The sequence below is a fragment of the Sphingobium sp. MK2 genome (assembly GCF_040170545.1).
GTDB lineage: Bacteria > Pseudomonadota > Alphaproteobacteria > Sphingomonadales > Sphingomonadaceae > Sphingobium.
In genome coordinates this window covers 1-53,963 of the sequence record NZ_JAZDXA010000036.1, presented here as the reverse complement: position 1 = coordinate 53,963, position 53,963 = coordinate 1, and the positions used below count along the sequence as shown (strand labels likewise).

Sequence of the window (53,963 nt, the reverse complement as noted above, 5' to 3'; positions counted from 1 at the left end):
AAGTCGAGAAACGGGCGTACAGGTTTCTCGACTTCGCTCGAAACGAACGGCGGTTGGGAGCTACTGAGGAGGGAACGCAAGCATGGCACGCGGCAATCGTATCTTTGCAGGACCAAGGCTGCGCCAGTTGCGCCTCGACCATCGCATGGACCAGGCGACGATGGCGCAGGCGTTGAGCATATCCGTGTCCTACCTCTCCCAGATGGAGAATGACGACCGGCCGCTGACGGCCAAGGTCAAGGCCGCACTGGCCAATGCCTTTCCGACCGACTGGGCCAGTTTCGACGCGCGGGAGGACGAACAGATGTTGGGCGCCTTCACCTTTGCGCTCAGCCATCCCGAATTACCGGGCGTCGCGCTGGAGCCGGAGCGGATCGAGAAATTGCATCTGCAATTCCCGGAATTCGCGGCGCGCTATCTCGACCTCTATAATGCCCATCTGCGCGCCAACGAGCGCATCAACATGATCGAGGAAGCGATCGCCAACGACAGCACGGTGCAGGCGCGGCTACCATGGGAAGCGGCGCGCGACTGGTTTCATGAGGCGGGCAATTATGTCCATAGTATCGATTGCCTGGCCGAAGATATGGCCGCCAGCTTCACCGCCGGACAGACACTGGACGAAGGCATGCTGGTCGAAGCGCTGGCGCGGCGGCATGGCATCGAAACGCTGATCGCCGACACGCCCGACAGCGCGTTGCGATCCTATACGAGCAGCACAAAGCGGCTGTTCGTCAATGCGGCGCTGCCGACCGAGAGCCGCAAATTCATGCTGGCACACCAGCTTATGATGCTGGAGGGCCAAGCGGTAATCGCCGATGTAGTGAGTAAGGCGGGGCTGCCGGTCACCGGAGCAGACCGTCTGCTGGCGATCGGATTGGGCAACTACGCAGCGGGCGCGCTATTGATGCCCTATGCCGCCTTCCGCGAGGCGGCGCGAGTAATGCGGCATGATATAGACAGGCTGTCGCGCACCTTCGGCGTCAGTTTCGAGCAGGCCTGCCATCGGCTTTCGACGCTCCAGCGGCCGGGGCTGCGCGGCATTCCCTTCTTCTTCTGCCGCGTCGACATGGCGGGCAATATCACCAAACGGCACAGTGCCACCCGGTTGCAGTTCGCACGATTCGGCGGGGCTTGCCCCTTGTGGAACGTGCATGAGGCAGTCGCGATCCCCGACCGGATCAATGTGCAACTGGGAGAGACGCCCGATGGCGTGCGGTACGTCTCGATGGCCAAGGGGCTGGTCAAGCCATCAGGCAGCTATAGCCGGACGCCGCGCCGCTTTGCCGTGGTGTTGGGGTGCGAGACGGCGCATGCGGCGAACTTCGTCTATGCCGACGGGCTGCAACTGGACGTCGAAGGCGCAGCGACGCCGATCGGCATCACCTGTCGCCTCTGTTCGCGCCAAAGCTGCGACCAGCGCGCCTTTCCGCCGGCCGATCGGCCGATCCATGTCGACCCGGACAATCGGCAGATCGTCCCTTACTGGATTGGGTAAGCGATAGGGTTAGGGCTTCGTGCCTTGGCCATCGTGCAGTTTCGCCCACAGGCCCGCCGTGCCCGCTTCCTGCGCCTTCATCGTGAATTGCGCGGCAACCAGCCAGCCCTTGATCGGCCGCAAAGGCAAAATGGTGGTCAGGATCAGCACCGGCACGCCAACGGCCAGATGAACCCACACGCCCGGCCGCGCCATGATTTCGAGCATGATGATGAAGATGACGCCGGGCACGCAGGCGAACAGTTGCACGAACACGGCCGGGCCATCGGCAGGGTCCGCAAAGCTGTAATTGAGGCCACAGACTTCGCAATGATCGCGCATCGTTAGGAAACCTTTGAAGATATGCCCTTCGCCGCATCGGGGACAGCGGCCGAGTACACCCGTCTCATGCGCCGGGCGCTTGGGCCATTGGCGGCCGCTCTCGTCGACCCAATGGGGCTGTTTCTGCATATCTGTCATACGCCTCATGTGGCGTGTGCTGGCCGCATTGCAATTGGCCCTTTTGTCCTACCCCTTTGCGCGCCACTGGCCAAGGGGCGCACAAGGCGCTATCGCGCGCGCCAATCATTCCGATCTTCAAAGGCAGTCAAATGGGTTTTCGTTGTGGTATCGTCGGTCTTCCCAATGTGGGCAAGTCCACCCTGTTCAACGCGCTGACAGAGACGCAGGCGGCGCAGGCGGCGAACTATCCCTTCTGCACGATCGAGCCGAACGAGGGGCGCGTGGCCGTGCCAGACCCTCGGCTGGAGACGATCGCGAAGATCGGCGGATCGGCGAAAATCATCGAAACGCAGTTGGCGTTCGTGGACATTGCGGGCCTGGTGCGCGGCGCATCCAAGGGCGAAGGGCTGGGCAACCAGTTCCTCGCCAATATTCGCGAGACCGACGCGATCGTCCATGTGCTGCGCTGTTTCGAGGATGACGACATCACCCATGTCGAAAACAAGGTTGATCCGATCGCCGACGCCGAGACGGTCGAGACGGAATTGATGCTGGCCGACCTCGAAAGCCTGGAAAAGCGCGTTCCCAACCTGTTGAAAAAAGGAGCGCAGGGCGACAAGGAAGCGAAGGCGGCCGCCGCCGTTCTGGGTCAGGCGCTCGACCTGCTGCGAGACGGCAAGCCCGCGCGCCTGACGGTGCCTCGCGATGAGGAAGAAGCGCGGCTGTTCGCGCAGGCGCAACTGCTGACCGCCAAGCCCGTCCTCTATGTCTGCAATGTCGAGGAGGACAGCGCGTCGAGCGGCAACGCCCATTCGGCGCGTGTGTTCGAAAAGGCAGCGGCAGAAAATGCCAAGGCGGTGATCGTGTCCGCCGCGATCGAGGCGGAACTCGTCACCATGCCCATCGAGGAACGGGCGGAATATCTCGAAGCGCTGGGCCTTGCCGAAGCGGGTCTCGCGCGGATCATCCGGGCGGGGTACGAGTTGCTCGGCCTCATCACCTTCTTCACCGTCGGCCCCAAGGAAGCGCGCGCCTGGACCGTAGCACGCGGATCGAAGGCTCCGCAGGCGGCGGGCGCAATCCATACCGATTTCGAAAAAGGCTTCATCCGCGCCGAAACCATGGCCTTTGCCGACTATGTCCAGTTCAACGGCGAAGCCGGGGCCAAGGAAGCAGGCAAATGGCGGTCGGAAGGCAAGGACTATGTGACGCAGGACGGCGACATCATGTTGTTCCGCTTCAACGTCTGACCCCATGGCACTGCGCCCCGGCCAATCGCCTGCGCAGCGCAAGGCCGCCTTCCCGCCCAGCGTCGATGCGGACACAAGGCTGCTGATCCTCGGCAGCCTGCCCGGCGATGCGTCGATCCGGCAGGGGGAATATTATGCCCATCGCGGCAACGCCTTCTGGATGCTGATGGGCGATGTGCTGGGCGAGGATCTGCGCGGTCAACCCTATGCCATGCGGCTCAAGCGGTTGCGGACACGGGGCGTCGGCCTGTGGGATGTGATCGAAAGCGCGCAGCGCGAGGGGAGCCTGGACGGGGCCATTCGCGGGGCGGAAGTCCGCGATTTGGGGGCGTTCGTCGCCCGGCTGCCGATGCTTGCGGCGATCGGTTTCAATGGCAAAACCGCCGCCACGCAGGGTCGGCGCCAATTGGGCGACCGGCCGGGCCTGACGCTGATCGACCTTCCCTCCTCCAGCGGCGCTTATGCCAGCCTGTCGCGCGCCCAAAAGGCGGAGCGCTGGGCCGCCCTGCGCCAATGGATCGGCCCGCCCGAAGCCTAGTGTCACTTTACCGTCATGGCATCCCTGCTAAGCGGCTGTCTTCCCAAGCCCATAATCACAGAGTCGCCATGATCCCCCGTTCGATAGCCATTGCCCTTTGCCTCTCCCTGTCCGGAGCGCTGGGGGCCTGCGCTTCGGTCGAACAGCGTCCGGCCGCCGTTGCCCAGGCAGAAGCGCGCGCGCCGGTCACTATCCTCGTGTCGATCGACGGATTCCACCCGGATTATCTGAAACGGGGGGGCACCCCTACCCTGACCGCCCTGGCCGCAGCCGGTGTCGAAGGACCGATGCGCCCCTCCTTCCCGACCAAGACCTTCCCCAATCACTGGACGATCGTGACCGGCAAGCGGCCCGATCATAATGGCATCGTCGCCAACAGCATGGAGGATGTCACCCGCCCCAATGAACGCTTCACCATGGCCAGCGACGATCCCTATTGGTGGAATGAGGCGGAGCCGATCTGGGTGACGGCGGAAAAGGCGGGAATACGCACGGCCACCATGTTCTGGCCCGGCTCCAACGTAGCCTGGGGTGGCACGCGCCTGCAGCAATGGCCCTATACATTGGACGGCGGCACCCGGCCGAGCGACTGGGCGCAGTTCAACCAGCAGGTCAGTGGCACCCAGCGCGTCAACATGGTGCTGGACGTCCTTCGCCGCCCGGCCGCCATCCGCCCGCGCTTCGTCACCCTCTATTTCGACATCGTCGATACGGCCGGTCATATTTATGGACCGGATGCACCGGAAACCGCGCGCGCGGCAACAGAGGTGGACGGCCATATTCGTGACCTGATCGACGGTCTGAAGACTATGGGGCAGCCCGCCAATCTCGTCATCCTGTCCGATCACGGCATGGCCGCCAGCGCCAGCGACCGGGTGGTGATATTGGACAAGATCGCTGATCCGGCCGATTATCGCGTTGTCGAATCCGGTCCTTATGCCACGCTGGCGGCACAGCCGGGACGCGAAAAGGCGCTGGAAGCCGCTCTGCTCAAGCCCCACCCCCATATGCAATGCTGGCGCAAGGAAGCGATGCCCGCCCGTTTCCATTATGGCACGCATCGGCGCATCCCGCCCTATTTCTGCCTGGGTGAAACCGGGTGGGAAATTCAGCCGACCACCCCGACCTACGCCATAACCGGCGGCAGCCATGGCTGGGACGATCAGGCACCGGAAATGCGCGCATTGTTCATCGCGCACGGCCCGGCCTTCACCGCAGGCACGAAGCCGAAGCGCGATTTCGCCAATGTCGATGTCTATCCCCTGCTCGCGCGCCTGATCGGCATCGCGCCGGTGCCCGGTGACGGTGATCCGGCCGCGCTTGCCCCCATCCTCGCACACTGACATCCCTTCAGGACATTTGCCATGTTGACCCGTCGCCAGATACTGACCGCCGTTGCTATACCCGCCATCGGCGCACCCGCTCTATTGAAGGCGCAAAGCTGGTATGCGGGCTATCCCTTTTCGCTGGGGGTAACGTCGGGCGATCCGGCCGCCGATGGTTTCGTGATCTGGACTAAGCTTGCACCCAAGCCGTTCGAGCCACATGGCGGGATGCCGACCGTCCCGCTCCCGGTGAAATGGGAGGTGGCCAGCGATGATCGTTTCAGAACGATCGTGGCATCCGGCGAGGCGACCGCGCGGCCTGAACTGGGCCACAGCGTCCATGTCGAAGTGACCGGCCTGCAACCCGACCGGCCCTATTGGTATCGTTTCGCGCTGGCAGGCGACCAGTCGCCGCGCGGCCGCGCTCGCACCTTGCCGCTGGCCTCGGCCAGTCCCAAAGCGCTGAAATTCGGTGTCGCGGGGTGTCAGAATTATGAGGATGGGTATTTTACCGCTTTCCGCCATCTCGCGCGCGAGGACGACCTCGCCTTCGTCTATCATTATGGCGACTTCATCTATGAATATAAGCAGCGCGGGCCGGACTATGACAAGGATGGGCTACCCGTGCCCCATGTGCGCGATCATATCGGCCAGGATTGTCTCGATGTAGCGGACTATCGGCTGCGCTATGCCCAATATCTGAGCGATTACGACCTGCAGGCCGCGCGCGCCAAACATACATGGTTCCCCACTTTTGACGATCATGAGGTGGAGAATAATTGGGTGCAGGACCAAAACTGGAAAGCGGTGCCGCCGGAGATTTTCCGCCTGCGCCGTCAGGCGGGATTGCAGGCCTGGTACGAATATATGCCCGTGCGCGCTGCCATGCTGCCGCGCAACGGGATCATCACCAACATGTATCGAGAGGCACGCTATGGCGATCTGCTCTCGATAGATTTTCTCGACACCCGCTCCTTCCGCTCGAAACAGCCCTGCGACGATGGTTTCAAACCCTATTGCCCCGGCATTGACGACAGCAAGGCTCAGGTCATTTCCGCCGAAGAGGAAAGCTGGCTGGTCCGCAACATGACGCGGGGCCAAACGCAATGGAACTGCGTGGCGCAGCAGGTGATGATGATGTCGCTCGACCGCCGCCGCTATGCGGACGAAACCCAGAAAATCTATAATATCGACACCTGGGCCGCTTATAGCGCACAGCGCAACCGTTTGCTCGGCAAGATGCGCGGCCTGAACAATGTGGTCGTGCTAACCGGCGACGAGCATCAGAATTTCGCGGGGCTGCTCGACAATGGCGACAAGACCGTGGCGGTCGAGTTCGTTTCCACCTCCATCTCATCGGGCGGCGACGGGTCGGACCTGCGCACCGGCAGCGACATCATGCTGAGGAATAATCCAGAGCTGAAATTCATCAACGACCAGCGCGGCTATCTGGTGTGCGAAGTCACGCCCGACGCCTGGACGACGCAGGCGCGGGTCATGGATCAGGTATCGACGCCGGGCGGCGCGATCAGCACGCGGGCGACGATGACCGTCCCGCGTGGGCAACCCTCACTACAGATCAGCTAACATTGACGTAAACGTAAGCCCTGTTAGAACGGCATCCGTTGCAGAAGGATAGATATGGCGATGGATGACATTCTCTATTTCGAGGACATAGAGGTTGGCGACAGCTTCGCCTTCGGTCCGTTGACGGTCAGCCGCGAGGAAACGATCGCCTTCGCCGCCGAATTCGACCCGCAGCCTTTTCATCTTTCGGACGAAGCGGCCGCGACCACCCACTTTGGCACCATATCAGCCAGCGGATGGCATACCACCGCCCTTTTCATGAAGATGTTCGTGGCGGAGATGCAGAAAAATCCGGCGCGTCAGGCAGCGAGCCTGGGCGCGATCGGCGTCGATGAACTGCGCTGGCTCCGCCCGCTGCGCCCCGGCGACACGCTGCGCGGGACAAGCGAAGTCATCGACAAGAAAGCCTCGCAAAGCCGCCCGGAAATGGGGATCGTGCGTAGCAAGGTGACGATCCTCAATCAGGAAGACCAGCCGGTATTGACGATGATCCCGATCGCAATGTGGCGGACGCGGCCGAAATAATCTGAGCGTTGGTTGTTATCTGGTCGGCGGATTCGGATCACTTCCGCCCAAACAGCTTCTCAATATCGCCATGGCCCAACTTCACCCAAGTCGGTCGCCCATGGTTGCACTGGCCTGACCGCGGCGTCACTTCCATCTCCCGAAGCAGCGCGTTCATTTCCGCAACGCTCAGCACGCGGCCTGCGCGGACCGATCCGTGGCAGGCCATGGTCGCGGCGACGAGGTCGAGCCGTTCTTTCAGAGACAGAGCACTGTCATAGGCGGCGAGGTCGTCGGCCAGGTCAGTGACCAAACCCTGCACGTCCGACTGGCCAAGCATCGCAGGCACCGCGCGGACCAGCATGGCGGAGGGGCCGAAACGTTCCAGTTCCAGCCCGAAGTCGCGCAGTTCCGCCACGCGGGCTTCCAGACGGTCGCAGGCGGGTTCTTCCAGTTCAACGACTTCGGGCAGCAACAGCGCTTGGCTGGCAACCCCCTGCCCCTCCATCGCCCGGCGCATCCGTTCCAGCGTCAACCGTTCATGCGCGGCATGCTGATCGACAATGACGAGACCGTCTTCTGCCTCTGCCACGATGTAGGTGCGCGCCACCTGCCCGCGCGCAACGCCCAGCGGAAAGCTTTGACCTTCGGGTGCCGGAGCGGCGGCGGGTTCGGCGCGGGCCTGGGGTGGCGGGGTCAGAAAATTCGACCGCCGGTCGCCGAAAGACGACGAAGCCAATGGATTATAGCTGACCGACGCTGCCTCGAAGATCGGCATGGTGCCGATCGGCGTCGGCGAGACCGGCTCGGCGCGCCAAGCGGACAATGCGGCGGGATCAGCATTCTGGACCGCGCGAAAACCCTCCGCATCCAACGCGCGGCGCAGGCCGGACACGATCATCCCTCGGATCATCGTGGGATCGCGGAAGCGCACCTCTGTCTTGGCCGGATGGACATTGACGTCCACATCGAGCGGCGGCACGTCGAGGAACAGGGCAACGACCGGATGCCGGTCGCGAGCCAGCATGTCGGCATAAGCACCCCGCAGCGCCCCAATCAGCAGCCGGTCCTTCACCGGCCGACCATTCACGAACAGATATTGATGGTCGCCCACCCCCCGATTATAGGTGGGTATGGAGGCAACGCCCGACAGGCGCACGCCTTCGCGCTCCAAACTGACAATCACATGATTATCCGCCAGCGCCCGATCAGTGAGCGCAGCCACCCGCTCCTCCCGCGCCTCGCCCGCCTGCACGCCCAGCACCCGGCGACCATCATGTTCCAACGCGAAGGCGACGGCGGGATGTGCCATTGCGAGACGGCGGACGATGTCGAGGCAGGCGGCATATTCCGCCTTGGGCGAACGCAGAAACTTACGCCGGGCAGGCACTTTGGCGAAAAGCTGTTCCACGATGACGCGGGTGCCAGGGGGCAACGCCGCCGGACCTTCGGCCACTAGCTGGCCATTGTCCACGGTCCGGCTCCACCCATCCGCACCCGCTACCCGGCTGTCAATGGTCAACCGTGCGACGCTGGCGATAGAAGGCAGCGCCTCGCCGCGAAAACCCAGAGTCGCCACATTTTCAATGGCATCGTCATCCGGCATCTTCGACGTGGCATGCCGTTCGAGCGCCAGCGCCATGTCCGCCGAATCCATGCCGCAGCCATCATCGCTCACCTCGATCCGGTCCAGCCCTCCGCCCGACAGACGGATGGCGAGCCGAGTCGCCCCCGCATCCAAAGCGTTTTCGACGATTTCCTTCAGCGCGCTGGCGGGTCTTTCGACCACCTCACCGGCAGCGATACGATTGACCAAATGTTCGGGTAGGCGGCGTATTGACATTGATTAGGGACTAGCCCAAGCGAGCGCTTTCCGCGACCCGCGACGCCAAATATTTTGCACTGCACTGGGCAAAAGCCATGTGGCGTAGCGGATGAGCAGAACAGCTTTCCGACTGGTCCCCTGTCGCGTCGCGGGGACGGCGGGCGATACAGGATAAGGCATGTCGATCTTCTCGCGTCTCTTCAAATTCTCCTCGCAGGATATGGCCATCGACTTGGGCACCGCCAATACGGTGGTCTATGTGCGCGGCCGCGGCATTGTGCTGAACGAACCGTCGGTGGTGGCGGTCGAGACGCTGAACGGCGTCAAGCGGGTGAAGGCCGTAGGCGTCGACGCCAAGCTGATGATGGGCAAGACCCCGGACTCGATCGAAGCCATCCGGCCGCTGCGCGACGGCGTCATCGCCGACATCGACGTCGCCGAACAGATGATCAAGCATTTCATCACCAAGGTCCATGGCGGCAAGCACAGCCCATGGCGCGCGCCGGAGATCGTCATCTGCGTGCCGTCGGGTTCCACCAGCGTCGAGCGCCGCGCCATTCGCGACGCCGCCAGCAACGCAGGCGCGCGCCAGGTCTTCCTGATCGAGGAACCGATGGCCGCCGCGATCGGTGCCGACATGCCGGTGACCGAGCCGATCGGCTCCATGGTCGTTGATATCGGTGGCGGCACGACCGAAGTGGCAGTCCTGTCGCTGCGCGGTCTGGCTTATACGACCAGCGTTCGTGTCGGTGGCGACAAGATGGACGAGGCGATCGTCTCCTTTGTCCGTCGTCATCATAATCTGCTGATCGGCGAAGCCACCGCCGAGCGCATCAAGAAGCAATATGGCATCGCCCAGTCGCCCGCCGATGGCGTGGGCGAGACGATCCATATCAAGGGTCGCGATCTGGTGAATGGCGTGCCCAAGGAAATCTCGATCAACCAGGGGCAGATCGCTGATGCGCTCGCAGAGCCGATCAGTACGATCGTCGAAGGCGTTCGGATCGCGCTGGAAAATACCGCGCCCGAACTGGCGGCCGACATTGTCGATCAGGGTATCGTCCTGACCGGCGGCGGTGCGTTGCTCAAGGGGCTGGACGATGAACTGCGCGACGAAACCGGCCTGCCGGTGACGATTGCCGAAGATCCGCTGACCTGTGTCGCGATCGGCACCGGCCGCGCGATGGAAGACCCGATTTTCCGGGGCGTATTGCAAACCGCCTGATCGAAAGGCCAGAGCGAAAGGGACGCGTAAATGGCGCGGCCACCCAGCCTACGCCCCGGCATCAACCGAAGGGCGCAATATAGCCTGTTCGCCAGCTATGTCGCGGCGATTGTCGGGGCTGCCGCCGCCCTGCTGTTGATCGTCGTTGCGATTTTCGATCCCACCGGCTTTGCCGGACTGCGTGCCGCAGCCGCCGAACTGACGCGCCCCTTGTCCTCCGGTCTGCGGAATATGGTCAGTGGCGTCAGTTCCGTTGATGAGGTGCTCGCAGCCTATTGGCGCGCGGGATCGCAAAATGTCGCCCTGCGCCGACAGGTCGAGGCAGATCGCAATCGCATCATAGAAGCCAAGGCAATCGCCCAGGAAAATGCCCGTCTCAAAAAGTTGCTACGCCTCGTCGATGCGGACCAGAGCAGCCTCTTGACCGCCAGACTCATCAGTTCCTCGTCCAGTAGCGCGCGCCGCTTTGCGCGGCTCAATGCCGGGCGCTGGCAGAGCGTGCAGCCGGGCATGCCGGTGCGCGCCGCCGAAGGGCTGATCGGCCGCATCTACAGCACCACGCCCAACACGTCCGAAGTGCTGCTGCTGACCGACACCGGCAATATCGTCCCGGTGCGCCGGGCCAATGACAGCGTACCCGCCATCTCCACGGGCGCGGGTGATGGGTCGGTGGAAATTCGCGCGCTGTCGGCAGGGCGCAATCCGTTCAAGCCCGGCGACCTTCTGGTCACGTCAGGCATTGGCGGCATTTATCAGCCGAATATCCCGGTCGCCGTGGTGGTTCGGGTGCAAGGCGAAATCGCGTGGGGCTTCCCCCTGGCCAACCCCTCGCGTGTCGATGCCGTGGTCGTCGAACGGCCGTTCGAGGATGTCGTGACCCGGCCGGACCCCGCAGCCGAGCGCCTGTCGACGGACGAAACCCCGCCCAGCAACATGGCCGGGCCATGATCGACCGTCACCTGCGTCATGTGTCGCGCCTGGGCAAACATCCCTCCCGGTTCAGATTGGCCGGAACGCCGGTCATAACCGTGATGATCGGGTCGCTGTCCGCCGCGCTGCCGCTGATTGCGCAATCGCCCATCATGCCACCCTTTGGCCTGTTGCTGCTGCTGTCCTGGCGGTTGCTGCGTCCCGAACTGTGGCGGGCCTGGATCGGCCTGCCGCTCGGCCTGTTTGATGACATGGTCAGCGGCCAGCCGATCGGATCGGCCATGTTTCTCTGGACAGTGACCCTGGTAGCGATTGATGCGGTCGAACATCGCCTGATATGGCGCAGTTACCGGCAGGACTGGCTAATTGCCGCTGTCGCCATTATCTTCTGCATTGCCACGGGTCTGTTCTTTGCGCGGATTACAGGTGGCGGTGAAGTGAGGTTGTTGTTGGTCGCGCCGCAAATGCTATGGACGATATTGTTATTTCCCTTCATCGTCCGGCAGTGCGCCCGGATTGATCGCTGGCGCGTGATGGCATGAAGCTCCCCTTGCTCAAGCGCAAGACCCTGACCGAAGCCAGCCAGACCTTCACCTTCTCCCGGCGGACGATGGTATTGGGGGTCATCCAGGGCGGTTTCGGTGCGATGCTGGCGGCGCGCATGGCTTGGATCAGCGTCGCTGAAAATGAAAAATATGCGATGCTGTCGGAAAGCAACCGGGTCAATCTGACGCTCATTCCGCCGCGCCGGGGATGGATCATAGACCGCAATGGCCGCCCCCTTGCGAACAACCGTACCGATTTCCGCGTGGATCTGATCCCGCAGCGCGTTGTCGATGCGGACGCCACGATCCGGCATTTGGCCCAATTGCTGAGCCTGGATTCGGACGAGGTTGAGCGCATTCGCGATGAACTGGACAAATCGGCGCGGTTTCGTCCGGTTCAGGTGTCGGACAAGCTGACCTACGAACAATATGCCGCCGTCAGCGTGCGCCTGCCCGACCTGCCCGGCGTCGCGCCCAGCCAGGGTTTTTCGCGTTATTATCCGGCCGGTTCCACCGTGGGCCACCTGCTCGGTTATGTCGGCCCGGCTACGGCGGAGGATTATAAGGAGCGGCGCGATCCCCTCCTGATCACGCCAGGGTTCAAGGTCGGCAAGGACGGGCTGGAAAAGGCATTCGATCAGCATCTGACCGGCAAACCGGGTGCCAAGCGGGTGGAGGTGACGGCGCGAGGAAAGATCGTGCGCGAACTCACGACGCGCCCGGACATGCCCGGCAACCCGGTCAAGCTGACGATCGACGCGGGCTTGCAGGAATATGCCGGCCGTCGTCTCGCGACCCAGAGCGGATCTGTAGTGGTGATCGACTGCGCCAATGGCGACGTGCTGGCGATGGCATCGATGCCGAGTTTCGATCCCAACAGCTTTTCCGATGGCATCAGCCAGTTGGAATGGGCGATGTTGTCGCAGGACGACCATGTGCCGCTGCGCAACAAGACGCTCCAGGGCCTTTACCCGCCCGGATCGACCGTCAAGCCGATGGTGGCGCTGGCGTTGCTGGAAGCGGGCATCGGACCGCAGGAAACGGTCGGTTGTGCCGGTGCCATCCGGGTCGGGAACACCTTGTTTCACTGCCACAAACGGCGCGGCCATGGTGCCGTCAACATGCGCACCGCCATCGCCCAAAGCTGCGACATCTATTTCTATCAGATGGCCCAGCGTATCGGGATGGATCGCATTGCGGAAATGGCCCGGCGATGCGGCATGGGTCAGCGCTTCGACCTGCCCTTCCCCAGCCAGAGCTACGGCACGGTGCCAGACCCGGCATGGAAGGAAAAGAAATATAGCCAGAAGTGGCAGGTCTATGACACGGTCAATGCGACCATCGGCCAAGGCTATATGCTCATAAACCCGCTCCAGATGGCGGTGATGGCGGCGCGACTGGCGACCGGCAAGCAATTGATGCCCAACTTCCTCCATGGCGCAAAACGCCCCGCCCCCGCGTCGGTCGGCGCGTCGGAGGCGCATCTCGCCGTGATCCGCGACGCGATGAGCGCCGTGGTCAATGGCGGCGGCACCGGCGGCGCGGCCCGCATGGCCATTCCCGACGTGCTGATCGCTGGCAAGACCGGCACGGCGCAGGTCCGTCGCATAACGATGGCAGAGCGCAAGGGCGGCGTCCGGCGAGACGCATCGCTCGCCTTCAAGCTGCGCGACCATGCCCTGTTTCAGGGCTTCGCCCCCTTCGACAATCCGCGCTACGCCGTGGCCTGCATCATCGAACATGGCGGTCATATGATCCGCAACGAGGACGCACCGATGATCGCCAGCGATACGCTTTCCTATCTGTTCGATCCCAAAAAGGCGACGGAGAAGCTTGAAGCGCTGGAAAAAGGCTGGGGCGGGACACCGGCTGAGCGACAGGCGCGACAAATGGCGGCCTTTCGCCTGGCCCGCGCCATCGAGAGGGGCGACGTTCCGAAACCCGCCCCAGATAGCGGCAGCAACGTTGCCGATGCCGACAATGGCACCGCAACCGCTTCGCCGCCACCCGGTAACGAGAGCGACGCGCCATGAGCCTCGTCCCGCATTCCCTGACCCAGTTTCCCTGGCGCGTGATGGTGCTGCTCCTTGCCATCGCCACTTTCGGCGTCCTGGTGCTGTACAGCGCGGCTGATGGCAACATCTTCCCCTGGGCGGTCAACCAGACGGTGCGGTTCTGCATCTTCTCGGCCATGGCGCTGGTCCTGAGCCGCATTCCCGTCGAGCTGTTCTCGCGCTTTGCCTTTCCTGCCTATGGCTGCGTGCTGGCGGCCCTGGTCGTCGTCGAACTGATCGGCGGTGTCAGGGGGGGCAGCCAGCGCTGGATCAATCTGGGCTTCATGCAACTCCAGCCTTCCGAATTCATGAAGCCGATCATCGTGCTGGCCGTCGCGCAATTCTACGCCATGCTGCCGGTGGGCGAAATTCGCCGCTGGAACGCGATATGGCCTGCGCTGGTGCTGATCGGCCTGCCTTGGTCGATGGTACTCATACAACCGGACCTTGGCACGGCCACCATGATCCTGGCGGGCGGCGTGACCGTCATGTTCCTGGCCGGATTGCCCATGCGCCTGTTCGTGGGGGCCGGGCTGACCCTTGCCGCGATCGTCCCGATCGCCTTCAGCTTCCTGCACGACTATCAGCAAAAGCGCGTCCTGATCTTCATGGCCCCCGAAAGCGACCCGCTAGGCGCAGGCTATCATATCAGCCAGTCGAAGATCGCCATCGGTTCGGGCGGCATTTGGGGCAAGGGCTTTCTCCAGGGATCGCAAAGCCATCTCGACTATCTGCCCGAAGGTCATACCGATTTCGTCTTCGCCACCATGGCGGAAGAATGGGGACTGGCGGGCGGCATAGTGCTGATCGGTGCCTTCATGCTGCTGTTCCGCTGGGGGCTGCGCGTGGCGATGCGGACGCCCGATAAATTCGCGCGCCTGGTCGCGGCAGGACTGACCACCACCATCTTCTTCTACGTCGCGATCAATCTGATGATGGTGATGGGCCTGGCACCCGTCGTCGGCATTCCCCTGCCCTTCATGTCCTATGGCGGCTCATCGATGCTGACGGTCATGCTGTGCGTCGGCATCATCATGGCCATCGACCGCAGTAACAAACGTAGTAGCAGCAATAGAAACTGGGCCTGAGACTGATGCGCTGTCACGGGGCTGAAACTTTTTGCGCTGCAACGCAATTTAGGGTTTGCGAATCCAGCCGACACTGCTAATTGCCCGCCCACGCCAACGGACACTGGGACATCCAGCCAGTCTAATGCCGGTGTGGACGCATAGCTCAGTTGGTAGAGCAGCTGACTCTTAATCAGCGGGTCCTTGGTTCGAGCCCAAGTGCGTCCACCATATTTTCAATGAAATCAACCACTTAGAGATAGGTTCAGGTTTCCATTTTGGCTCCTGACACCCGGGTGTCACTATGGGTGCCATATGGGTGTCACCGGAACGGTGATCATTGGTGGATGAGGATGGTCAAGGACGGAGCCGAGATTCGATTGTGCCGACCTACTTTCGCCTCCGTGCGAGGAATGCGCGCAGACTATCGGTTGGGACGAGGGTCGATCTACCGACCTTGATGGTCTCAATCTCTCCCGAAGCAATCATCTCGTATAGCGTCGATTTGCCGATACCCAACATTTGGGCCGCAAGGGGTATGCGGACGGCCAATGGCTCTACGGATTGGGCCATTCTCTCGATATTCAGTTTTTTCACAAATGCCTGCCTGCCGACATGATGTCGAAAATCAGTGTTGGTAAGATCATGGCTCGACTGCCCGGAACGTGTTTGGCCCGTAGCGACGTCGCAGATGCCCTGCTACTGCAAGCGCGTAGCGTCGTTGTCGCCAGGTCGTTGGACTGTGATAGGCTCCAACCGCCCGCCAAAAATCACCCGTGACGGCCAACCCCGACAGGAAAATCCACCGGGCAGCCTGTACGTTGAAGCACGGATCGTTGATCAACCAGGCACGTACCTGTGCGGGCGAACGCTGAGAAAGCGTAGCAAGTCTTGGCACCCAGAAGCTATTGACTTGTAGCGGCCCAAGATCGTGACTGCCGTTGCTGTTCGGAACCTCAGCACCGATCCATCCGGCCTCCTGATCACGCAGACCCCAGAGCGTTTTTTCGAGCCATGATCTGCCCGCCGACGCGAATTGAATACATCGGGCGATCTCACGTTCCCCGGTGGCAGACCTGACCGGACGAGAGTCCGCTACAGCTGAACCGGATAGTAGGACGAGGCCCGCTACGAGCGCCGGCAAGGCATAGGGGCCCGGCCGCCAGCGAGGGCGCGAAATGGGGAGTCTCATATGCGCTTCCCCCTGACCAAGACGGGTTCATCGCGAATGAGGGCAAGAAGCTGGTCACCAGATATGATCTGGATATGAGGATGACGATTAAGCAGCGTTCGGGTCGATGGTCCGGTTCGTCCAGTGTGAATGAAAAGCCCCGGCATACTCTTTGCGGCACATAGCTGCGCGAACGCATCAACATGTTCGGGCCGTATCGTATCTGTGTAGCGCTTTGCCTGGGCGAGCCAGACCCAACCGCAGATTCTTACCTTCCCATCAATACCTCCATCGCCGGTGTAGCGCTGGTTTCGGACCACTTCGATCGCGCGACGCTCAAAACATTCCAGAAGCAGTTCCTCGAAAGCCAAGGGATCCATGCGGCGCAACCGGGCGAAAACAACTGCCGGAGGCTGGGATCGATCGCGGCCCTGCAATTGCCGGCACATGATGCGTGCCTGTCGACGTCGCCATCTGTGTTTGACCGGAATGCGGAAACCACGAAGGAACCAGAAAAGGAGCACAGCCCCGACGACAACAAGCCATATGGCCCCATCAGCGATCATGACCGCCTCCGTGATCCTGGGAAGGAGCATGGGCAGGTTCGGGAGCCGGCTGGGGCGCCGTCGCGGCGGCGCGCCCATCGTCCCGGTCATCGCCTCGATGGGAACTTCGGTCGAGTAGGGATACGACCCACCGGTCCATGAAGGACGCAGCCGACAACGCGCGATCGGCGATGCGCTCAGCCAAGCCACTGGGCTTTGCACTCTCTGCAGATTCACGTTGCGCCGCCGGCTTGTCCTTACGCTCCTCGCGGTCGGCGCGTTGTTCGTCGCGGAGTCTGTCCCAGCGATCGGCGTGGCGGGCCGACCGGCCCTTCACACTGTCCCGTTCGATCCGCCCCAAGCCCTGTAGCGAGGAGGTTTTTTCGCCCGAGCGCTGTTTCAGCTTTTCGACCAGCCGCCTCCGGTTCTCCGTCCAGAGCTTCGCGCCAAACCTCGCGCGGGTGATGGCCGTGTAGTAATTCTGGCCGGTGACCAGCGGTGAGTTCACCGGAGCGAGAACATAGACCCGATCGTAAGTCTTGGACTGCGCGGAATAAACGGTTTCGCCATAGCCATGGTCCCAGTTCTTGTGCCGGGACAGGTCGATCTCCTGGATCCTGCCGTCCCGATCCCAACGAATCGTGGCGAGCGTGCCGTCGAGGCGCTCCACGGTGCCGCGCTCGGCATTCTTGAGGTCGAGGTCCCGGTTAGCCAGACGCCACTGGATCCGGTCGCCGGCGGCAAGTTCGCGATTCTCTTCCCTGAACACATTGATCTGGGAGGCCCGACCCAGGCGAGGGTCCCACTGGATGGTCCGGCCATTCTCATCCATCAGGACGATTGTCTGGCGCCCACGCGCGTCGCGTCCGATGCCGATCACCTTGTATTCTGCGTCGCGGGCGATCCCGAGGTTGGCATTGTCGCGGGAGAACACCACGACCTGACCCCGGGAATAGAAACGCGCGAAATGTTTCTCCTGGTCGGTCATCCCCGAGGGCGAAAGGATCGAAAGCCGGGCTTCTTCGGCCGCGATGGCGCCTTCGGTCTTCAGCGTCTCACGGACCTTGGTGTTGACGATCAGACGGCTCGCGTTATCGAGCACGAGGATATTGGTCTTCGCGCGCTGTTCGGGACTGAGCCTTGTCCAGTCGGCGACCAGCCACTCCGCAAGCTTCTCGGTGTTCTCTCCGGTTGTTACGGCCTCAAGCGCCTTTAGGGAGCCCTCATAGTTCTGGAGACGGGCCAGCCGGACGGCCTGCATGATCCTCTCGTCCTGCTGACGGACTGGATCCTTCAGCTCCGCCGTTGGCATTCCCAAGCGCATCATCAGCCAGAAGGGCTTGCCCTGCTCGATCGCTCCCGTTTGCCGCGTGTCTCCAAGCAGGATGAGGCGGGCTCCGGTGGTTCGGCTGATATCGAGCAGCCGGGTCGCTTGGCGGTTGCCAAGCTGGCCAGCCTCGTCAATCACCAGGACATGGCTGTCGCCGAGCTTTGCTCCGCCGGTGGCAAGCAGACTTGCGACGGTGCGCGACTCGATATTGGCCTTTTGACCCAGCTCAGCGGCCGCCGACGAGGTGGGAGCGAGTGCGATCAGGGTCGCGTCTTCCCCGACCGCCTCGCGCAATGCGCCTATAATCGTCGATTTGCCGGAGCCGGCAACGCCGTGCACGGCGACAACCCTGTGGTGGGTAGTTCCTACATGCAGAAGCGCCGTTCTTTGCTCGGGCTTGAGATTGCGGGCGATGCCGGCGTCACGGAGGGCTTCGACCGTCGCGAGGGGCCGCGCATCATTGAGGGCAAGCGCAAGATGATCCGACAAGGCCAGCTCCAGGCGGGCCGTCTTTCGGGTAGTGCGTCCGCGCGTATGGATTTCGTCACCAGTGCGATGCCGGGTCTCCAACAATTTCGCGCGCGCCTGATGTTCCTCCGCGACGGGGCGGATGTCGGAGAGTCGAACCTCGCCCACATGGGAGGCTAAAGCCGTCTGCAGTAACCGTCCGAGGTTGTTGACCGCCTCCTTGCCCTCGGATTGTCGGATACCGAACAGCATCGCTCGCGCCGCCGTTTGAGGTTCGACGTCGAGCTTGCGCTCCCCGACCTCCTCTGCGGTCGTCCTGGTCTTTTTTACCGCCTCGGCATGGAGACCAAGCCGGACATCCCATTTCTGATGCAGGTCTTCCAGCGACACCTTCTGCTTGGGACCGCGCGTGAGGTAGAAGGCCTGTTGCCGCGCCGCCTGCCCGGTCAGGCCATGTTCCTTCGCGTGCGCGTCGATCTGCTCGGCGCGCTGGGACATGTCGGTGATCAAATCCTTGCGGACGCCCTTGATTTCGAAGAGGCCGCGCCGGGGATCGAACTCGACTTCATAGCCAAGCTCCTTGAGGAGGTGCGCCAGTTCGTTCCGATAGATCTGTCCCGCAGCCATCTGCTCGGCAAACATCACTCGCGTTTCGAGGCTGACCTTCAGGGAGCCGTCACGCTCGTCGGTGATGTTCATGACGACGACATGGGTATGGAGATGAGGGTCAAGCTCGCGCGACGCATGCTCCGTGAAGCGCGCGTAGATCAGCCGCCCGGTCGTTTTCTCGGTGACCTCACCGTTGACGCGGTGGCGCATCGTTGCGTGCTCCTCGAGATAGGAGAGCGCGACGCCGACCGCCTCTTCATGCGCCTGGACAATCCGGTCATCGCCGGCCACAAGCGCCATGATCGACACGGACTTGGGCGCGTTGACCGCGAAGTCCCAGCCGGGATGATGCTGAATTTCGCCGTTTGAGCGGCGGCGCCCCAGTTGCTGGTCGTCAACGTTGCCGGCTAGCAATTCCTTGAAAACGGCTGGATCGACCTTGCCTTCGAGGCCGAGTTCGGCGGCAACCTTGCCACCCCATTCGGAATGCTCGTCGGTGCCTTTCGTATAATAGTCTCCCACAGTGTAATATCTGGCGATGTTGGCGGGCTTCCCCTTGAGGCGGATCGGGTTGATCATGCCGGCCTCGCCGCGTTGCGGGCGCCGCCATGGCGGCCGTGCTGACTCAGGCGAAATCCCGCGGGCTTGCCGAACAATTCAAGTGGCGGCGTAGAGGATGCAGGCTCCTCCCCCCGGTGCGGATCGGACGGGGGCGCGGGTTCGGCCCTTGAGGTGTCGTCCGGCGCCTCCTCTTCCCCCGGCGGAGGTGTCAGAGGCAGTTCGGCTTTGGGGGCTTTGGGTTCGGGCCGGCGCCGTTTTGTAGTACCTGTCTTCGGCTTTGCCTGCTCCGCTGGCGTCGCCGGAGTTGGGGGCATCGGCGGAACCGTAACGGCCAATCGTATGGGTGGCGTCCCGCGCTCCTCGAATGCCTCGGCGACAGAAACGACCTTGTTATAGCCGTCCTCGAACCGGACCACGGGAAGGTTACGCCCAAACCGCAGATAGCCCATCAGGTTTGGCAGATTGGTGACCTCGGTATGCATTACCAGTGGTCGCGTCACCTGCATGCGCGAGAGGTTCACGCCGTCGCGCATATCGTTCACGCCGTAGGACATGCCCTCATTGGCTTCGACCTGTTCGACCTGGCCGAGGTTCTCGCTGACATGCTTCGCCGTCGGGGTGTCGTTTGCCCTGAGCGCTACCCAGGTCGAACAATACCCGGTGATCGCTGCGGCATCCTGGATGCCGTAGGTTGCCTCGAGCTGAGGATAGCTCTGGAAGCCGAGGATACCGCAGCCGCCATATTTCCGGGCGCGGGCGAGGAAGTCCCCCAGCGACGGCAGACGCTGGAGGGTCGGTAGCTCGTCGATGACGCAATAAAGGCGTCGATTGCGATCGGGCGTCATACTCATGATCGCGCTGATGGCGATGTCGAGCCACACCGTGATCAGGGGGCGGAGCGAGGGAAGCTGATCCGCCTTCACCGTGATGAAGAGCCAGCTGTCGTCCCTTTCGTTGGCAACCCAGTCGCGGATCGAGAACCCATCGGCGGTATCGTCGAGATAGGAGAAGCTCCGCATGACGGAGGCGAGCTCGGCCTGGATTCCGGCACTGGTCCGCTCGCCCTCGGTCGAGATGAATGCAGCCGCATCGGTACCGGCGGCAAAGGCGGCGAGGTCCTTCAATTTGGAGCGCAGCAGCGTATCGAGCAGGATCGACACAAGGGTGCGTTCCTGACGCGCAAGCTTCCGCAGGACGGCGACTAGCGTGCCGCGCGCAGCCTTCGCCCAGAAGGGGTCGCCAGCCTTGTCGGGTATCGTGGACTCGGCGATCTGGTCGTAATGATAGTCCCGCGGGACATCGACCCAGGGTGACCAGCAGTCCGCCCTGGCGTCGAGCGGATTGAGCAGCACGTCGATCCCGGGACGATAGAATTTCTCCACGAAGGTGCCGGCCGTGTCATAGACGATGGCGCGGCGCTTCCGCTTCCGGATGCCGTCGAGCATCTTGACGATGATGTTGGTTTTCCCCGTGCCGGGAGCGCCGCAGATCAGGATGTGCTCGGGCTCGAAGGCGTCGGGCACATTGACGCCGCCGATCTCGAAGCTGCCCTTGGCGTGACGCCAAAGCGCCCGGCGGACCTGCCGCACCGTGCCGAATCGCGCCCCGCGCAGGAACTGGTTGGAGCCGAGCCCCCTTCCCGTCCGGGTGAAATAGAACCAGGCCCACGCCAGCATGGCGAGGGCGAACAGACCGGCAAGGGCGGCGCCGTGGATCAGGTAGGTCTCGAAGGCGGCAAGCGTCTTATTGGCGAGACCGGAATCCAGAAGTGCCTTGGGGCTGGTCCAGTACTGCTTACCCTCAGGAGTCTTGAACAGAATTGGAGTGACGTTGCCTGGAACGGCGTCTCCCATGAAGGCGGCCTGGCCGAGCTTCAGAAGGACGAAGCGCTCATATTCGGATGACTTCTCGAGCGCATACCAGATGGTGCCGCCGATCCAGATAACGAGCCCTGCAAGGACGGTCTGGTAGAAGACCTGGGTAGTCATCCGGACGTTATGGACGATCGCCTGTCCGCCCCGAGTCCAGGAGCCGAGCGTGTCGTGGCGGAAGATGCTCATGGCCGATCCTGCTCGGGATCGAGCAGTCCCCTTTCGCGGAGGAGCCGGCGCGCTTCGCCCAGGCCCTTCTGGAGGATGTCAGGCGATCGTTCGCCTACCGACGTGGCAAGGATGGCGAAGGCCTGGATGGCCGTCGCATGAAGCTCGTCGAAGCGAGCGTGATAACCCGAAGGGTCGCTTCCTTCGAAGCGTTCGAGGATGTCGCGACAATAGGTCGCTGCCCCGAGACCGGCATTGCGCGCCTGGACAGTAAGGCGCGCATAGAGGTCATCGTCTATGCGGATAGTAATGCGTGCCAAGCGGCGGACTCCTTGTCCGGCACGCCAGCAACGTGGTGAAGCGAGGCTGTTATACTCGATTTACGCCGTGATCTCAACAGTTTATCAAAACTGCCGGTGGCAGCCATTAAGTGCCAAGGCAGATCAATCGCTTAGGTCAGTTGTTCCCATGGCCTGGCTGCCGGTGGCAGCCGATCAGTGCCAAATTGGCCGCCATCCTGTGCCGGCCGGAAATAGCGGAAATGCGGGCGATTCGCACCCGCAGCACCCGTGCGTGGGGTGCATTACACCCGCCTCCGGCGTGCGTCCCTCGCCCGCAGCGCGCTTGCCCGCTGCGCCCGTCGATCCTGATCGGCGCGGGTATCCCTGTCAGGGGAGCAGTGCTTGATCGGTTTCGCTATCGGCGGGAAGGCGTTGCAAGCGAAAGCTCCTTGGTGGATAGTCGGGAGTGGCGAGCAGACCTCCTTCTTAGAAGGAGTCCAAACATGCCCAAGATGACGGAACGGGAACGGCTCGCGAAGATCGAGGCCGACCAGCGCAACCTCGCGCAAGAAGCTGAGACGGTGCGGCGCGGATTGCGCGCGCAATATGGAAAGGTCGCGACCGAGATTGCCGTGGAGAGACTGAGCGAGCGCGAGTTTCGCGATGTGCTCGGCCAAGCGATCCGGGTGGGTGGAGGTGCCGCGCTGGCAGCCTTGAAGGCGCTCCCGGCCGCGTCCGATGATCCGCCCGCACGGGGTTTGCCGGTCAAGACTGGTGCCGCCGCGCGGGGGAATCCCGGCGCTGCGCTGCCGCCCGGATCGGAGGCCGGAGGAGCGAGCCATGCGACGGTGCAGCCTTAGCGGAAAGGGGAGCGACGTTGGCGGGCGGAACGCCCGGCAAAAGGAGCGACGCGGGGGAAACCGTTCGGGTTTCCCCCGCTCGTGCGACAAGCACGACAAGGGACCGGCTGCGGTGTGCCGCGCCGGTCCCTCTCGTTGGGTGTTCGTCCGATCAGGCCGCTATGACGCGGCGCTTGCGCTTGATCGGCACATCGGGTTCCTGATCGGTCCTCATGAAAACATGCGTGGGCACGCGGTGCCCCTGTTCCGGGTTGAGCAGGTCATAGAGGCTCGACTGGATGCCGGAACCTTCGCACAGCAGCGCCTCGACCGGCATAAGCTCGGCAATGTCGCGGTTGCGCTTGAAGCCCTTGCCCTTGCCGCGTCCATAGAGGCCGAACGCGATACAGACGGCACCGCGCTGCGCTGCCCATGCGGCGGCGGCGGCGTCCACACCGGCGCGCTGCCCGGTGGTGACAAGCACCATGTGCGGGATGCGCGCCCTGATCTGGTCGAGCCTGTTCCAGATGACGCGCCAGTCGTGCCAGTCCTGCGGGCCGGAAACGACGACGACGGGGCCTTGCGGGTCGTAGCGATCGCGCCGCCGCTCGGATCGTGCGCGCAGGAAGTCGAGCGCGGAAATCTGGCTGGCGGTGGTGACATGGGACGCGCGCGATCCCCGAGCCGGGGACCATGGGCGACCGGCATAGGCGCGATACATCGCGGCGGCATAGTCGCGCATGGCTTCCATGGCGGCGCGCTGCTCGGCGACCGACTGGCATTCAAGCTGGGTGTCTTCCAGTTCCTTGTTGAACACCTCGCCCGGTTCCAGACGGCGGGCCATGTCGCGGATGGTGTCGGCCAGCCTGTCCTCGCGGCCTTCGAGTTTGCCCGCGACAAAGTGGAAGCTGTTGACGAAGCCCCATGCGAGTTCGGGCGCGAGCGGGTCGAGCCGCGTATCGCCTAGCAGGTCGAAAATGGCGGCGACGATGCCCCCGCATTCCGCCTGCGCCGCGAGCGGATCGGGCATGGTGTGTTCGGCAGGGTCTTCGCCCGCGTCGATGATGGTGAGGGGCAAGGGATCGCCGAACGATGCCACGAAATCTGGCGTAGCGGTGAGTTCGGCATAGAGTTCCGGCAGGTCGGCAAAGCTGCTAACGCTGCGCAAGGCCGTTGGCTTGCTCATGGGATGCACTCCTTGTGAGGGTGACGGTTCAGGGTCCGGGGAAGCGTTCCAGCGCTCCCCCGGCCCGCCTTTGATGCCGCTTAGAAGGGCACCTCATCGTCAAGGCCGCGCCCGTTCCCGGTATATTCGCCGCCGGGGCCTGCGGTGCTGCCGCCGGAGAAGCCGCCGCCCGACCGTCCGCCGAAACCGCCCTGTCGCTGGCCGCCGCCGGAGCGTCCGCCAAAGCCGCCGCCCTGTGCCTCGCGGTCGCGCCGCCACTGGACATCGAAGCCGTTCGTCTCGTCCCCGAAAAGGGCGATGGGGAGCGGCTCGCGGAAGCTGGGATCGTCGACCATGCCGGACAGGAACACCTCGTCATTGGACTTCATGCGGCGTTCCCAGACGACACCGATCTGGATTTCGTCGCCAGCGCGGTTCGTCTCGTAGATTTCATAGACGGGGGCGCTGTCGCTCTGTCGATCCTCGACACGGCGCATGATGAGGTAGGGAAAGCGCATCTCGCGGGTGGCGATCTTGCCGATAATGTCGCTGGCGCGCTCGTCGAATTTGAAGCTACCGATCTTCATGACTTCATCCTTTCTCTTGGGTGCGGGCCATTTTTCTTTCCCGGCCGCATCCAAACCCTACTCCCTCCCCTCCATTACTTCCATGTTATTGATTTATTGACAGATTTTCATCGTGCCTGGTGAGCCCGAGCACAGACGGCCGCGTCAGCGGCCCACAAATGACGAAGACGCACCGGCCGCGCAGCGGTCGGTTCCGCTTGAATGGAAAGGGAGCGTGGGCCGGCTCGATCGTCATCGCACCCGGAGCCGCCCTCGCAGGTCCGAAGGCGCAGGGCGGGGCTCTTGTCCGCAAGAAGCACGGGAGGGGCTCTAGCGAAGCTTGGCGAAAAGGGGCCGGCGCTTCTGTTGAAAACAGACAAACATCGCCGGCCCCTTTTCGCCTAGCGTAGCTTTGTCCCGACGCAATTCTTGCGGACGAAACCCGCCCTGCAACGCACGGATCCTGCGAGGGCGGCGAAGGGTGTGATGCGATCGGGCTGGCTCCACGATCCGCATCGCGCGACTAGCGCGATTCCTTAGGCGAAGCCTGCATTGCGGTGGTCGTGCGGCTGGACTCTCCAGTCTGGAAGGAAGCGCCTCACCTGCCGGGCACACCCGCGGAAGGGATCGTTACCGCGAAGCGGAGTGCGCCGTTGTGGCGCGAAGAAGAAGGAGTGTTCGTATGAACTAAGCTTACTGGCGTAGCTTGTGCCTGACCGACTTACCGGGGCTGGTGATGAACCGGCTGAGACTCCGAAAGGGGAACGGGACCAGAGCATGTCGGGGAACGGATCGAAACTGGGCGCCGCAGTCCGGTGGTTGACCAACAGGCAAGGTGTGCATGGTGAAGACTGTATTGTTTGAATCCCAGTTTCCAACGATTACGAGGTTGGTGATGGTGAACGCGGCTGACACACCATCCCGGGCGGAGCGAGGAGCGTGGCCCTGTGAATCGCTGCCAGTCCGCCCGGCGTGGCCCCCGTCAGGGGACCAAGGAAACGAATGGGGCACCTAAACACACCGCGACTCCTCACTCGCGTAACTACGGGATCGTCTAAACAGGACGGCTTGCCGGACCTGCATGGCGACGGAGCCGTCATAGTAATCGAACGCCCGGCGTAATGGCCGGGACAGCCGCCGTGTGGCGGACGGGACAGCGGTATAAGCAGGAGTGATCCGCGCGAAATCCGCTGCTTCTGGGTGAAGGACGGCAGTTCTGCGTAACTCGACGGATCAACGGAAAGGGACTGCTGATGCAGACCGCTACTATCCTGAGACGGATCGAGAAGCTTCCGGCCCTGTCGCGGGCGGGTAAGCGGATCAATGGTCTCCACCGCCTCATGCGGTCCCGCTGTCTATATGAGCGGGCCTATGACAGAGTATCCCGTAATCGGGGTGCGATGACGCCGGGAGTGGACGGACAGACCTTCGACGGCATGACGCTGGCGAGGCTCGACCGTCTGGTCCAAAGCGTGGCGGAAGGCCGTTACCGCCCTCGTCCAGTGCGGCGGGTCTATATCCCCAAGGGCAATGGTAAAATGCGCCCATTGGGCATCCCTACGGCGGATGATCGTATCGTTCAGGAGGCGGCGAGAATGATCCTCGCGGCGATCTATGAGCCTGTGTTCTCGAAACACAGTCATGGGTTCCGCGCGGGTCACTCCTGCCACACGGCTCTCGAAGAGATCCGCAAAACCTGGACGGGCGTGAAATGGCTGATCGAAGTGGATGTCCGCGGGTTCTTCGACAACATCGACCATGACATCCTGCTTGGCCTTTTGGCCCGGCGAATCGATGATCCTGTGTTCATCGGTCTGATCGGGACAATGCTCAAGGCCGGGTGCATGGACGACTGGAAGTTCGAGCGGACCTATAGCGGCACACCACAGGGCGGGGTTATCTCGCCCTTGCTCGCCAATATCTATCTCCATGAGCTGGACCAGTTCATGGAAGAGATGCGGACGGGCTTCGACAAGGGCGCGGAGCGGAAGGCAAACCCTGCCTACACCGCCTGTTCCCGCCAGATCGCCGCGCTCCGAACGGAGATCGACGCGATCCGCGCCACAAGCGCGGATAAGGCCGAGGTCCGAGCCCTTCTGGGGCGGATCAAGGCTGTTCAGAAGGAACGGCGGAAAATCCCCTCCGTCGATCCCATGGACCCGAACTTCCGACGCCTACGCTATTGCCGATATGCCGACGACTTCCTTGTCGGCGTGATCGGCAGCAAGGCGGACGCGGTGAGGATCATGGCCGATATACAGCACTTCCTCGCTGATCGGCTCAACCTCGCCGTGTCACCGGAGAAAACGGGGGTTCGCGATGCGTCGAAGGGATCGCCGTTCCTTGGCTTCCATGTATGCGCCTTCACGTTGCGTTCCGCCGGTACCATGGCGGGGCGTCAGAAGGTTGGCGGCGGGACGCGGCGCGTCCTCCGCCGATCGACGCGAGGGAATATCAAGCTGTGGGTGCCACGGGATCGGGTCTATGCGTTCTGTAGGCGCAAAAAGCTCGGCAACCTCGACCTGAGGAATGGCTGGGCGCGTCCGCAGTTCCTGGACTCCAGTGTCGCGGAAATCATCGTTGCCTATAGTTCGGAGTTCCGGGGCTTTGCCAACTACTATGCTATCGCCGATGGAGTTAAAGGGTCGCTCGACAATCTTGAGCTTATTGTCATCAGGAGCATGTTGGCGACCGTAGCCTGCCGGCGACGTGTAGGGAGGGCGAGCGTCCAGAAATCCTTGCTGATGGGGTCGGACTATGGAGTCTCCACCATGGTCCGAGGTCAACCGCGCGTCCATAAGCTGTGGCGGTTGAAGCATCTGGTCGTGAAGGCATGGGATAACCCCATTGTCGATAAAATCACGGTCGGCTCTCGCCTCGCGCAGAGTCCGAACGACCTCGCCACACGCCTGAGCGCTGGAGAGTGCGAAGCGTGCGGCGACACTGATGGTCCGTTCGAGATGCATCACCCGAACCGGCTGAAGGACAAGCCGCGCGACCAAATGAAACCATGGAAGGAATCGGCGCGGCGGCGCAGGACTATCGTTCTGTGCCACAAATGCCACGTTGCCCATCATGGTGGCCGGATGACCAGCGGAACGGAGAGCCGTGTGCATTGAAAGGTGCAAGCACGGTTCGGGGGGAGGCGCTGGGGCGTCCTCGAAAGAGGCGCCTCGCGCCCACCCTACCAAGACCCCGCAAGGGGGCTTGGTCGGAGCGTATGTGGAGATAGAGCCCGGTGCCCGCCTCGGGCGGGCATCCGCCCACCCCCGGCCACGACAGTCAGCCATTGCGAACCCCGCTGCGGTCATGTGATCGGTTCAAGGATTTCGCCACCGCCGCGTCGAATTCCCACACAATCGCTGCAAAGCCTGAGCGACGGCACACCGGGCATCGCTTCCGCTGCGTTCACAAGGCGATAGTCGTCGGCCGGATCGCCGCATGCCGAACAGACATCCGGTGACCCCATACGCTGGATGGAGATGCGCGCGATGGCGCCAAGCCGGGGCTCCACGCGGTCCACGATCGAGAACCACAGGTCCGAGTGCGGCGGAATGCGCTGCAGATGGCGAGCGGCTTCCTCGGGGTGGTGCCGCTTCAGCCAGGCGAGAGCAACGTCGCGCCGTGTCTGGTCGTTCACCACGAGCTGTTGGTAGAGCATTACGAGTTGCGCAGTGGTCTTCCGGCGGTTCGCCTCCAGAGCCCGCTGGTAGTGAAGGAGATTGACGGCGAAGCGCAGGCCACCGGTGTGGAATTCCCGAACGTGCTGATGCAATATTCGAGGAGGCCCTGATCGGGGTGAGGTCCGGCGCTCTCCTCCATATGGTCGAGATCATAATGCCACGGGTTGATCGCGAAGTCGGCTCGCCAAAGGTCGAGATAGCCGCTCTCCCGATAGAGACGGGCGATCTCCTCGTCCCATTCCGGATGGTCTTGCACAAGCTGGTCGAGGTCGCTGAAGTTCTCGACCGATGGATCGAGCCGCCGCGCGGCGGTCAATATGCGGTTCTGGACCTCCTGCATGTCGGCGATCGGGTTCGGGCGCTTGGCCCACGCCGCCAGCTCGGCTGATGACACCACCTCGGTCATGACCGGAAGCTCGGCGAGAAGCGGACTGCATCGGATCTGCTCGGGCGTGCAATAGTCGGCGTCGGCCACGAGGTGGATGCCCGCGCTGGCGAACGCCCGGGCGACAAGGCGCGAACAGAAGAGTTGCCGTGTCCTTGGCTTGGGACCGCTCAGGACCGATCGCACCGCTTCGCTCCTGGAGTAGCGTGTCCCGATTTCGGCGCGCGCGAAATCGATGATGGTGCCAAGCTGAAGGTCGCTCGGGGGCAAGCGAAGTCGGAGCACGGTGACATGATCGTCCGGCCCGTAAAGCTCGCGCTGGATATTGTGCGCCTGCACGCCGTCATCGGTCGAGTCGATGATCGAGCCATGCTGGACGCAGATCATGGCATGGGACACCTGCCCCTTGGTGGCGAGGCGGATGGCCTTGCTCACCTTGCCGCGGGACGCGGTGAGAATGATGTCGCCCGGCATGAGCAGTTCGACCTTGATGCGGCGGGTCGGTTCGTCAGGCATGGGGCACCGTTAGCTGAGATTGGTGGAGTCGAGGGTTCCCCGGATCCATAGCGTTGGCGGCTCTTCGGAATCGATATAGTCGCGGATCGCGCGCTCGGCGTCCGCGGACGATCCGCCAACGCCGGCGCAGGACCATATGCGGTCGATATGGGCATGCTCCGCATGCACCCAATCGAGGATCGTGAGGGCGGCGTGGCCATCGACGGTGCGGCTCGGAAAGCTGGGGGAGATCCGCGCGCTGTCCGAGGTCGCGACGGTGAGGATCGATCCTTTATTGGGGTTCCTCGCATCGAGCTTGTTGGCGGCGATCAGCGCGGTTCCCATGACGGGCAACAGCGTCATGAGGCCGCTTCCGAGCGACACGCAATCGTCCGACCCGTCGCGCGCGATGGCCTCCCGGATCACCTTGGGCCACAGCCCCGAGATGTCGGCGAATTCCCCTTCGGCTATGGCAGCGCGGGCGAGACATCCGGCACGAGAGATGTGGCGCATGAGCGCAACGGCGATGGCGGCGCAGCGATCGAGCTGGGGCTCGTGGAAGTCGGCGACGATGATGAAGCCGTCTCCGAACTGGTGGGCGAAGAGGCGGTCGCCGTCATCGCGGTAGAGCCGGGTTCCGAGGCTGTAGATGCCCTCCATGAGGGCGCTCAGGCCCAACACGGCTTTGTGCCCACGCTCCCAGAGCGTGCTGAAGCCTTCAACGTCGATCCAGATCGACCAGCGTCTTCCATCTTCAATCGGCCGGGGTTCGACAGGCGCGCCTCGTTCGGTGGTCATCCGGCTCGTCCTGCCTTCTGCTGCGTGCTACATATTGCGGTCTCCCATCGGGCATCTTGCGGCAAGGCCCTGCGGAGCGTGGCGCTCTCCTTGGGTGGCTTATGAGACAAGAGTAAGCCTTTGTCCGATCGAACGGTCGAGCCCTTCGCGAACCTCGGCGGCGACCGACCCGGCCAGCTCGTCGGGTGAGAGCCCGAGCAGGGCGACCACGCGCCGGCGCAGTTCGGGGATATATTTGAGGAACTGGCGTTCCTTGGGCCGGTCGGCCAAGTTATTCTCGATCGCATCGAGGCTCCAGAGGACGGTGATCCAGCACTCCATGAAGTCGACGGGCATGCCGCTATAGTCACGCGCGATCATGAGCCGGGTGATCGCCGGCGTGCGGCCGCAGAAGAAGGCGACCAGGATACGGACGGTGAAACGCGGCCAGGATAGCGGGGCGCTCGAACCGTCGAGGCCGTGAGGGAGATCGGGACAGCGGGCCTTATAGAGGAGGAATAGGATCCAGAAGCGCAGTCGCAGGACATCGCTCGGGCCGAGCGGTTCGTCGTCCCATTCGAGACCCTCGGCATAGCCGATAACGTGGCGCTCATAGAGGCGCGCGTCGATCGGGGCGGGATCAATCGGCTCCTCGTCCGGCTGGCGCGGCTGCGCAAGGTCGCCACCATCGGCGCCATCATCGAGATCAGCGTCACCGCCCTCTTCCGTAGGCTCGTCATAGGCGGGATCATCGTCTTCGCCCGCCGTCGGAGCGGGAGTTCGGCCGGAGAGCAGATTGAGGAAATCCCGGATGCTGTCGCTATAGGTCCCGGCGAGACTGTTCGCGCCAGCGGCGCCCGACCGCCCGCCGCCAGGTCGCGCCTGCACGAATTCCTCATAGCTCAGCGACACGGGTGCCTCGGCCTCGCCATCGCTTTTGCGCGAAGGTCTGCGGGCGGCTGCAAGCGAGGGGGAGTCAGCAGTTTGCTCGAAGTCGGCCCGAGCGAGTGTCTCGAAGGCCTGGTGCATCCAGAGATCGAAGTCGGTCCCATCGGTGAATGGCGCGAGCGCCCGGGCGACAGCCCCGGTCGCCATTTCCCTGCGACGTCCGCGCAGCGCGTTCCGGTGCGTGACGTGGGCAATGGTCGAGCTGAAGTCGCCAGAGACGAAGCGTGCGAAGCACAGCGTCCGGTGGAGCGCCGGATCGACCGGCGCGGTGCGCGTGTCACCGGAATGGTGGAAGGACGCGACCGGGATGGACAGGAGCAGGTTTGCTCCATTGTCGAGGAGTTGGACCTCGCCTTCCTGCATCCCGCCGCGCGCCGGACGCCAGATGAGAACATCATTGTCGAGATCGAAGCTGCCGGGCTGGCGCGCTTCGATTGCCTTGAGGGGAATGGGTGTCGATGGGGTGCGTGGCGGAAGATCGGCAAGCGCGATGACATCGCCGTCGAGCCAGCGATCGAGCCCGAGGGCTTCGCGTGCAGCCCCGCGCTGTAGCCTCCGATAGATGCAAGCCTCTGCATTGAAGCCGATGGCCCCTGCCCGCCCCAGCGCCGGGGTTGTGCAGTTCGCGCTTCCGAACAGGATATGGTCGTGACGCGCGGTGGAAGCGATGAGTATCTTGGCGTGGGTAAAGCGTCGGGTGGGCCAGCCCAGCTCGACGATACGGGGCTTGCTGGCGAACGGCGCGTCGGCCGGAAACTCGTGACTCGTGCTGTCGATCGGGAGGATAATCCGCTTGGGCGCAAGACGCCGGGAGAGATCGGTAAGGGCGGAAAGATCGTCGTCCCAATAGGGGCTGATCACCACCAGCGACTGAACCTTGTCGCCTCCGACGAAGGAGACGAAGTGATCGCCGATTCCCGTTTCGTCTGGGGCATGGAGGAACGCGATCGCCGAACCGTCGTCCAGTTCCTGCAGGACCAAACCGGGCGGACCGTCGAGCCACGCCGCGCGCTCGCCCGCCCAGCGCAGGGCTTCTCGCGCAGGCGACGGTTCGGATGGCACGAGCGCGTTAAGATAGCGCCAGATGGATCGGACGATCTCGCGCTCGGGACCGTCCTCATCCTTGCACTCGATCTCGATCGAGACTTCGGCGTTTCCGGCAAGGCCCGCCGCGGTCAGGTTGGCGGAGCTGACGAAGGCGCGAGCGCCGTGACGGCCGATCTGAAGGATGATCTTGGGGTGGAAAATCCCGTCGGCGGCTGGCGGGCTGTGGAGCGCATAGTCGCGCCCGAGCGCTGTCGGCAGGATCGATCCGTCCGAAAGGGCGAGTGACGCCATGCGTGCGTCGGTGATGAGGAGCAGGTTCGATGCGCCGCTCGCCATCAGCTGAGGCAGGAGGATTTGTTCGACAGCCGCGAACTCCACGGCGAAGCTCGTGGCGATCGCACTGTGAAAGGGACGGCCGAGGCGGCGGCCGAGACGATCCGGCAGCCTCATCGGGAGGTTCCCAGCGCGTCGAACCCGAGCGCCGTCAGCCCATCCTCGTCCAGGAGATGGATGTCCTCGAGAAACTGGATGGCGGGCGCAAGGCGGGGCGTGGTGGCGACCGGCTGATATCCGGCGAGGAAGAAGAGGCGTCCATCGCGCAGTTCGAACAGGAAGGTGTAGTCGCGCTGCCGGCGGAGCTTCTGCATGGCGACCCAGCTATGCCGGCGGACGACGCGGTCGATCACATAGTCGGCGATCCGGTCGACGACACCGTCCGTCTCCCTGCTTTCGAGCCAGTCGAGTTCCGTGCGGAGCGATCGTGCAGGACCGCGGCCAGGCAAGCCGCGCGCTGCCGCATCGGCGAGATCGGGACGTGTCCGAAGCCGCTGGTGCAAGGCAGCCATCAGGGTGATGGCAGGAACAGCCTTGTCGGCCGGCGCGCCGCGGGCGCTCGTCAGGTCATCCCACATGGCCTGATATGGAAAGGTCCCCGGATCGAGGCTCAGGCGCAGGTCGCGCCAGCTCCCTGCGAACGCGTCCTCGTCATGCCCGGTCAAATGGGCGACCACCTCGGCGCGGATATCGGAGAGGGTTTGGCCCTGCCCGTCCGCGTTGATGATCGTGATTGCCCAGGCAAGCAGGGCGGCCGATGCCACCTGCATCAGATCCTGGCATTGATAGGCTTCCCAGTTGAGGCGCTGCGCCTCGAGAGGTTTGGGCAAAGGTGCCTGTGGCGGATTGAAGAGGTGCCAGCGGACATCCTCCGGTCCAGGCTGTTCCTCGATGGCGCGCGCGGTTTCCAGGATAAGGCTGAGCGTGGCGGCGCGGCTCGCCGCGCCCTGTGCGGGCGACTCTTTGCGTGCGAAGAGAAGAGCTTCGTAGAAGCTGCGCTCCTCGCTTTCCAACTGGATCTGGGAGGGCACGATCGGTCCGAGGCGATCGAGGTCGCGGACACTGACGCGGGCATCTGCGATCTTCTGGCGCAGGAGCTTTACGAGATCGGGTCCGATCGCGTCGGCGAACAGGCCGGCCGCGCGCCGGCCGAGATCGCGGGCGGCGACCTGTATCCCGTGGCGGTTCTCGGTGAAGAGGCCCAATTCGGCCATCTGGGTGTAGTAGGCGCCGCCGAAGACCCCGAGCGACTGGCGCAGATAACGCTCCTGTGACGCGTCGGTGGACGCCGCGGCGGCGAAGTCGATGACCCGCTCCTCTGCGGCCAACCGGCGGTTGGCCCAGTCGACGCCGCCCACGCCGGTTTCCCCGGCCCGCGCGGAGACCAGGGCATAGAGCGCTTCGGCGCGCCGCACCCAGGTGCGCCAGGCCTCGAAATCGCTGGTGGCGCCGCGGAGAGCATAGGTCTCGCTCACCCAGCAATAATAGCCGTAATAGCGCATCCGCAGGGTGACGTTGCTGATGCCGGGGAGGAGCGACTGGTAAAGCACAACCCCGCTATTCTGCATTCCAAGCGGATCAAGGCCGCGCTTGTCGGCCCTTTCGGTCCATTGCGGCAATAGATACAAATCGCCCCCATATCGTCATGCAGTGAGCAGAGTTACATGCCCGAGATATCCTCGAACTGGTAGAAATCAGCCTAAACCGAAAAACGCGAATGCTAGTCGCTAGCAGGACCAATCCAGAGCAGTTCCAGCAGGCTCGGTCCGCGTTGCCAGGCTTCGATCTGGACATTCTGGTCCCGATGAGCATGCAAATCGTCACGCGTTTCGAGTCGCCAGACCAGGCCATCCGCGACTTCCAGCAGTGGCCCGCGATCACTCATTCGGACAATCCCGCGCAAACGCAGCGGGGGCTTGCTGTCGGTCATGACCGAGAACCTCCGATGTTCGCAAGCACGGCAATGTCATCGAAAGGGCAAGCGATAAGGGTGAAGAAAATTGAAGGAGGCATGCGCTGACTCATGGCATAACCGGGACAGAGGTTGCAATCTTGTTCATTCTATGTTCCTTCACCAGCTCAAGGAGCTAACCATGATCCGCGACTTTCTCGCCGCATATGATTTCAACCTGCCGCTCGACGATGCGGCGGTCGATCCCGAACTGCCGCTGGTGCGTCGGCGGCTGGCGAGCCTTGCCATGAGTGAGGGTCTTGATGGCGGCTATTATGAAGCGCAGGAGCTGGCCGAGGCATTTCTCGATGCGGCGCGTGAAGCGAATGAAGAAATCGAGGATGACGACAGCCCCGCGCGCCGGCGGCTGCGGGGCATCCTCGCGCGCGACCTCGATTATCAGCGGGAGCTATTCGAGGAAGTTTGCGGACTGCCGCTGGCCGACGCGGCCGCGCATCTTTGCTGGCTCACCGACCTCATGAAGCGGCGTGTCGACATGGCGCGGCCGATTGCCAATATTCTCGGCCAATAGCTCGAAGGTGCGGGAGGGGCAGGTCGTAGCTGGCTGACCTGCTCTTTCCCGGCCCCAGCGCAACAGATCGGATATGGCGCGCTTCATGGCCCTCGATCAGGCCAGCCGGCGCCAGATATCCTTTGCGCTGTCAGCGTGGATCGCAGCGAGACCTCGTGTATCGAGTTCCGCCTGAACGCAGCAGACAAGGTCGCCGGTCTCGCCAAAGGGGGCCGTTCATAGACGTAGAGATCGAACAGCGCCCGGCCATTCACAAGCTCATGACGCTCGTGGATCCGCGACCAGGGATGTGTCGTGTTGAGGTCGGTGTCCGCCCAATCGGGATCGTCACTGATCGCGAGGATATTGAGGGCCGTTCGGCCGGTCGTTAGATGAAAGCGTTCGGCGATCTCGATCGTGTAGCGGGACGCGACCCTTTCTCCCTGCGCGATCTGCTCGGCGACGTTTCGCAGCTACCGGATATCGTTGGCGGACAGTCGAACGGTTCCGGTCATTTGTCAGATCTCCTGTCGTGGGCGGTCGATGTGCCTGCATTGGCTATGCGATGCGCAATTGACGTTCGCCGGACGCGGTGAATCTGTAGCCATTGGCGGTGATGCTTTCGTCGACCGCTTCGTCGGAGCTGAGATATTCATACTCCGCGCGAAGACCGCGATAGAGCCAGCCGGCGAGGTCGCGGAGCGCTTCGGCGATGGCCTCTTCGGCGCCAGCGGTCATGTCCTGGAAGGCCCCGTCGCGCTCGACCGAAATCGCCATGCTGTGTTCGTGATAGTAGCGCCCGCGGTGATGGACGCCGGCGCTGAGCTGATAGAAGTTGCGGCTCTGCAAGGCCCGCAGGGCATCGGCGATACGATGAAGCTCTGTGTCCAGAGGCGCGTGGTCCCGTATCCGACGGTGGGCGCCCCTCGAATAGGAGTAGACGCCCTCGTAGCAGGCGCCGTCGCCCTGGCTCCAGAAACCGGTGAAGTAGATGCGCGGCTCGCTGCGTGTCCCTCCGCCATGGAGGCGCACGATATTGGTCTTGAGGCTGACACCGAGAATGTCGCAGACCCGTTCGAAGTCATCGTATGTGGAGTCGTGCCAGTCATAGTCGAGGCCGGTTTCCCGATACCAGCTGCGGGCGTTTGTCTTCGCGCGCTCGGACAGTTCTTCGAGCCGATAAGTCTCGATTTCCATGAGTTCGGGCATGATCTGGGATCCTTGTGGGATGCGGCCGAGGCCACGGGAATCCGTTCGGCGACCCGGCACCGTGGGCGTGGCGTGGTTCGTTTTTGAGGGAAGCCGCGTCCTTATAGGCTGTTTTCAGCCGAGACGGCCGGACTTCACACGAAGGCTGTCATTCCTGATGGTTCGCGATGATCCGGCGCGCGAGCTGTTCGATCTCGTCCCGATCGGCGGTTGTCGTGCAATCGCCGGACAAAACTACGAGGTCGTCCAATGCCGCGCGGCCCTTGCTGATGAAAATCCGCCAGACATTGCGCCGGATTTCGCCCTGCTCGCGAGGTTTGGTGTCGGGGTGGAACATATCCGCCCACTGGCGCCGATCGGGATCATCGGACATGTCGGTCCAGTCACCGAGCATGGCCCAAACCGAATAGCCGTCGATCTGGGCATGGTGCTCGCGGGCTGCGCGGCGTTCGGCGTCCCTCTTGGGCTGCTCTCGCCTTGCCTTGGCCTCCGCCTGCTTCCATTGGACCGATGCAAGGCCGCATTCGAGGCCCTGAATGACGTCGGCCGCCACGGCTTCCTGCCTTCTGGGCAGGATATGATTATGTCGGGCGGTGTCGAGTTGGTCTGCGCCATATCGTGCGAGGTTGAGCAAGGCCTGCAATTCGGTCTTCGTCAGCGTGATCCGAAGTCCGCTCACCATGGCATGGGTTTTCATGTCCGGCGTTCCTTGTCCCAGGGTTTGAGACCAGCGAGCGGCAGCTTGTGCTCGCGCGCGGTGTGGTGGTTGCTCTCGGAAAAGAACCCCCAATGGCCGGTCGACGAGTATCGTCGAAAGAGGAGTCTCTCGTCCTCCTCCGTTCTGATCCACATGCCAGGCTTTATCGGATATTGATCGGCACTATTCATTGAATTGCCTCGTAACGGTCGGTGAGGGAGGGAAGCTTGCCGGCGTCGCCATCTGCTCCGCGCGACAAGAACTCCTGCGGTCGCGATCCCCGGTGACGGCGGGCATACCCACAAGGGCCATGCTGACGCGGGACCGGTCCGCGTGCCCGGCCTCACCGATGGGAATTGCTTTTCCGTTAGGTCTGGTGGGCCTCCGGGTTACGGGTTGGCGCGGGCGCGACGGCGAGCAGCTGTCCGGCGTCGGGAGCGCAGGGTTGCCAGTCGCAGAGGGAATCGCTTTCGGCCTCGCAGGTCTGGCAGATCGTGCAATCATAGACGCCCGCGAGCACCCATTGTTGGGCTGCGCAGTCCCATTCGGCCGAAGCGTCGCGGATCAGTTCGTTGCTGCCACAGCGATCGCATTTTGGTTCGACGCGCGGTCGCGCTGCGAGCGCGTTCAGGGCTGACTGGTAGCGATCGGTGTCGATTGCCAGGCCGACCGCATTGACGGCGATTGCGCAACGTCTGCGTGCCTCCGCGGTGTCGAAGTCCGCGCCGGCGCCAGTCATGATCTCATGATAGCCGCGGGCAAGGGTTTTGGCATCGCCGAGCAGGATGTCGGCGATCGCCTGAAGATGGCTGATACGCATGTCGGGTCTCCGGCAGGGTATTGGAGGAATCCGGGATTTGGCGACGGTGTAAGAGAGCGGAGGTAGGCGACGAACCGGGCTGAGCTGCCCCATCGGAGATCGAGTTCAGGCGACGCGCAGGACCAGATCTTCGTCATTGGCCGGAAGCGCCTCCGTTACGCGGAACGGCTGGATGGGATTGCGGGTTCGGATGACGAACTGGTTGCGGCCGGTGGCGGTCCAGCGCTGGATCGCGCAGGCATATGCGTGCGGAAAGCCTGCCAAACGCGCCCTGAGCGGAGACAGAGGGGCCATGATATTCTCCATGTGGATTTGCGGTGCGGTAGCGCTGGCGTCCGCCGAGCGGGCGAGGCTGGTGCTGGAGCAGGCCCTATTTCGGTGGGCGATCCCCATCGTCGCGGACAATGGGAAGCCCGATGGTGTCGATGACGATGCGTGCCGATCTGGTCCAACCGGCCTGATCAAGGATATCGGCGGCCTCGATCCTGGCGGCATCCAGTTCTCGGTGGCTCGAAGCGAGCGCTATTCGCTTGAGCGCTCGAAGCGCCATGTTCATGTCGATCATGAGGACACCGCTTCGACGGTGATGCGGAACGCGGCGCCATCGTCCAGCACAAGGTAGATTTGCGTCCCAGTTTCTATGTCGCAACTGGCGATGCTGTCGATGTTCGCGCTGGTGCCGTGAACCTGCGAGATCACATGCGATGGCCGGTCTTCGGCGCAATCGCCGCTTTCGTCGCATTTGGCGATATGGGTTTCGATCAGTTCGCAGATCATCGCGGCGATGGTAGACGCGCGGGTCGGAATATCGCTCGGGCGCACAAGGTTATCGAACGCGTCGCGCAGGATCGGCGTCAGCGCGTCATTGATCTGGACAAGCAGGTTCGACCGGTCGGTCCCGCCCAACATGTTCAGCCATCGGTCGGGGATGAGATTGTTGACCGCATGGGTGGCGTCGTCGACCAGAGCATCAAATTGGTCATCGATCATGGGTGCGCTCCTGGAAGCGTTGCCCGGCCCGGCGCGGCGCCGGCTTGGTCAGACCGGGTGGGGAAAGGATTGTTTGCTGGCGTTGCGCGCGGGCGTGCTGTCATCCGCGAATTCGGTCCTGACCGATTGGGCGACGCATGCGTGGCGATCGCCTGATCTGTCGGGATCAGGGGCGGTTCTTCCATCTGGCGTGAAAGTAGACCCGCACCGGCAGGTCCCGTGCGGCCGCCGCTACTGCTTCTTCAAGCCCCACGCGCTCTTCGACCGGAATCTCGACCATGACGTTGGTGCCGCGAAGACCGGCGTCGGGCTCGATCATGATCGGCGCTGCGCCGGTCCAGGCTTCGGGAGGTATCGTCGCGCTCCATCCGCGTTCGGTTTCATCGGGACCGGACCGAACGATCACATGGCGTCCCGCGAGGCTTGAAAGTGCTATCCTGTCACCATTTCCGGGATGCGACAGGGATCCGCGCCACCCGATCGCATCCAGTGCGAGCAAGTCTCGCGGACTCTCGATCCCCGAGCCGTTGTCATAGACGGAGAGAATCGGACGCCCCTCATAGTCGGTATCCCTCCGACGGGCACCGCCCCCGCTATTGTTGGCGGTGTATTTTGATGAGTTCCTTGAGGTTTTCGATGCCGTCGCGGGTGAATGCGGTGGTGGAGGGATCGTTCTCGTCGGCGCTGTCGATGATCGAGATGCGACCGTCTTCGGGCTCCATGCCGAGCGCGATGTCCTCGATGAGCGCTTCGATCTCGCCGAGCAGGGTGGCGACGTAGCGCAGCGTGAACGCGATCGACGGCGCCGCCATCGATCAGGCGGCGAGCGCGACGGGTGTGGCGTCGGCGGGACGCCAGTTCCAGGGCAGAAGATCGGCGAGCTGGTGCTGCGGCAGCGAGGCGATACGGGCGAGAACGTCGGCGAGCCACGCTTGCGGATCGATGTCGTTGAGGCGAGCGGTCGCGATCAGCGTGTACATGAGCGCCGCGCGCTCGCCGCCGCGATCGGAGCCTGCGAACAGCCATGCCTTCCGTCCGAGCGCGACCCCGCGCAACGCGCGTTCGGCGCAGTTGTTGGTGAGGCAGATGCGCCCATCGTCGAGGAACCGGGCGAACGCGGTCCAGTCCTTGAGCATATAGTCGATCGCGCCCGCGACGGGGTTGTGGCGGGCGAGCCTGGCGCGTTCGGCGCGTAGCCAGCGTTCGAGGTCGGCGACGAGCGGTGAGATCCGCGTCTGGCGTTCGTCACGCCGGATATCGGCATCGACGCCGATCAACGTGCGCTCGATATCGAAGATCGCGTCGATGCGCCGAACCGCCTCGGCGGCCATCGGCGACACGATCGGCTTGCGCCGTCGCTTGAGCTGGGCCGCAACATCGGCGAGCTCGAAGAACTTGCGCCGCGCATGCGCCCAGCAGAGCGCGCGGGTCACCGGCGCGGGCACCCGGCTTGCGCGGAACAGCTCGTTATAGCCCGCATAGGCGTCGGCCTGGAGGATGCCGGTGAAGCCCGCCAGATGGTCGCGCGGATGCTGGCCGCGCCGGTCGCGCGAGTAGCGGAACAGCGCCGCGGGCGGATCGAGCCCGCCGAACGGCCGATCATCGCGGACATAGGTCCACAGCCTCGCGATATCGGTCTTCACCGGCGCGAGCACGGGCAAGGTGGTATCGTCGCCGTGCAGCCGCTCGGCGGCGAGGACATGTGCTTCGATGAGCAGATAGAGCGGCCTCAGCACGGCCGCGCACGCACCGATCTGGTCGGCGAGCGTCGACAGGCTGAGCTCCACGCCCTCGCGGGCATAGCGGTCGCGCTGCCGGTTAAGCGGCTGATGCGTGCCGAACTTCTCGAACAGGATCATCGCCAGCAGGCTCGGCCCCATCAGCCCGCGCGGGACGACATGAAACGGCGCCGGGGGCCGGGTGATCGCTTCGCATGACCGGCACGAGAAGCGCTCGCGCACGGTCTGGATCACCTTCCACTGGCGCGGGATCACCTCGAGCGTCTCGGTGACATCCTCGCCAAGCTTCGACAGTCGGCCAGATCCGCAACATGGGCAGCTGGCGGGCGCCGCGATGACGACGCGCTCGCGCGGCAAATGGTCGGGGAACGGGTTGCGCGAGGAACGCCGCCGCACGAACGCCTCGACCTTCGTTCCAGCAGCAATATGCTGGGCCACGAGCGCGTCTTCGGCGGCGGTGGCCTCGGCATCCGCGAAAGCGAGCTCGAGCTGGTCGATCAGCCGCTCGCCGCGCTCGGATCGCTGACCGTACAGCGCGCGCCGCATCTGCGCGTTCTGGAGCTCGAGCAGGGCGTTGCGCGCCTCCAGATCGGAAGCGATCGCGGTGGCCCGAGCGGCTTCGGCCCGAGCCTCGAAAAGGGCGTCGCGCAGGCCATGAATGGTGGCTGGGAAAGCGTCCTCGGTCACGTCCGTGACATAGCACAAAACCCCGGAATCCTGAAGCTTTTATGCTGCCGAAACGATCATCCGGCAGCACTCGGACGCCACGTGTGGCGCGGGTTGCGCCAGTCGATCCCTTCGAGCATGCACGCCATCTGCGAGGCCGAGATAGCGATCACGCCGTCGGTCACGAACGGCCAGATGAACCGACCGCGGTCGAGCCGCTTGGCGTAGAGCGACAGCCCGATCCCGTCATGCCAGAGGATCTTGATCAGGTCGCCGCGCTTGCCCCGAAAGACGTAGAGATCGCCGGCGTGGGGATCGCGCTTCAGACTCTGCTGCACCTGCAGCGCCAGCCCGTGCATCCCGCGCCGCATATCGGTGCGACCGGTCGCGATCCAGATCCGAACACCGCCCGGAACCGGGATCATCGCCGCAGCGCACGCAGCGTCGCGGTGACCAGCGCCGGCGAGGCATCCTGCGCGATCTTCACCACCACGCCGCGAAGCTCGATCACCAGCGCCGGCGACGTGGCGACCCGATGATCGTGATCCGGGCTGACGAGCACCGGGGCGAACGCCTGCTCCGGCTTGGACGCGCTCCGCAGATCGCGCCGCCACCTGTAGATCTGGCTCGCCCGTAGATCAGCCCGCCGCGCGACCTCCGCCACGCTCGCCCCCGGCGCGGACGCCGCCGCGACCAGCGCCAGCTTCTGCTCCACGCTCCACTCCCGACGCCGCTCGACGCCCGAGATCACCGTCACCTGACTCATCGCACCGTCGCTAACACCGGTGCAAACACCGTCGCTTGCACCAGTGCTACTTCACGCCATCAATCCATCAGCGCAAGGCGGTGCCCGTCGGCTTGCGATTACCCATAAGTTGCGAGCTCCGCGCCGATCTGAATATCGACGAGGCGCCGTAGGCCGCGCCAGACGACGGTGTTCCCCGGCGGCGGGTCCGACGACCTCGCGAGATAGCCGCCGAGGCGGGATAGCTTGGTGAGATAGAGTTGGAGCGTGCCCGGCTTTGCGCCGCGGTTTCCGCTATCGGGAACGAGGCGGTCGAGGATCGTAATTTCCGCCGCTGTGAATGCGATCGTCGGATCGGCTTCGGGGGCCGCGCGTGCCATCATGGTCATCCACATCACCCGCCAACTGACGATACAAAGCAGCGCGAGAAGATTGGCCAGGCGATCAGCGGTACGGAGCTTGGCATCCTCAGCCCGGCATCCCGATTTCAGGATCTTGTGGAAGACTTCGATCTTCCACCGCATCGAATACCAACGGATTTTCTCGACCGCTTCGGCCAGGCTCGTGACCTCCAGGTCAGTGATGAGCTTCCATAGGATCGGCTTGCGACCTGATGGGACCCCGACCTCCGATGCATGGATCACGGTCAGATCGAGCGAGGGGTAGCGCTTTTGCTTCCCGATCGGCGGGCGGACGTGGATCCGCTTATATTGGATATCGAGGGTCACGCGCGCGACCGTGTCGTCATCAACCCTCACCTCGATACTATGCGTGCCCGCGCTCGGAGCCTCACGCATTTCGCTCTTCACGGTGTGGTCGCCGCTGCCAGCGAGCCGGTCGACAACGGTACGGACGACGAAGTGGGTGCCCAGATCCCGGGCGAGGCAATAGAGTTCGTAAATGTCGCTCTCTCGATCACCGACGTGAACACAACGATCCGGCTGCCCCAGCAGAGAGACCGACTGGCGGAGATTATCGAGCCAGCGAACACTCTCCTTTGCCTCGATTGGGACCCGCGTCGGGTTGATCCTCCGCTTGAGCTGGGCGGTCCCCTTGAACTTATCGCGGTTCCAGAATTTCACTGCGGCCAGACCGAGGGGAAGCCCCTCCTCGGTGACCACCAGGCTGGAATGCATCAATATGCCGCACACCGCATGATGCCGGAGCCGCCCACTTTTGTCGCGACCACTGTTGACGCTTTTGGTGAAGCCGATGTCGTGCGGGTTCCGACGCTGATAGGTGAACTCCGTCGTATCCTGGAGCACCAGGATCGGCCCCTCAGATGCGGCATAGCGCGCCCTGGTCGCGTCAAGGTGGCCTGCAAGGATGTCTCCCTCTCCCACCTTCGGGTTTGAAAAGAACCGATATGCGGCTTTCGTGCTCGCCCAATCCTGACAAGCCAGAGGGATCGTTCCTCCCATCCTGTCGCTCAGGCGGCTAAGCAGATCGCCAAATCGGCGCCCGAGACGAGCATCCCTGAATGCCGTCTCGTCGACCTCGTTGCGCGACCAGTGGTCGCCCAGAGGCAGCAGTTTTTCGCCTTCGGCCTGCATCGCGCACCTCACGAACACATCAAGGCGCTCGTGAATGAATCATAACTGATTCATACGATTCAACAATTTTCGCCCGGAGACCCGTAAGTGATTCAAATACTTATGGGTAATCGCAAGGCCCGTCGGAGGGATACCATAGTCGAACGTCTCGACGAGGATCTCATAGGCGTCGGCTTGCTGGGCGATACGGAGCAGTTCGTCCAGAATGTCGGGGAGCGATCCTGAACGTCTGTCGACAGGTCCAACCCTGGACCGGCGGTCGGCAAGAGGGATCGTGGTGGAAAATGGCATGAGAACCTCCGGGTGGGCAGCGAACTCTTCGTCGCGACCACGCCCCGCCCCCTTCCCTCCACGGCGGTCTTCGATCGGTCGCGGTGGATCAGTGGCCGAAACGGCGTCACCGCCGGTTCTTCACTTGGCCGCGGATGCGCTCGATCCACTTCTGCGGGTTGTTGTGATGGTCCAGGAACTCCTGCGACCATTGGAACACGGTTTCCGCATCCGGCTCGATCGTCTCGAGCGCATCTCCATAGTCGGGGTGGTGCGCTCCCTTGGCACAGTTCCGCATGAAGATAAGGGCGCCCGCGCACATGGCACGCGCATCGCTCCCGTCTCCGGGAATGGTCTTGTGGCAAGGCAGCGGCGGACCATCGAACTGGATCTGCTCCGTGAAGTCTTCGGGGCGATAGCCGCCAAGCCATCCGGCCGGATGGTTGCGGCGCCACGGGCATTCGTTGCAGGGCCGTTTGAGGACGGATTTCATGAGCGCGGCCCCTCCACCTCGGCCGAGCTGTCCTCGATCAGGATTCCCGGCGGGCTTTCGCCGGGGTCGAAGATCATGCGGAGACAATCGCCGATGTCGGGCTCTTTGCGAGTGCCGCAGAGGGATACGAACTCGGCAAGAAGCTCTTCGGCAAGGCGCGTCGGCTGTGCCTCGTCATGGATCTTGTGGTCGAGATGCGCCAAGGCATATGCCCTGTGGGCGTGATCCCACATGGCCTGCGGATCGAGAACCTCGACATAGAGCATCACGCTGGCGCTGATCGTGTCCGCCATGGTCACGCTCCCGCCCGCAAGGTTTGCAGGGTCTCGTGCATCAGCCAATGCGTCGAGCCGCCGAGGATTTCGGTCTCGGTGACGACGAAATAGCCGCCACCGAATCCGCCCGGTCTGTCCTGGTCGGTCACCAGCGCCCATTCGAAGCCGAACGGCAGCGCCGACTTGCAGACTTTCTGGATCAGGGATGCGAGCGCCGAAACGTCGACCTCGTGACCATGAATGTAAGCGACCTGTCCTTCGCCGCCGGGGTCGGCGCTTACAGTGAGGTCTGCGTCGAAACAGGGAAAATCGGGATCGGACCAGAGACCAAGGAATGTCGCGAAAGGATCGTCTTCGTCGGCCTGCGGTGGGAAGGTCGCCCTGAACAGGCCGCTGCGAGATGCATAGCAGGTTTTCGCGGCCTCAAGCTCCTCCTGCGGAATTCTGGCGAACCCGGCAGATATCTCCGCAGTGGTGGCGAAGCATTCTTCGAGCAACGCGGCCTCTTCGGGCGTGACCGGCACATTGAACGCCGTTTCCAGATAAGTGTTGGCCATCTTGTGTCTCCCTGATGGCGATGTCGTGAAGTGCGAATGGGCCGCTCGCGAGACCGGCGATGGCAGGAGTCATGGGCACCGCCGCCTGAGCAGCGCTGACGGTTCGCGAGCGGTCGCTTTCACAGCGGATATTAGTCGATTTTGCCCTGCTCGATCGTGAGCAGATTGGCGTGGAGCAAGCGGTTCAGGCGGTGGTGATCGCCGGCGCCATGTCCTTGTCCGCGAAGGCAGCGTCCACCTGGTAATTCACCGCGCGCACAGCGATCGCGCGGTCCTTCGGAATCAGCCAGGAAACATGCTCGCGCATTGCCTCGCGAACCCGCTCTATGATCGCGGCGTCCTCGCCGAGCAGTAGCAGATTGGCGGTAAAGCGTGCCTGCATATCGAACGCCACCTGCTGGGTATGATAGCTGTCGGCATCACTGTCTTCATCTGGATAGAAACAGGCGCGTTCCAGCAGGGAAGCAAGTTCGCCGGGCGTGATCGCGCAGTCGGCGCTGAGCAGGATACCGACCTCTTCGAGATCGGTCCAGCAATCGCCGGGAACGATCAGAAGGTCGGCGGGCAGCGCGATGACTTCGGCGGGGGCATCGGAAACAGTCGTTTCCTGGACGGCAAGTTCGAGCGCGATTCCATCGACACGTCCGGAGACAAGATTCGGTGGTAGCTGTGTGTCCGCGGCATAGTCGAAGACATCGCCCTCGCCTCGTTCGATCCGGAAGGAATAGCCGAGCGCGCGTGGCAAGGCGTCATACCAGCCGTAACCCGTAAAATCGCCGACCGGGTGGACCGGCGTCGCGTCGAGCGGCCGGCCCGAAGCAATGGCTCGGCCAACGCATTGTTCGATATGGGGCTGGTCCGTTGGCATCAGGATCATCGGCTCGCCAGCCACCCTGTCGCCGAGTAGAACACTGTCCATCTCCGCGGTGCGCGGCGTCCATGCGTTGAGCCAGGGTGCAGCTTCGGGCAAGGTCACGCCCAGCGCCATCGCCCGCAGCCAATCGGCGTGGGAGAGCCGGTGGTGGCCTTCGCGGGCAATCGTGCGGAAGATCGCCGCCTCGCAGGCGTCACGCAGCGCATCGAGGGCGGCGTTCTGCACCATTTCCTTGCGCGCGGGGAGCACGAGCTGGAGCTGGGGCGCATCGACGATGTCGACCTTGGCATACCAGCTCTGAGCAGAACCAATTACCGCCCTTTGCGGAAGCGGTTATACTCAACCGGCACTTCGAGTCGTTCCCGTAAGGAGAATAGCGGATGCCGGTGTGACCGACAAATCAGCCCGTTTGCGTTTAGACGCAACGGTGCGGTTCGCCCGGAACCCGGCAGAGCGGCCGGGGCGAAGATCGTGCACGGGTTGGTATCAGTCGATCAAAGCCAGCGATGGGTTGCCCTATGAAAGCCTGCTCGAGCGCGACGCGCTGTTGCTTCTCGATTTCGATCCCCATGTCGCCCATTTCGCCGTGCAGCCGGAGACATTTGTCTGGACGGACGCGGGCCGACGGCGGCGATACACGCCCGACATTCGCCTGGAGATGGCGGATGGCCAGATCATCTACCGCCAGGTGAAGCTGGCTACGCGACTGGCGGCCGACCCAACCCTCGGCGGGCGGTTGTCCGCGATCGAAGCGGAATGCGCCGCGCGCGGGGCCCGGCATGAAATGTGGCTCGATACCGACATCCGACGGCAACCTCGCCTGTCGAACGCTCGCCGCCTGAGGGCTGCTGTGGCGGTGCTGGCGGCCGAAAACCTCCATGCAATCCGCACCATCTTAACCCTCCTCCCCTTTCCGTCGCCCCTGGGAGTGGCCGCCGCGGCACTCGGCGGCCAGGCTGTGCATACCAATGTCGTGCTCGGGCTGGTGGCGATCGGGGACCTGGTAGCGGATCTCGATCGACCGTTCGACGAGCATGCCGTCCTGATGCCGGGAGGAAATGGAAGATGACCGCGACGCCGCTGCGCTTCCAGCAGGGGGACACCCTCTCGATCCGGAATGAACAGGGCCAGGTGGCGCTTTGGTCAGTGATCGATCGGAAACGCCGCGGCTATCTGCTGCAACCACATGGCGGCGGCGATGCACGAACCTGGAGCGATGATGAAATCGACACCGTCTATGGCGCCCGCCGGCTGACGCACCATCCCTGCAATGCGGAGGGCCTGCCCAAAGCCATTGCTGAAGCGCTGGAGAAAACCTGGGAGTTCTGGCCCGAGGAGGTCCGGCGCGAGGCCGAGCGCCGGGAGACCTATGTTCGTATGGTCGATGCCGTTCGCAATCAGCATCCCACGTTGATGGGCGCCTATGCCGCCGCAGCCGAAACGGTGTTCGATGCTCATCACGATCAATGGCGACGCGAGGATACCGAGTTTGCAGCCCGGCTCGATGCGGAGTGGCGAAGAAGCCCGAGCAGCGCATCACGCCGTTCCAAAATTCTCAACCGCCCCAATCCTTACACGGTGCGGGCCTGGTATGGCGTGTGGAGCCGGCATGGCCGCGATATCCGGCTGCTGATCCCGCATTATCATCGGCGCGGTGCGCGCCAGGCTCGCTATGCACGCGAGGACGGCGATCGCCCCGACACCTACAAGCTGATGCGGCAGGCTGTCGAAGCTTGGTATCTGGGCATGCCGCGGCGACGGAAGAATTATGCCTATCGCCGCTATGTCGATCTATGTTGTGAACAAGGGGTGCCCGCCGTCAGCGATCGCACCTTCCGGGTGTTCATCCGCGACAACTATACCGAGCGGCAGGAATATGAACGCCGCTTCGGGCGGCGTGCCGCCTGGCTCAAGTTCGGGATCTTCGAACGGCGGAATCCGCCGGAGCGGCCGCTCGAAGAGGTCGAGGTCGATCACTGCCTGATCGATCTGGTTGTCGTGCATGCCGAGAGTGGTCGCCCGCTCGGTCGCCCCTGGCTCACGGCGCTCATTGATCGCGCTACGCGCATGATCGTCGGCGCGCATCTGAGCTTCGAGGCCCCGTCCTATGCATCCCTCCAAAGGGCTGTGGGCCACGCGCTATGGAAAAAAGACCTCTCGGGCGTTGACGACATCGACCGCGACTGGCCCTGCCATGGTGTCCCCGAATGGCTGATCTGCGACAATGGCAAGGAGTTCCGATCGCAATCGCTGCAGACGTCCGGCAGGATGCTCGACATCGGCATCGTCAACCTGCCGGTGAAGATGCCCTGGCTGAAAGGGGCGATCGAGCGCGTCTTCCAGACCATCGGCGTGCAGGTGTTCAGCCATGAGGAAGGCACGACCCTCTCGCGAACGCTGGATCTATATGATCCCGTCGCGCGGGCGCGCCTGTCACTGGAAGAGGTGCGCCAGCGCATCCTCAAATGGATCGTCGACGACTATCATCACCATGTTCACGATACGCTGAGATGCACGCCCTATGAGCGCTGGCGGGAGCTGACCGAGTTGTATCCGGTGCGCCCGGTTCCCGACTTCGATCATATCGTTCGGCTGACGGGAGAGACCTTCTTCCGGCGCATCTCCAACATCGGCATCCAGTATGAAGGCCTGCTTTATGCCGACCGGGGGAAGCTCGAGCCGTTGCTGGCGCGACGCGGCGGGTTGGAGAAAGACTGGGAGATCCGCTACGATCCTTACGATCTGGGTGAAATCTGGTTGCTCGATGATGATCGCGGCGAGTGGCTAATGATCCCCTGCGTCGACCAGAGCGTGTCGCGCGGCATCTCGAAATATCAACACAAGATCCATCGCGCGCTCGCCAGGCGGAGCTTGCCGAAGGATGCGCCGGTGACGATCGCCGATCTTGAAGCGTCGCGCGCGCTTGCCGAGCAGACGGCGGACGAGCTGCAAACCACGAAGAGCAAGGTTCGCAGCGCGGTCCGGGCTGCACGCTACGAGGCCGACGGAAGCTACTTCACGCCGCTCGAAGGCCAGCCCCCAATGCCCGTCCGGGAGCCTCAGGCACCGGCGGTTGATAAAGCACCACCGAAGCAGGATGTCGCACCAACACCACCGCCCGCTATCGACCTGGATGCGGATATCGCAGCGCTGGTCGCGCAATGGTCGGAACCGAAGCGATGACCCGGCGCCATGCCGTGGCCGACATGACACGGCCGACGCTGCCCGATGCGGTGCTTGCGTTCGAGACGACGGTGATCCCTCACACACGGCATGTCGAAGCGAAGGCGGCGATCCGCGAGCTGCACGGTCGATATCGCCCGCGAGAGGAGACCCGGCGCTTCAAGGCGCGGGCGTTGCTCATCGTGGGCGCCGCAGGCGCGGGCAAGACGACGGCGCTCGAAGACTATATGGCCGACTACCCGGACATCGCGACTGAGGATGGCGACATCCGCCGCATCGTCTACGTCGAAGCGCCGGAGCGGACGACGCGGCGAGCGTTGGTGGGAGCGATCCTGGGCGCCTACGGCTATCGCGCGCGGGATCACTGGAACACCAGTGAGTTGATCGAGAAGATCGCCTTTTACGCAGAGGAAACGGGCACGGAGATGATCTTCATCGACGAGGGTCATCACATGGTCAACGGGAACAAGCCCGACATGACGGCTGAGGTGACCGAGTTCATCAAGTCGTTGCTCAATCGGGTGAAGGTGCAGGTCGTAATCGCGGGGCTCCCCCGTCTGCTCGATATCGCCGTGCCGGGCGAGCGAACGATGCAGCTGCGCCGCCGCCTGCAACCGACCGTGATCCTCAAACCCTATGACTGGGCGACACGTAGTGGTCGCACGATGTTCTCAAGTGTGCTCGGCGTCATGGAGAAGATGCTGGGTCTGCCGGAACCATCGGGTCTTGCGAAGCACGAGATGGCAAAGCGTATTTATGTGGCCACGGGCGGCGAGATCGGGATCGTCTCCAAGTATCTCAGCCAGGCCCTGAGCATCGCGCTGGCAAGCGGCCGCCGATTGATCGATCTTGACCTGCTAGGCAAAGTCCATGGGGACTGGCATCCCTCTTACGAGCACGAAGCCAGGGACATGCTGGACTTCGACGCGATCCTCGATGACGCGCAGGCGCCCATCAGCGACGGTCCGGCGCGTCCCGACAACCCATTCCTCTGCTCGAGCGAACGGCTTCGCGAAATCTGGCTACGCGATACCGCTCCTCGACGCCCCACGAACACGAGCCGGGTGACCAGGTTGCGCGGGAAAGGCGCACAACCGGTACGTCCGTTCGTCCGGAACGGAATATGACAGAGCTACCGCCCATCGCGCTACGTGTGCGACCGGCGCCGTTGGAACCGGGATGGGCATTGTTCAATCGTCTTGCTCTGCGCCACGGGTGTGAAAGCCGCTCGGAATTTGCACTACAGGTCTCGTTTACTAAACGTCGCACCCTCATTCGCGATCTGGAGTGTGGGAGAAATCAGCCTGATATCGCACGATTGACTGGATTCCCGCTGGAAACATTGGTTCGGAACTCGATCACCCATACCGACGATGGGAGCGTTCTCGCCTGCGAATTGGTGAGCCGCAGCGGCAGCATGGCTACGACCTGTAACTTTGCTCGCATCTGCCCGGATTGCCTGCGTGCCGATGTCGAGGAGCGTGACGGACCGATCACCTGTCGGCCGTGGCGTCGGTCGTGGTGGGATATCGCGAAAATATCGAGTTGCCCTCGGCATGGCCGGGTGTTGCTGGCGAGTTGCCCCGCCTGTGGTCGCATCTTCCGCCGTTCCGATCTGTCGCCGGGGCATTGCATATGCGGACATAGTGTTCTGGAAGACCGGACCGAACCTGTTGCGCCAGATAGCAGGATCGGCGACGCCTATCTTGTTGGAAGGCTTGGCGGCGGTCCTCGCATTGCGCACGGCTTCCTTGATGGTCTCGCGTTCGCGGATGCTGCCGAGGTCATGCAATGGCTGGGCGGGACAGCGCGCTGGGGCAGGTCGATCCTCGCTTGGCGTCACCAGGATATGGCGGAACGCGCTTGCACGATGACAGCCGGCTATGCCGTCTGCCAGGACTTCCCCGGTCGGCTCCAAGAGATGCTCGACGCGATGATAGCCGCATGCCCATGCAAACGACTGACACCCCAAGGTGTCTATGGAGACATGCAAACATGGCTTGGCGTCGCCACACACCCGGCGTTCGACCCAATCCGTGAAATCGTCCGCAATCAAGTCGTGAAGCACCTCCCGATAACGGCCGGAACGAAGCTGTTCCGCAATCCGGTGCCGATGGGAGAGTTGACCACGCTGGGCGCGTTGGCAAAGCTGTTGGGGGTATCAACGAAGGGAGTTGTAAGAGCGGCATCTGTCCTCGGAATGATTCTACCTTCATCACGACCCTGCGACGGAACCATCGTTCCAAAATCATTCGAGGAACCCTTGGCCGTCTTCTTAGGTGAAATATGCTCCCGAGCAGAAGCGTGTCATCATCTCGGCACGACATCCGTGTTGCTCAAGGTGTTGAGCGGCCGAAACTATTTTCCACGCGGCTATCGGCTCGGAGGTCTATGGTATCGTCTTGCCCACCTGGATCGGTTCCTCGAAGCATTGCACGGGGAAGCTCCGTTCGTGAACAGGCCGCCACCGGGAAGCGCGACGATTATGAGGGCTGTGTATATCTGCCACCGCTCGTCAGACGAGATCATTGATGGGCTGCTGCATGGCCAGATCAAGGCAGCAGGGCGATTGCGCGGCGAACGCGGCATCGCTCAGATACTGGTCGATACCGACGCCGTGATCGTCGCCCTCCAAAGTAATGATGATCCCGCGCTCATGCCGATGTTGGAGGCCGCGCGCCAACTGAGCGTCGCGGTACCGACGGTAGGCAGGCTCGCGCGGTTGGGATGGTTCGCGGTGGAAAGTAAACCAACCTGGTACGGCACGGCGCAGACATTGCGGCGAACCGAAATCGAGGCGTTCGGCAAGCGCTTAGTGTCGGCCTCGGAACTGGCGCGCCTTCTGCCAAAGGCAGCCCGGACGGCGAGCGTGGATGGATACCTGAAGAAAGCTGGCGTGACGCCGGCGATCGCTGGCGGACGACATATGCAACCGCTCTATGATCGGGAGATTGCAGAAAGTAAGATCAATGAACTACTTTTGATCCCGACGCCCAGCGGACAGCGCCGTTACCTGGCCGCGGAACCTGAGCCGGACCACCGGCCAAGCAGGAACGGCGCGCAACCGGTTCGGCCATTCACTAGCGAGGGCGTATGACGAGACCGCAACACGGCCTGTGTATCGCGATCGCATGCCGCCGATAGAAGTCGAAACGTGAGCGGCGATCCCGACATGGATGCGGCTTCACGACTACGCGCGCGGCTCAAGACCCTTGATGACGAGCGCGCTGAAGTGATCGCGGCGCTTGAGGCCCTGGAAACCCGACGGATGAACGAGGCGCGAAAGGCGGACCGCGTCCCGCAGTTCCCCAAGGCTCCGGTCACAGCGATGTCGCCCACAGGGGAGAAGGTGGCATTGTTCCGCCGACTGTTCGCGGGGCGAGAGGATGTGTTCCCGCTCCGCTGGGACAATCGCAAGAATGGGCGTGGCGGCTACGCGCCCGCCTGCGGGAATGAATGGAAACGCGGTCTTTGCGCCAAGCCGCAGATAAAATGCAGCGAATGCGCGCATCAAGCCTTTCTGCCGGTAACAGACGAAGTGATCGACCGACACCTGCGCGGCAGTGCATCGTCCCGATCCGGTGCGAGCGACTATGTGGCTGGCGTCTATCCGCTGCTGGCCGATGAGAGCTGCCGGTTCCTCGCGGCCGACTTCGACAAGGCGAGTTGGGCGGAGGATGCGCTCGCCATGATGGAAACCTGCCGCCTGCGCGATGTTCCGGCGGCGCTGGAACGGTCGCGATCCGGCAATGGCGGCCATGTCTGGATCTTCTTCGCACACCCCGTGCCAGCGCGGACTGCTCGAACATTGGGCGCCTCGCTTCTGACCGAGACGATGGAACGGCGTCCCGAGATCGGGTTCGGTTCCTATGATCGCTTCTTCCCCAGCCAGGATATCATGCCGATCGGCGGGTTCGGCAATCTGATCGCGCTGCCGTTGCAGGGCCGAGCACGCCGACAGGGAAACAGCCTGTTCGTGGATGAGGGACTACGACCCTATGACGACCAATGGGCGTTCCTCTCCACGCTGCCGCTGCTGGACACCCATGACGCGTCGCGCATGGTAGCCGATGCGGAAATGCGCGGGCGGGTGCTGGGCGTGCGGATGCCGGTCGAGGATGAGCACGCGGCCGAGCCATGGAAGATGACGCCGTCACGGCGGCCTTCACCGGCGCCGGCAGCTGAGCCCGTTCCCGATAGGCTCGATATCGTGCTGGCGGATCAGATCTACATCGACCGGACCGGGCTGCCCGCATGGCTGGTGACACAGATCATCCGCCTTGCCGCGTTCCAAAATCCCGAGTTCTACAAGGCGCAGGCGATGCGTCTGTCGACGTTCAGCAAGCCGCGCATCGTCTCCTGCGCCGAGCTTCACCAGAAGCATATCGGTCTGCCGCGCGGATGCCTGGACGAACTTGTCGCGCTGTTGTCGGTGCATGGGAGCGCGGTCGCGATCGACGACCAGCGGATGGCCGGCACGGCGCTCCCCGATGGCGTGTTCTTCCATGGCGATCTTGAAGAGCCTCAGATCCGTGCGGCAAAAGCCCTTGGGTCACATGACGACGGAGTTCTGGCGGCGACCACGGCGTTCGGCAAAACGGTGGTTGCCGCACACCTGATCGCGAAGCGCCGCGTCAATGCGTTGGTACTCGTCCATCGCAAGGAACTGGTGAAGCAATGGGTCGAGCGACTGCAGACGTTCCTCAACATTGACCCGAAGCTGATCGGGACGATCGGCGGAGGCAAACGCAAGCCTACTGGCGTGATCGATGTGGCGTTGATCCAGAGCCTCGTGAGGCGCGGCGAAGTCGCGGACCTGGTTGGCGACTATGGCCATCTGATCGTCGACGAATGCCACCATCTGTCCGCAGCCAGCTTCGAGCTTGTCGCCAGACGAGCCAAAGCGCGGTTCGTACTCGGTCTGTCCGCCACAGTAGCGCGTAAGGATGGGCATCAGCCGATTATCTTCATGCAATGCGGCCCGATTCGTCATCGCGTCGATGCCCGAACGCAAGCCGCCCGCCGGGGTATCGCTCATCGCGTGCGGCAGCGACGCACAGCGTTCCAGTTGCCGACGCCGCTCGCCATCATGGAGAGGCCGCCAATGCCTGCGGTCTATGCGGCAATCGCGCAGGACGAAGCTCGCAACGATATGATCTTCGATGATGTGCTGCGCGCGCTGGAAGCGAAGCGGTCGCCCGTGATCCTGACCGAACGTAAGGATCATCTCGAGTATCTGCGGGGCCGGCTGTCCCGGTTCGTACGAAATCTGGCGGTGCTTCGCGGTGGCATGAGTGCGGCCGAGCGCAAGGCATCGGAAGCTGGACACCCGCAAAAACCGGCACTTTGATGCTTCCGTTGGGGTAATGGCGGCATGACCGGGGCACAGGGCGCTTTGG

The 53,963-nt window shown here is 63.1% G+C and carries 51 protein-coding genes and 1 tRNA gene; 20 read left to right on the top strand and 32 right to left on the bottom strand.

Going from position 1 to position 53,963, the window contains the following annotated elements; translation table 11 throughout:
• Window positions 1-82: 82 nt before the first annotated feature.
• A complete protein-coding gene (locus tag V2I08_RS15215; RefSeq protein WP_333970347.1) occupies window positions 83-1,498 on the top strand; it encodes a short-chain fatty acyl-CoA regulator family protein in 1,416 nt (471 codons plus the stop codon).
• A gap of 9 nt (window positions 1,499-1,507) precedes the next feature.
• On the opposite strand, the gene V2I08_RS15210 is transcribed toward V2I08_RS15215, so the two are convergent.
• Entirely contained in the window at window positions 1,508-1,948 is a 441-nt protein-coding gene (locus V2I08_RS15210; RefSeq protein WP_349635880.1) for a DUF983 domain-containing protein, read from the bottom strand.
• Window positions 1,949-2,088: 140 nt separating this feature from the next.
• Here V2I08_RS15210 and ychF point away from each other — a divergent pair, with 140 nt between their 5' ends.
• The 5 genes from ychF (at window position 2,089) to V2I08_RS15185 (ending at window position 7,164) form a co-directional block, all read left to right on the top strand.
• Window positions 2,089-3,189, top strand: coding sequence for a redox-regulated ATPase YchF (gene ychF, locus V2I08_RS15205; protein WP_349635879.1), 1,101 nt, complete (start codon window positions 2,089-2,091; stop codon window positions 3,187-3,189).
• Between the two features lie 4 nt (window positions 3,190-3,193).
• On the top strand, window positions 3,194-3,727 hold the full coding sequence (locus V2I08_RS15200) for a DNA-deoxyinosine glycosylase (RefSeq protein ID WP_349635878.1): 534 nt from the start codon (window positions 3,194-3,196) through the stop codon (window positions 3,725-3,727).
• A 68-nt stretch (window positions 3,728-3,795) separates the two neighbouring features.
• Window positions 3,796-5,070 (top strand): ectonucleotide pyrophosphatase/phosphodiesterase, encoded by a 1,275-nt coding sequence (locus tag V2I08_RS15195; protein ID WP_349635877.1) that lies wholly within the window; start codon window positions 3,796-3,798, stop codon window positions 5,068-5,070.
• 21 nt (window positions 5,071-5,091) lie between these two features.
• Window positions 5,092-6,639 carry an alkaline phosphatase D family protein gene (locus tag V2I08_RS15190; protein ID WP_349635876.1) on the top strand — a complete coding sequence of 516 codons (1,548 nt, stop codon included), beginning with the start codon at window positions 5,092-5,094 and terminating at the stop codon, window positions 6,637-6,639.
• Between the two features lie 60 nt (window positions 6,640-6,699).
• A complete protein-coding gene (locus tag V2I08_RS15185) occupies window positions 6,700-7,164 on the top strand; it encodes a MaoC family dehydratase (RefSeq protein WP_349635882.1) in 465 nt (154 codons plus the stop codon).
• A gap of 37 nt (window positions 7,165-7,201) precedes the next feature.
• Here V2I08_RS15185 and mutL read toward each other — a convergent pair whose 3' ends face one another.
• A complete protein-coding gene (mutL, locus tag V2I08_RS15180; protein ID WP_349635875.1) occupies window positions 7,202-8,986 on the bottom strand; it encodes a DNA mismatch repair endonuclease MutL in 1,785 nt (594 codons plus the stop codon).
• Window positions 8,987-9,146: 160 nt separating this feature from the next.
• Here mutL and V2I08_RS15175 point away from each other — a divergent pair, with 160 nt between their 5' ends.
• The 6 genes from V2I08_RS15175 to V2I08_RS15150 all read left to right on the top strand — a co-directional run bounded on the left by V2I08_RS15175 (window position 9,147) and on the right by V2I08_RS15150 (window position 15,020).
• Entirely contained in the window at window positions 9,147-10,193 is a 1,047-nt protein-coding gene (locus tag V2I08_RS15175; RefSeq protein WP_310222986.1) for a rod shape-determining protein, read from the top strand.
• Between the two features lie 30 nt (window positions 10,194-10,223).
• On the top strand, window positions 10,224-11,141 hold the full coding sequence (gene mreC, locus V2I08_RS15170) for a rod shape-determining protein MreC (RefSeq protein ID WP_349635874.1): 918 nt from the start codon (window positions 10,224-10,226) through the stop codon (window positions 11,139-11,141).
• The gene (gene mreD, locus V2I08_RS15165) at window positions 11,138-11,665 is read left to right on the top strand and encodes a rod shape-determining protein MreD (RefSeq protein ID WP_310222990.1); all 528 of its coding nucleotides are present in this window, start codon (window positions 11,138-11,140) and stop codon (window positions 11,663-11,665) included. Before mreC ends, mreD begins: the two co-directional genes overlap by 4 nt.
• A complete protein-coding gene (mrdA, locus tag V2I08_RS15160) occupies window positions 11,662-13,701 on the top strand; it encodes a penicillin-binding protein 2 (RefSeq protein WP_349635873.1) in 2,040 nt (679 codons plus the stop codon). The genes mreD and mrdA overlap by 4 nt, the downstream gene beginning before the upstream one ends.
• Window positions 13,698-14,810, top strand: a complete 1,113-nt coding sequence (rodA, locus tag V2I08_RS15155; protein ID WP_349635872.1) for a rod shape-determining protein RodA — start codon at window positions 13,698-13,700, stop codon at window positions 14,808-14,810. The genes mrdA and rodA overlap by 4 nt, the downstream gene beginning before the upstream one ends.
• A gap of 134 nt (window positions 14,811-14,944) precedes the next feature.
• Window positions 14,945-15,020, top strand: a tRNA-Lys gene (locus tag V2I08_RS15150).
• Window positions 15,021-15,179: 159 nt separating this feature from the next.
• Here V2I08_RS15150 and V2I08_RS15145 read toward each other — a convergent pair.
• The 5 genes from V2I08_RS15145 to V2I08_RS15125 all read right to left on the bottom strand — a co-directional run bounded on the left by V2I08_RS15145 (window position 15,180) and on the right by V2I08_RS15125 (window position 21,832).
• Window positions 15,180-15,311, bottom strand: a complete 132-nt coding sequence (locus V2I08_RS15145; RefSeq protein WP_268747147.1) for a helix-turn-helix domain-containing protein — start codon at window positions 15,309-15,311, stop codon at window positions 15,180-15,182.
• 666 nt (window positions 15,312-15,977) lie between these two features.
• Window positions 15,978-16,526, bottom strand: a complete 549-nt coding sequence (locus V2I08_RS15140) for a restriction endonuclease (RefSeq protein ID WP_043149883.1) — start codon at window positions 16,524-16,526, stop codon at window positions 15,978-15,980.
• A complete protein-coding gene (mobF, locus tag V2I08_RS15135; RefSeq protein ID WP_349635871.1) occupies window positions 16,516-19,491 on the bottom strand; it encodes a MobF family relaxase in 2,976 nt (991 codons plus the stop codon). Before mobF ends, V2I08_RS15140 begins: the two co-directional genes overlap by 11 nt.
• Window positions 19,488-21,533, bottom strand: coding sequence for a type IV secretion system DNA-binding domain-containing protein (locus tag V2I08_RS15130; RefSeq protein WP_349635870.1), 2,046 nt, complete (start codon window positions 21,531-21,533; stop codon window positions 19,488-19,490). The genes mobF and V2I08_RS15130 overlap by 4 nt, the downstream gene beginning before the upstream one ends.
• A complete protein-coding gene (locus V2I08_RS15125) occupies window positions 21,530-21,832 on the bottom strand; it encodes a hypothetical protein (protein WP_043149881.1) in 303 nt (100 codons plus the stop codon). The genes V2I08_RS15130 and V2I08_RS15125 overlap by 4 nt, the downstream gene beginning before the upstream one ends.
• Before the next feature lie 464 nt (window positions 21,833-22,296).
• On the opposite strand from V2I08_RS15125, the gene V2I08_RS15120 reads away from it, so the two are divergent.
• Window positions 22,297-22,653: a hypothetical protein gene (locus V2I08_RS15120; RefSeq protein WP_349635869.1), complete on the top strand. Its 357-nt coding sequence runs from the start codon at window positions 22,297-22,299 to the stop codon at window positions 22,651-22,653.
• Between the two features lie 151 nt (window positions 22,654-22,804).
• Here the strand turns inward: V2I08_RS15120 and V2I08_RS15115 are convergent, their stop codons facing one another.
• On the bottom strand, window positions 22,805-23,818 hold the full coding sequence (locus tag V2I08_RS15115) for a DUF2493 domain-containing protein (RefSeq protein ID WP_349635868.1): 1,014 nt from the start codon (window positions 23,816-23,818) through the stop codon (window positions 22,805-22,807).
• 80 nt (window positions 23,819-23,898) lie between these two features.
• Window positions 23,899-24,384 (bottom strand): DUF736 domain-containing protein, encoded by a 486-nt coding sequence (locus V2I08_RS15110; RefSeq protein WP_349635867.1) that lies wholly within the window; start codon window positions 24,382-24,384, stop codon window positions 23,899-23,901.
• A gap of 1,232 nt (window positions 24,385-25,616) precedes the next feature.
• Here V2I08_RS15110 and V2I08_RS15105 point away from each other — a divergent pair.
• The gene (locus V2I08_RS15105) at window positions 25,617-27,482 is read left to right on the top strand and encodes a reverse transcriptase/maturase family protein (RefSeq protein ID WP_066609255.1); all 1,866 of its coding nucleotides are present in this window, start codon (window positions 25,617-25,619) and stop codon (window positions 27,480-27,482) included.
• Between the two features lie 188 nt (window positions 27,483-27,670).
• Here V2I08_RS15105 and V2I08_RS15100 read toward each other — a convergent pair whose 3' ends face one another.
• The 6 genes from V2I08_RS15100 to V2I08_RS15075 form a co-directional block, all read right to left on the bottom strand.
• Window positions 27,671-28,024: a hypothetical protein gene (locus V2I08_RS15100; RefSeq protein ID WP_349635865.1), complete on the bottom strand. Its 354-nt coding sequence runs from the start codon at window positions 28,022-28,024 to the stop codon at window positions 27,671-27,673.
• Window positions 28,024-28,947, bottom strand: coding sequence for a YiiX/YebB-like N1pC/P60 family cysteine hydrolase (locus tag V2I08_RS15095; RefSeq protein WP_349635864.1), 924 nt, complete (start codon window positions 28,945-28,947; stop codon window positions 28,024-28,026). Before V2I08_RS15095 ends, V2I08_RS15100 begins: the two co-directional genes overlap by 1 nt.
• Window positions 28,948-28,956: 9 nt before the next feature.
• On the bottom strand, window positions 28,957-29,724 hold the full coding sequence (locus V2I08_RS15090) for a hypothetical protein (RefSeq protein ID WP_349635863.1): 768 nt from the start codon (window positions 29,722-29,724) through the stop codon (window positions 28,957-28,959).
• A 99-nt stretch (window positions 29,725-29,823) separates the two neighbouring features.
• On the bottom strand, window positions 29,824-32,148 hold the full coding sequence (locus V2I08_RS15085; protein WP_349635862.1) for a hypothetical protein: 2,325 nt from the start codon (window positions 32,146-32,148) through the stop codon (window positions 29,824-29,826).
• Window positions 32,145-33,599 (bottom strand): hypothetical protein, encoded by a 1,455-nt coding sequence (locus tag V2I08_RS15080; RefSeq protein WP_349635861.1) that lies wholly within the window; start codon window positions 33,597-33,599, stop codon window positions 32,145-32,147. The genes V2I08_RS15085 and V2I08_RS15080 overlap by 4 nt, the downstream gene beginning before the upstream one ends.
• A 152-nt stretch (window positions 33,600-33,751) precedes the next feature.
• Window positions 33,752-33,961, bottom strand: a complete 210-nt coding sequence (locus V2I08_RS15075; RefSeq protein ID WP_043149874.1) for a DUF5818 domain-containing protein — start codon at window positions 33,959-33,961, stop codon at window positions 33,752-33,754.
• Window positions 33,962-34,124: 163 nt separating this feature from the next.
• On the opposite strand from V2I08_RS15075, the gene V2I08_RS15070 reads away from it, so the two are divergent.
• On the top strand, window positions 34,125-34,514 hold the full coding sequence (locus V2I08_RS15070) for a hypothetical protein (RefSeq protein WP_349635860.1): 390 nt from the start codon (window positions 34,125-34,127) through the stop codon (window positions 34,512-34,514).
• 537 nt (window positions 34,515-35,051) lie between these two features.
• Here V2I08_RS15070 and V2I08_RS15065 read toward each other — a convergent pair.
• From V2I08_RS15065 to V2I08_RS14985, 17 genes are all read right to left on the bottom strand, one after another.
• A complete protein-coding gene (locus tag V2I08_RS15065) occupies window positions 35,052-35,702 on the bottom strand; it encodes an antitoxin of toxin-antitoxin stability system (RefSeq protein WP_349635859.1) in 651 nt (216 codons plus the stop codon).
• A gap of 148 nt (window positions 35,703-35,850) precedes the next feature.
• Window positions 35,851-36,399, bottom strand: a complete 549-nt coding sequence (locus tag V2I08_RS15060; protein ID WP_349635858.1) for a hypothetical protein — start codon at window positions 36,397-36,399, stop codon at window positions 35,851-35,853.
• Between the two features lie 367 nt (window positions 36,400-36,766).
• The gene (locus V2I08_RS15055; protein ID WP_349635857.1) at window positions 36,767-37,219 is read right to left on the bottom strand and encodes a hypothetical protein; all 453 of its coding nucleotides are present in this window, start codon (window positions 37,217-37,219) and stop codon (window positions 36,767-36,769) included.
• 105 nt (window positions 37,220-37,324) lie between these two features.
• Window positions 37,325-37,513, bottom strand: a complete 189-nt coding sequence (locus V2I08_RS15050; RefSeq protein ID WP_043149990.1) for a hypothetical protein — start codon at window positions 37,511-37,513, stop codon at window positions 37,325-37,327.
• Window positions 37,514-37,589: 76 nt separating this feature from the next.
• Window positions 37,590-37,784 (bottom strand): hypothetical protein, encoded by a 195-nt coding sequence (locus V2I08_RS15045; protein ID WP_043149864.1) that lies wholly within the window; start codon window positions 37,782-37,784, stop codon window positions 37,590-37,592.
• Window positions 37,781-38,209, bottom strand: coding sequence for a hypothetical protein (locus tag V2I08_RS15040; protein ID WP_048577618.1), 429 nt, complete (start codon window positions 38,207-38,209; stop codon window positions 37,781-37,783). The genes V2I08_RS15045 and V2I08_RS15040 overlap by 4 nt, the downstream gene beginning before the upstream one ends.
• 166 nt (window positions 38,210-38,375) lie before the next feature.
• Window positions 38,376-38,615, bottom strand: coding sequence for a hypothetical protein (locus V2I08_RS15035; RefSeq protein ID WP_349635856.1), 240 nt, complete (start codon window positions 38,613-38,615; stop codon window positions 38,376-38,378).
• A 187-nt stretch (window positions 38,616-38,802) separates the two neighbouring features.
• The gene (locus tag V2I08_RS15030) at window positions 38,803-39,021 is read right to left on the bottom strand and encodes a hypothetical protein (RefSeq protein WP_349635855.1); all 219 of its coding nucleotides are present in this window, start codon (window positions 39,019-39,021) and stop codon (window positions 38,803-38,805) included.
• Window positions 39,022-39,024: 3 nt separating this feature from the next.
• Window positions 39,025-40,635 carry an IS66 family transposase gene (gene tnpC, locus V2I08_RS15025; protein ID WP_405053656.1) on the bottom strand — a complete coding sequence of 537 codons (1,611 nt, stop codon included), beginning with the start codon at window positions 40,633-40,635 and terminating at the stop codon, window positions 39,025-39,027.
• Window positions 40,636-40,691: 56 nt separating this feature from the next.
• Window positions 40,692-41,039, bottom strand: coding sequence for an IS66 family insertion sequence element accessory protein TnpB (tnpB, locus tag V2I08_RS15020; protein ID WP_349635854.1), 348 nt, complete (start codon window positions 41,037-41,039; stop codon window positions 40,692-40,694).
• Entirely contained in the window at window positions 41,036-41,380 is a 345-nt protein-coding gene (tnpA, locus tag V2I08_RS15015) for an IS66-like element accessory protein TnpA (RefSeq protein ID WP_349635853.1), read from the bottom strand. The genes tnpB and tnpA overlap by 4 nt, the downstream gene beginning before the upstream one ends.
• A gap of 98 nt (window positions 41,381-41,478) precedes the next feature.
• Window positions 41,479-42,912, bottom strand: a complete 1,434-nt coding sequence (locus V2I08_RS15010; protein WP_349635852.1) for an IS4 family transposase — start codon at window positions 42,910-42,912, stop codon at window positions 41,479-41,481.
• 39 nt (window positions 42,913-42,951) lie between these two features.
• On the bottom strand, window positions 42,952-43,203 hold the full coding sequence (locus V2I08_RS15005) for a hypothetical protein (protein ID WP_349635851.1): 252 nt from the start codon (window positions 43,201-43,203) through the stop codon (window positions 42,952-42,954).
• A 106-nt stretch (window positions 43,204-43,309) separates the two neighbouring features.
• On the bottom strand, window positions 43,310-43,675 hold the full coding sequence (locus V2I08_RS15000) for a hypothetical protein (RefSeq protein WP_349635850.1): 366 nt from the start codon (window positions 43,673-43,675) through the stop codon (window positions 43,310-43,312).
• Window positions 43,672-43,968: a hypothetical protein gene (locus tag V2I08_RS14995; RefSeq protein WP_349635849.1), complete on the bottom strand. Its 297-nt coding sequence runs from the start codon at window positions 43,966-43,968 to the stop codon at window positions 43,672-43,674. The genes V2I08_RS15000 and V2I08_RS14995 overlap by 4 nt, the downstream gene beginning before the upstream one ends.
• A 2-nt stretch (window positions 43,969-43,970) precedes the next feature.
• On the bottom strand, window positions 43,971-44,507 hold the full coding sequence (locus V2I08_RS14990; protein ID WP_349635848.1) for a hypothetical protein: 537 nt from the start codon (window positions 44,505-44,507) through the stop codon (window positions 43,971-43,973).
• Between the two features lie 184 nt (window positions 44,508-44,691).
• Window positions 44,692-45,609, bottom strand: a complete 918-nt coding sequence (locus V2I08_RS14985) for a hypothetical protein (protein WP_349635847.1) — start codon at window positions 45,607-45,609, stop codon at window positions 44,692-44,694.
• Window positions 45,610-45,769: 160 nt separating this feature from the next.
• Between V2I08_RS14985 and V2I08_RS14980 the strand changes: the two genes are divergently transcribed.
• From V2I08_RS14980 to V2I08_RS14960, 5 genes are read left to right on the top strand one after another with little or no spacing between them, the layout of a single operon-like run.
• Window positions 45,770-46,450 carry a hypothetical protein gene (locus V2I08_RS14980; RefSeq protein WP_349635846.1) on the top strand — a complete coding sequence of 227 codons (681 nt, stop codon included), beginning with the start codon at window positions 45,770-45,772 and terminating at the stop codon, window positions 46,448-46,450.
• Window positions 46,447-48,564 (top strand): Mu transposase C-terminal domain-containing protein, encoded by a 2,118-nt coding sequence (locus V2I08_RS14975; protein WP_349635845.1) that lies wholly within the window; start codon window positions 46,447-46,449, stop codon window positions 48,562-48,564. The genes V2I08_RS14980 and V2I08_RS14975 overlap by 4 nt, the downstream gene beginning before the upstream one ends.
• Window positions 48,543-49,691 (top strand): TniB family NTP-binding protein, encoded by a 1,149-nt coding sequence (locus V2I08_RS14970; protein ID WP_349635844.1) that lies wholly within the window; start codon window positions 48,543-48,545, stop codon window positions 49,689-49,691. Before V2I08_RS14975 ends, V2I08_RS14970 begins: the two co-directional genes overlap by 22 nt.
• The gene (locus V2I08_RS14965; protein WP_349635843.1) at window positions 49,688-51,661 is read left to right on the top strand and encodes a TniQ family protein; all 1,974 of its coding nucleotides are present in this window, start codon (window positions 49,688-49,690) and stop codon (window positions 51,659-51,661) included. The genes V2I08_RS14970 and V2I08_RS14965 overlap by 4 nt, the downstream gene beginning before the upstream one ends.
• A gap of 57 nt (window positions 51,662-51,718) precedes the next feature.
• On the top strand, window positions 51,719-53,914 hold the full coding sequence (locus V2I08_RS14960; RefSeq protein WP_349635842.1) for a TOTE conflict system archaeo-eukaryotic primase domain-containing protein: 2,196 nt from the start codon (window positions 51,719-51,721) through the stop codon (window positions 53,912-53,914).
• Window positions 53,915-53,963 lie beyond the last annotated feature (49 nt).

Excerpts from the sequence above, each read along its gene's own strand:
- V2I08_RS15140 (WP_043149883.1), bottom strand. The coding sequence starts at position 16,526 with ATGATCGCTGATGGGGCCATATGGCTTGTTGTCGTCGGGGCTGTGCTC.
- tnpA (WP_349635853.1), bottom strand. The coding sequence starts at position 41,380 with ATGAGTCAGGTGACGGTGATCTCGGGCGTCGAGCGGCGTCGGGAGTGG.
- V2I08_RS15065 (WP_349635859.1), bottom strand. The coding sequence starts at position 35,702 with ATGCCCGAACTCATGGAAATCGAGACTTATCGGCTCGAAGAACTGTCC.
- tnpB (WP_349635854.1), bottom strand. The coding sequence starts at position 41,039 with ATGATCCCGGTTCCGGGCGGTGTTCGGATCTGGATCGCGACCGGTCGC.
- V2I08_RS14975 (WP_349635845.1), top strand. The coding sequence starts at position 46,447 with ATGACCGCGACGCCGCTGCGCTTCCAGCAGGGGGACACCCTCTCGATC.
- V2I08_RS15030 (WP_349635855.1), bottom strand. The coding sequence starts at position 39,021 with ATGGCGGCGCCGTCGATCGCGTTCACGCTGCGCTACGTCGCCACCCTG.
- V2I08_RS15175 (WP_310222986.1), top strand. The coding sequence starts at position 9,147 with ATGTCGATCTTCTCGCGTCTCTTCAAATTCTCCTCGCAGGATATGGCC.
- mobF (WP_349635871.1), bottom strand. The coding sequence starts at position 19,491 with ATGATCAACCCGATCCGCCTCAAGGGGAAGCCCGCCAACATCGCCAGA.
- mreD (WP_310222990.1), top strand. The coding sequence starts at position 11,138 with ATGATCGACCGTCACCTGCGTCATGTGTCGCGCCTGGGCAAACATCCC.
- V2I08_RS15210 (WP_349635880.1), bottom strand. The coding sequence starts at position 1,948 with ATGCAGAAACAGCCCCATTGGGTCGACGAGAGCGGCCGCCAATGGCCC.
- V2I08_RS14965 (WP_349635843.1), top strand. The coding sequence starts at position 49,688 with ATGACAGAGCTACCGCCCATCGCGCTACGTGTGCGACCGGCGCCGTTG.
- V2I08_RS15040 (WP_048577618.1), bottom strand. The coding sequence starts at position 38,209 with ATGATCGATGACCAATTTGATGCTCTGGTCGACGACGCCACCCATGCG.
- mutL (WP_349635875.1), bottom strand. The coding sequence starts at position 8,986 with ATGTCAATACGCCGCCTACCCGAACATTTGGTCAATCGTATCGCTGCC.
- V2I08_RS15060 (WP_349635858.1), bottom strand. The coding sequence starts at position 36,399 with ATGAAAACCCATGCCATGGTGAGCGGACTTCGGATCACGCTGACGAAG.
- V2I08_RS15105 (WP_066609255.1), top strand. The coding sequence starts at position 25,617 with ATGCAGACCGCTACTATCCTGAGACGGATCGAGAAGCTTCCGGCCCTG.
- V2I08_RS14970 (WP_349635844.1), top strand. The coding sequence starts at position 48,543 with ATGGTCGGAACCGAAGCGATGACCCGGCGCCATGCCGTGGCCGACATG.
- mrdA (WP_349635873.1), top strand. The coding sequence starts at position 11,662 with ATGAAGCTCCCCTTGCTCAAGCGCAAGACCCTGACCGAAGCCAGCCAG.
- V2I08_RS15185 (WP_349635882.1), top strand. The coding sequence starts at position 6,700 with ATGGATGACATTCTCTATTTCGAGGACATAGAGGTTGGCGACAGCTTC.
- V2I08_RS15195 (WP_349635877.1), top strand. The coding sequence starts at position 3,796 with ATGATCCCCCGTTCGATAGCCATTGCCCTTTGCCTCTCCCTGTCCGGA.
- V2I08_RS14990 (WP_349635848.1), bottom strand. The coding sequence starts at position 44,507 with ATGGCCAACACTTATCTGGAAACGGCGTTCAATGTGCCGGTCACGCCC.
- V2I08_RS15130 (WP_349635870.1), bottom strand. The coding sequence starts at position 21,533 with ATGAGCATCTTCCGCCACGACACGCTCGGCTCCTGGACTCGGGGCGGA.
- V2I08_RS15115 (WP_349635868.1), bottom strand. The coding sequence starts at position 23,818 with ATGAGCAAGCCAACGGCCTTGCGCAGCGTTAGCAGCTTTGCCGACCTG.
- V2I08_RS15010 (WP_349635852.1), bottom strand. The coding sequence starts at position 42,912 with ATGCAGGCCGAAGGCGAAAAACTGCTGCCTCTGGGCGACCACTGGTCG.
- V2I08_RS15075 (WP_043149874.1), bottom strand. The coding sequence starts at position 33,961 with ATGACCGACAGCAAGCCCCCGCTGCGTTTGCGCGGGATTGTCCGAATG.
- rodA (WP_349635872.1), top strand. The coding sequence starts at position 13,698 with ATGAGCCTCGTCCCGCATTCCCTGACCCAGTTTCCCTGGCGCGTGATG.
- V2I08_RS15090 (WP_349635863.1), bottom strand. The coding sequence starts at position 29,724 with ATGACCACCGAACGAGGCGCGCCTGTCGAACCCCGGCCGATTGAAGAT.
- V2I08_RS15100 (WP_349635865.1), bottom strand. The coding sequence starts at position 28,024 with ATGCTCTACCAACAGCTCGTGGTGAACGACCAGACACGGCGCGACGTT.
- V2I08_RS15050 (WP_043149990.1), bottom strand. The coding sequence starts at position 37,513 with ATGGCCCCTCTGTCTCCGCTCAGGGCGCGTTTGGCAGGCTTTCCGCAC.
- V2I08_RS15000 (WP_349635850.1), bottom strand. The coding sequence starts at position 43,675 with ATGAAATCCGTCCTCAAACGGCCCTGCAACGAATGCCCGTGGCGCCGC.
- V2I08_RS15005 (WP_349635851.1), bottom strand. The coding sequence starts at position 43,203 with ATGCCATTTTCCACCACGATCCCTCTTGCCGACCGCCGGTCCAGGGTT.
- V2I08_RS15145 (WP_268747147.1), bottom strand. The coding sequence starts at position 15,311 with ATGTTGGGTATCGGCAAATCGACGCTATACGAGATGATTGCTTCGGGA.
- V2I08_RS15080 (WP_349635861.1), bottom strand. The coding sequence starts at position 33,599 with ATGCAGAATAGCGGGGTTGTGCTTTACCAGTCGCTCCTCCCCGGCATC.
- V2I08_RS15045 (WP_043149864.1), bottom strand. The coding sequence starts at position 37,784 with ATGATCGACATGAACATGGCGCTTCGAGCGCTCAAGCGAATAGCGCTC.
- V2I08_RS15110 (WP_349635867.1), bottom strand. The coding sequence starts at position 24,384 with ATGAAGATCGGTAGCTTCAAATTCGACGAGCGCGCCAGCGACATTATC.
- V2I08_RS15085 (WP_349635862.1), bottom strand. The coding sequence starts at position 32,148 with ATGAGGCTGCCGGATCGTCTCGGCCGCCGCCTCGGCCGTCCCTTTCAC.
- V2I08_RS14985 (WP_349635847.1), bottom strand. The coding sequence starts at position 45,609 with ATGGTGCAGAACGCCGCCCTCGATGCGCTGCGTGACGCCTGCGAGGCG.
- V2I08_RS14995 (WP_349635849.1), bottom strand. The coding sequence starts at position 43,968 with ATGGCGGACACGATCAGCGCCAGCGTGATGCTCTATGTCGAGGTTCTC.
- V2I08_RS15200 (WP_349635878.1), top strand. The coding sequence starts at position 3,194 with ATGGCACTGCGCCCCGGCCAATCGCCTGCGCAGCGCAAGGCCGCCTTC.
- V2I08_RS15055 (WP_349635857.1), bottom strand. The coding sequence starts at position 37,219 with ATGCGTATCAGCCATCTTCAGGCGATCGCCGACATCCTGCTCGGCGAT.
- V2I08_RS15070 (WP_349635860.1), top strand. The coding sequence starts at position 34,125 with ATGATCCGCGACTTTCTCGCCGCATATGATTTCAACCTGCCGCTCGAC.
- V2I08_RS15120 (WP_349635869.1), top strand. The coding sequence starts at position 22,297 with ATGCCCAAGATGACGGAACGGGAACGGCTCGCGAAGATCGAGGCCGAC.
- V2I08_RS15215 (WP_333970347.1), top strand. The coding sequence starts at position 83 with ATGGCACGCGGCAATCGTATCTTTGCAGGACCAAGGCTGCGCCAGTTG.
- V2I08_RS15190 (WP_349635876.1), top strand. The coding sequence starts at position 5,092 with ATGTTGACCCGTCGCCAGATACTGACCGCCGTTGCTATACCCGCCATC.
- ychF (WP_349635879.1), top strand. The coding sequence starts at position 2,089 with ATGGGTTTTCGTTGTGGTATCGTCGGTCTTCCCAATGTGGGCAAGTCC.
- V2I08_RS15095 (WP_349635864.1), bottom strand. The coding sequence starts at position 28,947 with ATGCCTGACGAACCGACCCGCCGCATCAAGGTCGAACTGCTCATGCCG.
- mreC (WP_349635874.1), top strand. The coding sequence starts at position 10,224 with ATGGCGCGGCCACCCAGCCTACGCCCCGGCATCAACCGAAGGGCGCAA.